The sequence below is a fragment of the Beijerinckia mobilis genome, assembly GCF_000745425.1.
Lineage (GTDB): Bacteria > Pseudomonadota > Alphaproteobacteria > Rhizobiales > Beijerinckiaceae > Beijerinckia > Beijerinckia mobilis.
The window spans coordinates 288,358-346,028 of the sequence record NZ_JQJH01000002.1 but is presented as its reverse complement, the minus strand read 5'-3'; the positions used below and the strand labels follow the sequence as shown (position 1 = coordinate 346,028).

51 protein-coding genes and 1 pseudogene (2 of these 52 only partly in view) are annotated in these 57,671 nt (G+C 59.1%); 33 read left to right on the top strand and 19 right to left on the bottom strand.

Going from position 1 to position 57,671, the window contains the following annotated elements:
- The 3 genes from DL88_RS03765 to DL88_RS19740 all read right to left on the bottom strand — a co-directional run.
- Window positions 1-324, bottom strand: the 5' portion of a protein-coding gene (locus DL88_RS03765) for a hypothetical protein (protein ID WP_034991787.1). It extends 231 nt beyond the left edge of the window; 324 of the gene's 555 nt are visible here — the first part of the coding sequence; it begins with the start codon at window positions 322-324; its stop codon lies off the left edge, out of view.
- Window positions 321-668 (bottom strand): hypothetical protein, encoded by a 348-nt coding sequence (locus tag DL88_RS03760; RefSeq protein ID WP_245270603.1) that lies wholly within the window; start codon window positions 666-668, stop codon window positions 321-323. Before DL88_RS03760 ends, DL88_RS03765 begins: the two co-directional genes overlap by 4 nt.
- A 361-nt stretch (window positions 669-1,029) precedes the next feature.
- A complete protein-coding gene (locus tag DL88_RS19740; protein WP_034991783.1) occupies window positions 1,030-1,191 on the bottom strand; it encodes a DUF3309 family protein in 162 nt (53 codons plus the stop codon).
- Window positions 1,192-2,238: 1,047 nt separating this feature from the next.
- On the opposite strand from DL88_RS19740, the gene DL88_RS03750 reads away from it, so the two are divergent.
- A complete protein-coding gene (locus tag DL88_RS03750; RefSeq protein WP_034991780.1) occupies window positions 2,239-4,119 on the top strand; it encodes a response regulator in 1,881 nt (626 codons plus the stop codon).
- Between the two features lie 82 nt (window positions 4,120-4,201).
- Window positions 4,202-5,158, top strand: coding sequence for a transaldolase (tal, locus tag DL88_RS03745; RefSeq protein ID WP_034991777.1), 957 nt, complete (start codon window positions 4,202-4,204; stop codon window positions 5,156-5,158).
- Between the two features lie 138 nt (window positions 5,159-5,296).
- Here the strand turns inward: tal and DL88_RS03740 are convergent, their stop codons facing one another.
- Complete coding sequence (locus DL88_RS03740) at window positions 5,297-5,683, bottom strand: DUF1036 domain-containing protein (RefSeq protein WP_084704915.1); 387 nt, start codon at window positions 5,681-5,683, stop codon at window positions 5,297-5,299.
- A 336-nt stretch (window positions 5,684-6,019) separates the two neighbouring features.
- On the opposite strand from DL88_RS03740, the gene DL88_RS03735 reads away from it, so the two are divergent.
- From DL88_RS03735 to DL88_RS03725, 3 genes are all read left to right on the top strand, one after another.
- The gene (locus tag DL88_RS03735) at window positions 6,020-6,871 is read left to right on the top strand and encodes an N-formylglutamate amidohydrolase (RefSeq protein WP_051955550.1); all 852 of its coding nucleotides are present in this window, start codon (window positions 6,020-6,022) and stop codon (window positions 6,869-6,871) included.
- Window positions 6,872-7,422: 551 nt separating this feature from the next.
- Entirely contained in the window at window positions 7,423-8,736 is a 1,314-nt protein-coding gene (locus DL88_RS03730; RefSeq protein ID WP_156970917.1) for a TolC family outer membrane protein, read from the top strand.
- Between the two features lie 159 nt (window positions 8,737-8,895).
- Window positions 8,896-9,198, top strand: a complete 303-nt coding sequence (locus DL88_RS03725) for a DUF2312 domain-containing protein (protein WP_210165258.1) — start codon at window positions 8,896-8,898, stop codon at window positions 9,196-9,198.
- 48 nt (window positions 9,199-9,246) lie between these two features.
- Here DL88_RS03725 and DL88_RS03720 read toward each other — a convergent pair whose 3' ends face one another.
- Both DL88_RS03720 and efp read right to left on the bottom strand, forming a co-directional pair.
- Window positions 9,247-10,197, bottom strand: a complete 951-nt coding sequence (locus DL88_RS03720; protein WP_034991770.1) for a threonine dehydratase — start codon at window positions 10,195-10,197, stop codon at window positions 9,247-9,249.
- 21 nt (window positions 10,198-10,218) lie between these two features.
- Complete coding sequence (gene efp / locus DL88_RS03715) at window positions 10,219-10,788, bottom strand: elongation factor P (protein WP_034991766.1); 570 nt, start codon at window positions 10,786-10,788, stop codon at window positions 10,219-10,221.
- Between the two features lie 406 nt (window positions 10,789-11,194).
- Between efp and epmA the strand changes: the two genes are divergently transcribed.
- The 8 genes and pseudogenes from epmA to DL88_RS20725 all read left to right on the top strand — a co-directional run.
- Complete coding sequence (gene epmA, locus DL88_RS03710; protein ID WP_370736381.1) at window positions 11,195-12,301, top strand: EF-P lysine aminoacylase EpmA; 1,107 nt, start codon at window positions 11,195-11,197, stop codon at window positions 12,299-12,301.
- Window positions 12,302-12,342: 41 nt separating this feature from the next.
- The gene (locus DL88_RS03705) at window positions 12,343-13,437 is read left to right on the top strand and encodes a lysine-2,3-aminomutase-like protein (protein WP_034992296.1); all 1,095 of its coding nucleotides are present in this window, start codon (window positions 12,343-12,345) and stop codon (window positions 13,435-13,437) included.
- Between the two features lie 454 nt (window positions 13,438-13,891).
- Window positions 13,892-16,492 (top strand): DUF3772 domain-containing protein, encoded by a 2,601-nt coding sequence (locus tag DL88_RS03695; protein ID WP_034991761.1) that lies wholly within the window; start codon window positions 13,892-13,894, stop codon window positions 16,490-16,492.
- The gene (locus DL88_RS03690; protein WP_084704877.1) at window positions 16,489-17,034 is read left to right on the top strand and encodes a CAP domain-containing protein; all 546 of its coding nucleotides are present in this window, start codon (window positions 16,489-16,491) and stop codon (window positions 17,032-17,034) included. The genes DL88_RS03695 and DL88_RS03690 overlap by 4 nt, the downstream gene beginning before the upstream one ends.
- Before the next feature lie 302 nt (window positions 17,035-17,336).
- On the top strand, window positions 17,337-17,549 hold the full coding sequence (locus tag DL88_RS20125) for a hypothetical protein (protein ID WP_156970916.1): 213 nt from the start codon (window positions 17,337-17,339) through the stop codon (window positions 17,547-17,549).
- A gap of 41 nt (window positions 17,550-17,590) precedes the next feature.
- Window positions 17,591-18,232, top strand: a complete 642-nt coding sequence (locus DL88_RS03680) for a Fic family protein (protein WP_034991755.1) — start codon at window positions 17,591-17,593, stop codon at window positions 18,230-18,232.
- Window positions 18,233-18,297: 65 nt separating this feature from the next.
- On the top strand, window positions 18,298-18,456 hold the full coding sequence (locus DL88_RS20730) for a type II toxin-antitoxin system VapB family antitoxin (RefSeq protein ID WP_245270602.1): 159 nt from the start codon (window positions 18,298-18,300) through the stop codon (window positions 18,454-18,456).
- A gap of 102 nt (window positions 18,457-18,558) precedes the next feature.
- Window positions 18,559-18,657 (top strand): annotated as a pseudogene (locus DL88_RS20725) (type II toxin-antitoxin system VapC family toxin); the annotation flags it as partial.
- On the opposite strand, the gene DL88_RS03675 reads toward DL88_RS20725, so the two are convergent.
- Entirely contained in the window at window positions 18,641-19,366 is a 726-nt protein-coding gene (locus DL88_RS03675) for an NUDIX hydrolase (RefSeq protein ID WP_034991752.1), read from the bottom strand. The pseudogene DL88_RS20725 and the gene DL88_RS03675 overlap by 17 nt on opposite strands.
- A complete protein-coding gene (locus tag DL88_RS03670) occupies window positions 19,363-21,444 on the bottom strand; it encodes a M3 family metallopeptidase (protein WP_034991748.1) in 2,082 nt (693 codons plus the stop codon). The genes DL88_RS03675 and DL88_RS03670 overlap by 4 nt, the downstream gene beginning before the upstream one ends.
- Before the next feature lie 233 nt (window positions 21,445-21,677).
- Here DL88_RS03670 and DL88_RS03665 point away from each other — a divergent pair, with 233 nt between their 5' ends.
- From DL88_RS03665 to ureG, 4 genes are read left to right on the top strand one after another with little or no spacing between them, the layout of a single operon-like run.
- Complete coding sequence (locus tag DL88_RS03665) at window positions 21,678-22,283, top strand: methylated-DNA--[protein]-cysteine S-methyltransferase (RefSeq protein ID WP_051955549.1); 606 nt, start codon at window positions 21,678-21,680, stop codon at window positions 22,281-22,283.
- A 16-nt stretch (window positions 22,284-22,299) separates the two neighbouring features.
- A complete protein-coding gene (locus DL88_RS03660) occupies window positions 22,300-22,866 on the top strand; it encodes an urease accessory protein UreE (RefSeq protein WP_245270601.1) in 567 nt (188 codons plus the stop codon).
- Window positions 22,814-23,545: an urease accessory protein UreF gene (locus DL88_RS03655; protein WP_169741531.1), complete on the top strand. Its 732-nt coding sequence runs from the start codon at window positions 22,814-22,816 to the stop codon at window positions 23,543-23,545. Before DL88_RS03660 ends, DL88_RS03655 begins: the two co-directional genes overlap by 53 nt.
- Window positions 23,546-23,593: 48 nt before the next feature.
- On the top strand, window positions 23,594-24,277 hold the full coding sequence (gene ureG / locus DL88_RS03650) for an urease accessory protein UreG (RefSeq protein WP_051955548.1): 684 nt from the start codon (window positions 23,594-23,596) through the stop codon (window positions 24,275-24,277).
- Between the two features lie 250 nt (window positions 24,278-24,527).
- Here ureG and DL88_RS03645 read toward each other — a convergent pair whose 3' ends face one another.
- Both DL88_RS03645 and DL88_RS03640 read right to left on the bottom strand, forming a co-directional pair.
- On the bottom strand, window positions 24,528-24,845 hold the full coding sequence (locus DL88_RS03645) for a hypothetical protein (RefSeq protein ID WP_034992277.1): 318 nt from the start codon (window positions 24,843-24,845) through the stop codon (window positions 24,528-24,530).
- A gap of 409 nt (window positions 24,846-25,254) precedes the next feature.
- The gene (locus DL88_RS03640) at window positions 25,255-25,455 is read right to left on the bottom strand and encodes a CsbD family protein (protein WP_034991743.1); all 201 of its coding nucleotides are present in this window, start codon (window positions 25,453-25,455) and stop codon (window positions 25,255-25,257) included.
- 26 nt (window positions 25,456-25,481) lie between these two features.
- On the opposite strand from DL88_RS03640, the gene DL88_RS20120 reads away from it, so the two are divergent.
- Entirely contained in the window at window positions 25,482-25,673 is a 192-nt protein-coding gene (locus DL88_RS20120) for a hypothetical protein (protein ID WP_156970915.1), read from the top strand.
- Between the two features lie 59 nt (window positions 25,674-25,732).
- On the opposite strand, the gene DL88_RS03635 is transcribed toward DL88_RS20120, so the two are convergent.
- The 4 genes from DL88_RS03635 to DL88_RS03620 form a co-directional block, all read right to left on the bottom strand.
- Complete coding sequence (locus tag DL88_RS03635) at window positions 25,733-26,113, bottom strand: COG4315 family predicted lipoprotein (RefSeq protein WP_034991741.1); 381 nt, start codon at window positions 26,111-26,113, stop codon at window positions 25,733-25,735.
- A gap of 353 nt (window positions 26,114-26,466) precedes the next feature.
- Window positions 26,467-27,444, bottom strand: coding sequence for an L-histidine N(alpha)-methyltransferase (gene egtD / locus DL88_RS03630; RefSeq protein WP_034991739.1), 978 nt, complete (start codon window positions 27,442-27,444; stop codon window positions 26,467-26,469).
- Window positions 27,441-28,814 (bottom strand): ergothioneine biosynthesis protein EgtB, encoded by a 1,374-nt coding sequence (gene egtB / locus DL88_RS03625; protein WP_084704873.1) that lies wholly within the window; start codon window positions 28,812-28,814, stop codon window positions 27,441-27,443. Before egtB ends, egtD begins: the two co-directional genes overlap by 4 nt.
- A gap of 519 nt (window positions 28,815-29,333) precedes the next feature.
- On the bottom strand, window positions 29,334-30,251 hold the full coding sequence (locus tag DL88_RS03620; protein ID WP_051955547.1) for a LysR family transcriptional regulator: 918 nt from the start codon (window positions 30,249-30,251) through the stop codon (window positions 29,334-29,336).
- Window positions 30,252-30,709: 458 nt separating this feature from the next.
- On the opposite strand from DL88_RS03620, the gene DL88_RS03615 reads away from it, so the two are divergent.
- From DL88_RS03615 to DL88_RS03575, 9 genes are all read left to right on the top strand, one after another.
- Complete coding sequence (locus DL88_RS03615; protein WP_034992259.1) at window positions 30,710-32,386, top strand: electron transfer flavoprotein-ubiquinone oxidoreductase; 1,677 nt, start codon at window positions 30,710-30,712, stop codon at window positions 32,384-32,386.
- 256 nt (window positions 32,387-32,642) lie between these two features.
- Window positions 32,643-34,919 (top strand): 3-hydroxyacyl-CoA dehydrogenase/enoyl-CoA hydratase family protein, encoded by a 2,277-nt coding sequence (locus tag DL88_RS03610; protein ID WP_034991736.1) that lies wholly within the window; start codon window positions 32,643-32,645, stop codon window positions 34,917-34,919.
- Window positions 34,920-35,273: 354 nt separating this feature from the next.
- Entirely contained in the window at window positions 35,274-37,043 is a 1,770-nt protein-coding gene (locus tag DL88_RS03605) for an acyl-CoA dehydrogenase C-terminal domain-containing protein (protein WP_034991734.1), read from the top strand.
- 227 nt (window positions 37,044-37,270) lie between these two features.
- Window positions 37,271-38,017 carry an electron transfer flavoprotein subunit beta/FixA family protein gene (locus DL88_RS03600; RefSeq protein ID WP_034992256.1) on the top strand — a complete coding sequence of 249 codons (747 nt, stop codon included), beginning with the start codon at window positions 37,271-37,273 and terminating at the stop codon, window positions 38,015-38,017.
- A 97-nt stretch (window positions 38,018-38,114) separates the two neighbouring features.
- Window positions 38,115-39,050, top strand: coding sequence for an electron transfer flavoprotein subunit alpha/FixB family protein (locus DL88_RS03595; RefSeq protein ID WP_034991732.1), 936 nt, complete (start codon window positions 38,115-38,117; stop codon window positions 39,048-39,050).
- A 453-nt stretch (window positions 39,051-39,503) separates the two neighbouring features.
- A complete protein-coding gene (locus DL88_RS03590; protein WP_034991730.1) occupies window positions 39,504-40,178 on the top strand; it encodes a CoA transferase subunit A in 675 nt (224 codons plus the stop codon).
- A gap of 30 nt (window positions 40,179-40,208) precedes the next feature.
- Window positions 40,209-40,865, top strand: a complete 657-nt coding sequence (locus DL88_RS03585; protein WP_034991727.1) for a 3-oxoacid CoA-transferase subunit B — start codon at window positions 40,209-40,211, stop codon at window positions 40,863-40,865.
- A 12-nt stretch (window positions 40,866-40,877) separates the two neighbouring features.
- Window positions 40,878-41,693, top strand: coding sequence for an enoyl-CoA hydratase/isomerase family protein (locus DL88_RS03580; RefSeq protein ID WP_034991724.1), 816 nt, complete (start codon window positions 40,878-40,880; stop codon window positions 41,691-41,693).
- Between the two features lie 346 nt (window positions 41,694-42,039).
- Complete coding sequence (locus DL88_RS03575) at window positions 42,040-43,083, top strand: sulfite exporter TauE/SafE family protein (protein WP_034991721.1); 1,044 nt, start codon at window positions 42,040-42,042, stop codon at window positions 43,081-43,083.
- Between the two features lie 22 nt (window positions 43,084-43,105).
- On the opposite strand, the gene DL88_RS03570 is transcribed toward DL88_RS03575, so the two are convergent.
- The 3 genes from DL88_RS03570 to mog all read right to left on the bottom strand — a co-directional run bounded on the left by DL88_RS03570 (window position 43,106) and on the right by mog (window position 47,349).
- Window positions 43,106-43,996: a transglutaminase family protein gene (locus tag DL88_RS03570; RefSeq protein WP_034991718.1), complete on the bottom strand. Its 891-nt coding sequence runs from the start codon at window positions 43,994-43,996 to the stop codon at window positions 43,106-43,108.
- On the bottom strand, window positions 43,993-46,500 hold the full coding sequence (locus tag DL88_RS03565) for a circularly permuted type 2 ATP-grasp protein (protein WP_034991716.1): 2,508 nt from the start codon (window positions 46,498-46,500) through the stop codon (window positions 43,993-43,995). Before DL88_RS03565 ends, DL88_RS03570 begins: the two co-directional genes overlap by 4 nt.
- 267 nt (window positions 46,501-46,767) lie before the next feature.
- On the bottom strand, window positions 46,768-47,349 hold the full coding sequence (gene mog / locus DL88_RS03560) for a molybdopterin adenylyltransferase (protein WP_156970914.1): 582 nt from the start codon (window positions 47,347-47,349) through the stop codon (window positions 46,768-46,770).
- Window positions 47,350-47,787: 438 nt separating this feature from the next.
- Between mog and DL88_RS03555 the strand changes: the two genes are divergently transcribed.
- From DL88_RS03555 to DL88_RS03545, 3 genes are all read left to right on the top strand, one after another.
- Complete coding sequence (locus DL88_RS03555; RefSeq protein ID WP_169741530.1) at window positions 47,788-49,371, top strand: sensor histidine kinase; 1,584 nt, start codon at window positions 47,788-47,790, stop codon at window positions 49,369-49,371.
- A 189-nt stretch (window positions 49,372-49,560) separates the two neighbouring features.
- A complete protein-coding gene (locus DL88_RS03550; RefSeq protein WP_034991714.1) occupies window positions 49,561-49,998 on the top strand; it encodes a response regulator in 438 nt (145 codons plus the stop codon).
- A gap of 166 nt (window positions 49,999-50,164) precedes the next feature.
- A complete protein-coding gene (locus tag DL88_RS03545) occupies window positions 50,165-51,220 on the top strand; it encodes a sensor histidine kinase (RefSeq protein ID WP_034991712.1) in 1,056 nt (351 codons plus the stop codon).
- 30 nt (window positions 51,221-51,250) lie between these two features.
- On the opposite strand, the gene DL88_RS03540 is transcribed toward DL88_RS03545, so the two are convergent.
- Window positions 51,251-51,559: a HigA family addiction module antitoxin gene (locus DL88_RS03540; protein WP_034991709.1), complete on the bottom strand. Its 309-nt coding sequence runs from the start codon at window positions 51,557-51,559 to the stop codon at window positions 51,251-51,253.
- Window positions 51,560-52,241: 682 nt separating this feature from the next.
- Here DL88_RS03540 and DL88_RS03530 point away from each other — a divergent pair.
- Window positions 52,242-53,555 carry a penicillin-binding protein activator gene (locus DL88_RS03530; protein WP_034991702.1) on the top strand — a complete coding sequence of 438 codons (1,314 nt, stop codon included), beginning with the start codon at window positions 52,242-52,244 and terminating at the stop codon, window positions 53,553-53,555.
- 104 nt (window positions 53,556-53,659) lie between these two features.
- On the opposite strand, the gene DL88_RS03525 is transcribed toward DL88_RS03530, so the two are convergent.
- The gene (locus DL88_RS03525; RefSeq protein WP_156970913.1) at window positions 53,660-54,454 is read right to left on the bottom strand and encodes a hypothetical protein; all 795 of its coding nucleotides are present in this window, start codon (window positions 54,452-54,454) and stop codon (window positions 53,660-53,662) included.
- A 528-nt stretch (window positions 54,455-54,982) separates the two neighbouring features.
- Here DL88_RS03525 and DL88_RS03515 point away from each other — a divergent pair.
- Window positions 54,983-56,638, top strand: a complete 1,656-nt coding sequence (locus tag DL88_RS03515; protein ID WP_051955545.1) for an arylsulfatase — start codon at window positions 54,983-54,985, stop codon at window positions 56,636-56,638.
- A 171-nt stretch (window positions 56,639-56,809) separates the two neighbouring features.
- On the top strand, window positions 56,810-57,671 hold the 5' end (the start) of the coding sequence (locus tag DL88_RS03510) for a tetratricopeptide repeat protein (protein WP_051955573.1). It continues 1,532 nt past the right edge of the window; 862 of the gene's 2,394 nt are visible here — the first part of the coding sequence; the start codon lies at window positions 56,810-56,812; its stop codon lies off the right edge, out of view.

The following is a 57,671-nucleotide window of genomic DNA, read 5'->3' as shown; positions in this document are numbered from 1 at the left end:
TTTTTCCTGCGCTCGTTCCTCGGCCTCAGCGGCGGCAAGGCGCTCACGCAGGCTGACGGGTTCGACAGGCGCCGGTTTGCGCAAAGCCAGGACCAGAGCGAGGACCGCGCAAAGCAGATAGGCACCTCCGACGCAAAGCGCCGCCAGCGGCTGGCCGATCAAGCTCGCGATCCAGCCGAACAGCGCGATCGTGAGGAAAATCAGGGAAAGTAGCAAAAATAGCGCTGCAAACAGAAGCAGCGCTATTTTTTTGGCGAGCGTCACGCCGAATTCAATGAGGGGTGCGGCCGCGTCGCGCGCGAGCCGCTGGAAGTAAGGCATCATGAACGTGGACGGCTGATCAATCCGACGAGAAGGCCCGCAAGAGCCGCGACAAGAACCGCTACTACGGGATTGCGTTCGATCGTCGCTTCGAGATCAGAACTGAGGCTGCTGACCTGTTCCTGAGCCTGGCTGGCGGAAGACGAGAATTTCGCCTTGGCGTCATGCGCGGATTCGGTGAATTTATGGCGCGCATGATCGACGGCGCTAAAGACCGTGTCGCTCGTCGCCGAGGCCTGTGCCCGCACCAGCTCAGCCACAGAGGAACTGAGTTTGGCGATATCGTTGCGCAGAACCATGAGATCGGCGGAAAGGTCCTGCGAGGCTTCTTCGAGGGGCTTTGGCATAAGCATCTCCTATGGTTGATATCATTAAATATAGGTAGCGGCCACGCTTGCCGGGAGAGGATGAGACCAGAACAAAACAAGCCATAACATCAAATCAGCAGGGGAAACGCCTCATGCCCTTTACAGACGGCTCCCATCATTGACGGCGCTTGGAGCCGGATCCCGATTGTCAATCTCGAACAGCCCACGAAAGGCATCAGGCGGGTACTTGCGGACGAAACCGCGAGGCTCCAGACAAAATTGCCTATCTTCCATCATTTCGTTTTGATTCAAAATTTGAATCAAAGCGGAAACACACTCCGGCGTCGTACCGAAAAGCAGGTTCCCCTTCGGATAGGCAGCCGAGCAACAGAGACCGCAATCAAATTCCGCCTCGCGTCAGCAAGACGATGATCAGCACGATAAGCACGATTCCCAATATACCGGAGGGACCATAGCCCCAACCCCGACTATAGGGCCAGCTCGGAATTGCGCCGATCAGCAATAAAATGAGGATGATCAACAAAAGTGTGCTTAGCGACATAGAGGCTCCTCCGCATGCCGCGACTGGATGCGTCTATTCCGGCCCAGCCGCCCGCGACAGGCTCATAATCTTTGCTATTCTGTATATCCAACGCCCGGTTCCGCTCATCGGTTCCGTCAGAGAAGCGCTCAATCGCCCCCGCCTTATACCATGACTGCCTGATCCCAATCTGTTGGGATCAAGAAGGATCCGGCGGAGAACCGGCACGGAGGGACGAATCCCAATGAATCAAGTCTCGGCGAGAGATTTACAAGAAGAATTGGCATACCATCCCTCCGAAGGAATAAGGCAGCATGTTATTGTAATCATTTATATTTAATGACTTAAAAGAACTGAGCCGGGAATTCCTGCGGAATCCGAATATATTAGATCCGGGGTCGGGAACATTGTCGTCCAGACAGAAGCGAGTGATCGCAACGCCCCGCGCGTTTCTTGCGGCAGAAAGCGCTATTGAAACCCTCTGGCGCGACGTCCCTGTACCTCCCACTAATCGCTGATCTCGCAATTTACATAACGACTTCCGCCGCATTTTCCACAAACAACAAGGCACAAGCCCCTTTTCGGCATCATCTTATGACGGAGAATTGTATACAGAAAACAGCTACATCCCTCCTTGTTGACAAGGCAATTACGCTCACCGCCGCCTGATTGGGTGCAATTTTCCATATTTTGACAACGAAGCGAAAAACCCTCGCGTTTATGATCACCAACACACATCTCAGACAGAGAATCGCAATCCACCGACGATCCAGGGAGAGGGGGCGCGGAGGATGAGGCGGGCTCATTTTCTTACCAACAAGATTCCTTGTCGTTTACGACCTTTTGAAAATGCAATCAATTTTCTTGGCGGGATCCTTCGGATGTATCCGAAAACACTTTAGAACCTGATTTGCTCAGACGGATGCAGGAACAATGCATTATCCTTTTATGAAGTGATCAGAACCTTCGGGCGAACGAATTCATTTTCCGACCCGACACCGTGGCGGCAAGGGTACAGGCAACAAGGGTACAGGCGGCAAGGGCGCGGGGGCGGGCATGAACAGAGGGATGAGCATTGTCGAAGCTATGCGCTTCGACATTTTCTGGAGCACCTTTCTCATCGTGGTTCTCTGCGGGACTGTTGTTGCCTTTCTCGTCGGTGCCTTGCTGAGCGCCATCGACCCCACCCCCGACGCGAAGCCACGCAGGAATCGCGCAGGAGCCAAAAGACAAGAATTTGCGCACGCCGCCGGCAACCCGACTTCCTGGCAGGAAACGAAGCAGCCGCGCGGGTCGAGATTCCAACCGGCCGGGAGTGTGGATGCGGGCTCGCAGCACCAACCGCCCCATGTCCGGCAAGGGTTCGCCGACCGACTCGCAAGCGAGGGAACCGACTGGCCGGGTCTCTCCGGCAACGCCCTCACATGCGCTGATTTTGACCTTGCCGATGACGTCGTGGCCGATAATCCGTTGACCAATGTGCAGGATACGCTTGTAGCCGATGACGACGATGAAATCGGGGTCTCAGGCTGCGATTCCTTCGGCCTCGCTCTTCTCGTCGAAGGCATCGCGGAATCCTTTGCGGCGCAGGCCCATAACAAGGGAATCGAGATCGCATTATCCATCGGACTTGATATCCCGGATACGATTATCGCAGATGCCGAACGTCTGCGCCTCGTCCTGACCGAACTCGTCGGTGATGCCATCGCCTGCACCACAAACGGGGGTGTCGGCATCAAAGTGTCACGCCCATCCGCCGATACGCTCCATTTTTCCGTCACCGATACACGCGACGATACTCAATCTGTCTTTTCGGAAGGCATCATGCAATTCCTTCAGGACGATTCATCAGACACACAGGATGATGACGAAAGACGTTCCGGCCAAAATTTTGTAGGCGCCCTTGTGAAGCGCATGGGCGGAACACTGACACTCGAAACACCGCAGGGCAAAGGTGTCATCTTTTCCTTCACCCTGCCCCTGCGCGTCGGCGGCGAGGACGTGACTGAAAGCCCATTCATACGGTCGCAGCGGTTGGCGGGACATTCTATCCTCGTCGTAACCGCAGCCGCCTTCACCGGCACATTTCTCTGTGAATGTCTGGAGGAAGCCGGTGCAGTGACGCGCCATGCCACGACCGAAAACGAGGCCGACGCCTTCCTCTCCCATAAGGATTTACGTTTCCGGCCGGACGGCCTCATCGTCGATATGGATTTCGGAGCCGCGGTGGCCAGATCGCTCATCACATTGGCGCACGACGCTCAGGTGCAACGCACCCTGTTGATGTTCTCATCCCGTGAGCGCCAAATCTGGCGTGGCGGCCTGGTCGAAGGGTTCGATGGCTGGCTGATAAAACCGGTGCGTAACAAATCCCTTTTCCGCTGCCTTGATTACGATCGCGCCGAGCGGGATGAGAGCGCGGCGCGGACAATCAGCCATACACGTGTACTGCTCGCCGAGGATAATGACATCAGCGCCTTTCTGACGGTCCGTTACCTTGAATCCCTTGGACTAGAAACCGTCCGTGCGCGCGACGGATTGACGGCATTCGATCATTTCCTGCGGTCGCTCAACCACCAACAGGTGCCTTTCGCCGCCGCATTCATCGACATGCACCTGCCGGATCTCGATGCCAGCGAGAGCATACGTCACATGCGCCAGGCGGAACAGGCAGCCCAGTGCACGGAGCCCTGTTTCCTCGTCGCCATGGGGACCGAGGAAATGAAGGCCGCCGCAATGGAAGCGGGATTCGACCGTTTCGCCGTGAAGCCTTTGCTGTTTCAACAGGTGCAGGATATTCTGCGGCCCCTTCTACCCCATGATGCCACTGTCGACGATACAGTCATCACCACGCTTGCGGGAGCGCAGATTGCTAACCCCGAACGACAGCTAGCCACGCCGCCCGCCCTGCACATGGGGAATGAAAGACGAACGGGCACTCTTCAATGAGATGCATTGGAAGTAAGAGGCATTGAACGACGCGAAAACCTCCCTATCCTAAAAGGGCGCGCATTCAAGAGACGGATCAGCCATGCCCTCCAAGCTCGACCAGTTGAAGACCATGACGACGATCGTCGCCGATACCGGGGATATGGAAGCGATTCGGGCTTTCGAACCGGTCGACAGCACCACCAATCCGACGCTGATTCTCAAGGCCGCGCAAATGCCGGCCTATAAGCCGCTCGTCGAGGAGGCGATCCTGTGGGGGATCAGCCATAATCATCCGGCAAGCGCGATCACCGACCGGCTGGCGGTCAATTTCGGCGAGGAACTGACCAAGATCGTGCCCGGACGGGTTTCGACCGAGGTCGATGCCGATCTCTCTTTCGATGTCGATGGAACTGTCGCCAAGGCGCGGGCGATCATTGCCGATTATGAGCGGCGCGGAATTGCACGCGGGCGCATCCTGATCAAGATCGCCGCGACTTGGGAGGGAATCAGGGCCGCCGAAATCCTGCAGCGCGAGGGAATCGACTGCAACATGACCTTGATCTTTTCCCTGGTCCAGGCAGTGGCCTGCGCCGAGGCCAAGGCCTTTCTGATCTCGCCCTTTGTCGGCCGCATCCTCGACTGGTACAGCAAGAAAGAAGGCAAGACCTATACGTCGGAAACCGATCCCGGCGTCCTCTCTGTCCGGGCGATCTATGCCTATTATAAAGCCTATGGGATCGACACGATCATCATGGGCGCATCGTTCCGCAATATCGGAGAAATCGAGGCACTCGCCGGCTGCGACCGCCTTACCATTTCACCCACCCTGCTCGAGGAATTGTCGAAGGATCAGGGCGTGCTGGAGCGCAAGCTCGATCCGCGCACTGCAGCCGCCAGGGCGCCCGCCGCCTTTTCGCTTGACGAAAAGACCTTCCGCTATCTCTTGAACGAAGATGCCATGGCGACGGAAAAGCTCTCCGAAGGCATCAGGAGCTTCAGCCAGGATTTGCAGGCGTTGCGGGCCCTCGTGTCGAAACGGCTTGCCGAAGCCGCCTGATCCCCGCCTTTGGCGGGAGCTCGGTGCCTACCTGCCCCTTCTACACACCATTGATGCGTCTTTTTAACGCAAAAGGTCCCTGCCAGGCTGGGACCTTTCCTGTGCAAGGATTTTCGAGGCCCGTGCTTTTCAGTAGATCTAAGGGCTGGAACGCCCGGCGCTTGTATCGGTCAACTGCACTGTCCAGTTCTTCGCGTCCTTCCCGGTATCAACCTCGAAAAATCCGGTCCGGTCGAAGCCCCGCACGAAACAATCCTGCCGGCCGTTGATGCGAAATTCGCGGTCGCGCGTGCACATGAAGGCTTTACCCTTCCATTCTCCGCCGCGCTCATCCATGGCATAGACATAATAGAATTCAGCGGCGAGCGGTCCGCGCACCAGTGTTTCACAGCCCGATGGCTTGAGATTCCACCAGCCCTCACTCACCCAATTCTCACCATCCGTATAGGCAAGAGCAATACTCACCCGGCTTTCGGTATTGTTGCAGAGACGGAAATCAGCCGAGGCCGGCGTGCTGGCAAGCATCAGCCCGCTTGCGAGAAACGGCGCGGCAAGAAGGGCGGGAAAAGCGGAAAGAACGGAGAGGCGTTTCATCGTCGAAAGCAGCTTCCTGTCGGTTCAGGCCATGGTAAAACGAGCGAAATGCGCATCCGCTTCCAAAAAAGATCTGAAGCGGAATTTCACAACGTAAAATCACAGTTGGATCAAGGGAATCCCGTGCGGGGCCGTGCAGCAGAAGGACTTTCTCTCTGGATGCGGCGGGCTCGTGCCAATGCTTTCCGTGTTCGACAAAGTCTCAACTTTTCTAAAACGGAATTACCCCTTCCGGCTTGATTCGATCGAACGGGAATAGAACGAACCATGACTCAGGATGCGCAAATCAGCCTCGCTCGGGAACCATCCGTCGAACGGATCGAGGGCCGTCACGATTCCGGCCTTCTGTTTTTATGCGATCACGCCTCGAATCATGTACCCGCCCATTATGCCGGCCTCGGCCTCACCGAGGAGGATCTCTCCCGGCATATAGCCTATGATATTGGCGCGGCAATGGTCACACGCACCCTGGCGCGGATTTTTTCGGCACCAGCCCTCCTCACTTGCGTCTCCCGCCTCGTCATAGACGTCAATCGCGGCAGCGATGATCCAACCCTGGTGATGCGCCTCTCCGATGGCCGCATCATTCCGGGCAATGCCCGTGTTGACGCCGCAGAGATCGAATGCCGGCTGCGCGCTTATTGGCAACCCTATCGCCTGGCCATCCGTACCGAGACCGATGTCATGCTGGCGCAGGGGCCAGTGCCTATTCTCGTCGCGATCCATAGTTTCACGCCCTGCTGGAAGAATGTGCCCCGGCCCTGGGAGGTCGGCGTTCTCTGGGACAATGATCCGCGCTTCGCGAAACCGCTCATCGAGAAACTGGCGGAGGCCGGATTTTGCGTTGGGGATAATGAGCCCTATGACGGCGCCCTGCGTGGCGACACCTTGAACATGGAAGCAACGCGCCGCGGCCTGCCGGGTGTGCTGGTCGAGATTCGTCAGGATTGCATCGCGACGCCGGAGATGGCAGCCGCCTTCGCTGAAAGGCTGGCCGGCGTCCTGCGTCCGCTCACCGCCAATCCCGCGCAGCATACGATTGATTTCTTTCCGAGCCGGACCGGCTCACTCGGCGACGCACTCGAACACGACGGTATGATCCACATCGATCATGTGTGAGATGCGAAATCGGCAGCGCTTTCAACTTTGATCTTACGCGTATTGTTGCGAAAACCGGGCGCAAGCAGCAAGATGTTTGTAATGTACAATGATTCGTATCGCATGCGATGTCCCGCTTTGACGTCGATACGTCATTATTCAAGAATGTTTTAACCAAACAAAATTACAACAGATGCATATTTTTTAAGGTCGATTCTCGAAAAACAATCCACTTTTGCGGTCCTTACACGAAGGACCCCTGGAAAATCTCGGGGCATGCACTGGAGATCGCGCCCTGGGTAGGTTATGCTGGGTTCAATTATCTTTCCTCAAGAGGAGTTCATTTTCCTCTCGCCGCAGCATCAACGTAACATCGTGACCGGTAGGCGAAGATGCTGCAAATTTCCGCCAATGCGTTTTTTGACCTGCCAGATCTCCGATAGGCCGGTCGTCGATATGGATGCGTATCTTTGCGTTCGTGGCACTTTAAAGCATTGACTCTCCGGTCTGCGCCTTACGGGCTCGGGCTGCTTCTGCTTTTTTGCGCCGCTTCCTCCGGGCGGAGCGAAACGATGGCGGGCGCGCTCGCCAGCGCCTATTCCACCAATCCGGATCTGAACCAGCAGCGCGCCGGACTGCGCGCAACCGATGAATCCGTGCCCCAGGCGCTTGCGCTCGGCCGGCCGAACATCGTCGGCAGCGGGCAATATGGTATCAGCCATCGCTATGCCTCGCTGCCGGGCGTATCCGGGAGCGCCTTCGGTGGCCGTTCCACCAATGACATCGGCAATGTCGGCGCGACGATCACCCAAAACATCTTCAACGGCAATCAGACGCTGAACAGCGTCCGCAGCGCCGAATCATCGATTCTCAGCGCCCGGGAAGTCCTGCGCGGCACCGAGCAGCGCATTCTGCAAAATGGCGCCACCTCCTATATGGATGTCCTGCGCGACACGGCGATCGTCGCCTTGCGGCGCAACAACATCACAGTTCTCGTCGAGCAATTGCGCCAGACGCGCTACCGTTTCCAGCTCGGCGATGTCACGAAAACCGACGTGGCCCAGGCAGAATCAAGTCTCGAGAATGCCCGCTCGGAATATTTCGCGGCGCAGGCCAATCTGAAGATCAGCATCGCCAATTTCCGCCAGGTCATCGGCCATGAGCCGAACCAGCTTCAGCCCGCCGCCACAGTCGAGAAATATCTGCCCGCCAACCTCGACAAGGCGGTGATTGTCGCCTTCGCAGAACATCCCTCGATCCAGTCTGCACGGCATGCGGTGGATCAGGCGGCCTCACAGGTCAAGATCATCGAAGGCCAGCTTTATCCGCAGGTCGATTTCGTCGCCAATACGCTCAAGAACCTCAACGTCAATGGCCAGAAAGGCTATCAGCGCTACGCCACCACTGTCGGCCCCCAGGTGACGGTTCCCCTCTATGCCAACGGCGGCATTACCTATGCGCAAATCCGCCAGGCCAAGGAACAGGTGACGCAGGCGCAATTGCAGGCCGATCTGCAGAAAACCCAGGTTCGCGCCACATTGGTTTCCACCTGGGGTGAATTGGAAACGGCCCGGGCCACGATCCAATCGGCCGAGGCATCGGTCCGGGCGTCAGAGATCGCCCTGACCGGCGTGCGGCTCGAAGCACAGGTCGGCCAGCGCACCACGCTCGACGTCCTGAATGCCCAGCAGACATTGCTCAGCATGCGCGTCAGGCTCGTCACCGCCCAGCGCGACCGTGTCGTGGCCTCCTATGCGGTGCTTGGCGCCATGGGGAAATTGACCGCAGCCAATCTGCATCTCGGCGTCATCCAATATGATCCGACCGTGCATTTCAAGCAGATCAAGGATAAATGGGTCGGCATCAGGACGCCGGACGGCCGCTGATTGCTTCGAGCGGCTCCTCATTCCGCTTTCACCGGCGCATGAATTTAATCAAAATTTCACGACTCGCGCGCTTCTTTTGAAAGATCAGGCGCCGCGCTCTTCGCATGCGTGGCCATCCCGAATCCTGATCGAGAGATGCAGACCTATCTGGAGACTTCTATGAGTGAAGCCGGTCCCGGCGAGAACCGTTCAAACCGCCATGGCGGTTCTCCCCATGCCGATATTGCCGAAAGCGGTGTCGCGGCGGAGGAATTGAAGCAATTCGTCGAACGGATCGAGCGGCTCGAAGAGGAAAAAAAGGCACTCAGCGACGACATCAAGGATGTCTATGCGGAGATGAAGGGGCGTGGATTCGACGTGAAGGTCGTGCGCCAGATCATCCGCCTGCGCAAACAGGATCATGCCGAGCGGATGGAAATGGAAGCCATCCTTGAGCTCTATATGGACGCCTTGAAAATGTAATTATTTTTCCCGACAGCCGGGATTAATGAGACCTAGGATAGGAGCCCGTCAGGCGATGAGGCCGGCATAGACCGCGCGGTCGATATTGCCGCCGGTCAGAACGAGGCCGATCTTGCGGCCGGCCTGACGCTCTTTTTCCTTGAGCAAGGCAGCGAGCGGAGCCGCGCCCGCGCCCTCCGCGAGATTATGCGTATCTTCGTGATAGGCGCGCACGGCCATCCGGATTTCATGCTCTTCCACCCGCACCACGCGGGCCGCCCCCTGGTGGATGATCGTGAGCGCGTCTTCGCGCGGCACCCGGCAGGCCATGCCATCGGCGATGGTCATCGCGCTTTCCGTGGTGACGGGATGGCCCGCCTCGAAACTTTGCGCATAGGCATCGGCGGCGGCGGCAACCACGCCGACGATCTCGGTTTTGAGACCCAGAAGATCGCGTGTCCGGATCAGGCCGCAAATACCGGAACCGAGCCCGATCGGCACATAGACGGTATCGAGATCTGGCACGGCCTCGAAGAATTCAAGCGCGTAGGTCGCGACACCGCGCACCAGATCGGGATGGAAGGCAGGCACCATATGCCAGCCATTGTCCTTGGCGAGCACCGAGGCGGTCTCCAGCGCTGCATCGAAATCGCGTCCGCTTTCGATCACCTGAGCGCCAAAGGCCCGCATCGCGGCGTTTTTCTCAACCGAATTACCGATCGGCACGACGATCGTCACCTTCAGCCCGGCGCGGCCGCCGGCAAGCGCGAGGCTCTGGCCGTGATTGCCGCGCGTCGCACTGACAATCCCCTTGATGTCCGGGGCTGTGCGCGTGAGATGATCGATATAGACGAGCCCCCCGCGCAGCTTGAAGGCGCCGGTCGGCGTATGGTTTTCATGTTTGACATGGACCAGCGCGCCGCTGCGGGCCGAAAGCAGCGGCCAGTGATGGGCCGGGGTCGGCCCCATCGTTTCATGCACCAGCGCCGCCGCCTGATGGAGACCTTCAAGATCGAACACGAGCCGCTTCAGCCCCGGGCGTCAGTCTTTGGCGCGTTCGACATAGGAACCGTCTTCCGTCAGGATGACGATCCGGGTGCCCGCCGAAATATGTGGCGGCACCATGGCCCTCATGCCGTTCGACAGCTTGGCCGGCTTGTAAGAGGAAGAAGCAGTCTGCCCCTTCATGGCGGGCTCGGTCTCCATCACTTCGAGCGTGACGCGGGCCGGCAGCTGGATCGCGACGGCGACGCCGTTGAAGATCGAGAGGATGCAGACCATGCCTTCCTGGAGATAGACCGCCTGGTCGCCAATCACATCCGGCGGCACGATGATCTGATCGTAAGTCTCCGTATTCATGAACGTATAGCCGTCCGCATCCTGATACAGATAGCTGAAATTCATGTCCTCGACATAGGCGCGCTCGACCTGTTCCGTCGTCTTGTAGCGGTCCGTGGTCTTGACGCCATCAGAGAGGCGGCGCATGTCGATCTGCGTCGTCGGCGTGCCCTTGCCGGGATGGAAGCTCTCGGCGGTCAGAACGACATAAAGCTGGCCATCTTCCTTCTCGATGATATTGCCCTTGCGGATTGAACTGGCGATGACTTTCACGAACTTTCCTTTATACGGGGCGCGCGGGCGCGTGACGAAGCTTTGCGGATAATGCAAAGCCGGAAGGCGCCGGCCGCGGCGCGATGAGGTGAATTGATGGCGGCCCAGAGAGGGCCAGGACCATCAATGGACACGAGGCAGCATTGATTTTGCTTCGAGAAACAAAATCAATGCTGCCCAAAAGGCCGTTCCCAAAGGGCCATTCCCAAGAGGCCGTATCCGAAGGGATTGGAGAAACGGCTCTGCCGGAGCCGCCCGCATCGAAACACTGGATTTCGATGCATGGCCCTTCTAAATCCTGTCTTTTGTAATTTGTCCTTAGGGCCCGAGCGGGAAGAGTCACGATCGGGTGAGGCATGCTCCAGTCGCTTAGCCGCGATCGGGTTCCTTTTTCAAGCGAAATTGCATGATGAGCGAGTATCCGGGCAAATCCGTGCCCACCCCTTCGGCCCCGCCGCCACGCAAAGCCCAGCCGGCACCGGAGCGCTGGTGGATGCCTGATGCCCATCGCCGCCGCCGTCCGAAACTCGTCGCACGCGCGGCAATGATTGAGGCGGCGCGGGCTTTCTTCCGCACCGGTGATTTCATCGAAGCCGATACGGCGATCCTGCAGATTTCACCCGGCAACGAAACCCATATCGGCGCCTTTGCGACCCGCTTTCAGCCGCAGGGTGGCGAGGGCCAGCCTTATTATCTTCATACGTCGCCGGAATTCGCCGCCAAGAAACTGCTGGCGGCGGGAGAAGAACGTCTGTTCATTTTTCAGCATGTCTTTCGCAACGGCGAGCTCGATCGGCTACATCATCCCGAATTCCTGATGCTCGAATGGTATCGCGCCGGTGCGCCCTATGACCAGCTGATGGAGGATTGCACCGCCTTGATGCGCAGCTGCGTCACGGCAGCCGGAGCGAGCGAACTGCGTCATCGCGGCCGCAATGCCGATCCTTTCGCCGAGCCGGAGCGGATCTCGGTCTGCGCCGCGTTTCATGCCTATGCGGGGATCGATCTCGAACCCTTGCTGCCGGGCGGCCCCGAGACCCGCGACCTGTTTGCCGAGAAAGTGCGTGCGCTCGGGCTCCGCGTCAGCGACGACGATAATTGGTCGGATCTCTTCAGCAAAGTACTGTCCGACCGGGTCGAACCCAGACTTGGCGAAGGCCGCGCGACCTTTCTGACCGATTATCCCGCCTGCGAGGCGGCGCTCGCGCGCCTCAAGCCCGATCCACGCTTTGCCGAACGGTTCGAGCTTTACGCCTGTGGCGTGGAACTCGCCAATGGTTTCGGCGAATTGACCGATCCGGAAGAGCAGCGCCGCCGTTTCGAGGCCGCCATGGCCGAACGCTTGCGCATCTATGGAGAAACCTATCCGATCGACCCCGATTTTCTCGCCGCGCTCGCCATCATGCCGCAAGCCTGCGGCATTGCGCTCGGCTTCGACCGGCTCGCCATGCTGGCGACGGATGCCCGCGAGATCGCCGAGGTTCTGTGGACCCCTCTGGCGGCAATGCCGTGAAGCTTGGCCAGAAGCGGATGATCGGAGAGGGACAGCTTGAGATGAATGCGCCTTTCCCGGATGGCGGTAAAAACGGCCTGCGCAGCACCCACGACCTCGCGAAGGCCGGGCTGATCACGCCGACCGAGGCAAAAAGCCTCGCCGCGCTCGAGGCGCATTATGCCGTCGGCATCAGCGAAGCCATGGCGGCGCTGATCGACCCCGCGGATCCCCTGGACCCTATCGCCCGTCAGTTCGTGCCGGATATTCGCGAAGCCGAGAGGCTGCCCGAGGAACGCGACGATCCGATCGGCGATGCGGCTTTCAGCCCCGTCGAAGGCGTGGTGCATCGCTATCCCGACAGGGCGCTCCTGAAACTTCTGCATGTCTGCCCGGTCTATTGCCGGTTCTGCTTCCGCCGTGAAACCGTCGGCCCGCAAGGCCCGAGCCATCTCGACGCCAAGGCGCTCGATGCGGCCTTCTCCTATCTCGCCGCCAACCGGGAAATCTGGGAAGTGATCCTGACCGGCGGCGATCCATTGATGCTGTCACCACGCCGTCTCGCCGATATTCTCGCAAGGCTCGATGCCATCGGCCATATCAAAATCCTGCGCCTGCACAGCCGGGTGCCCAGCGTTGATCCCGGCCGTGTCACGCAGGACATTGTCGATCTGCTGCGGGCGAGCGGCAAAACCGTCTATCTGGTTCTCCACGCCAATCATCCGCGCGAATTGACGCCTGCGGCGCGCCGGGCCTGCGCCGCCTTCATCGATGGCGGCATTCCCATGCTGAGCCAGAGCGTGCTGCTGCGCGGCGTGAACGACAAGGTCGAGATTCTGGCGGAACTGATGCGCGCCTTCGTGGAGATGCGCATCAAACCCTATTATCTGCATCATCCCGATCTCGCGCCCGGCACCAGCCATTTCCGGCTTTCCATCAGCGAGGGCCAGGCCCTGATGCGCGCTTTGCGTGGCCGCCTCTCCGGCCTCTGCCAGCCAGCCTATGTGCTGGATCTGCCCGGCGGACATGGCAAATCGCCGGTCGGCCCGAATTATCTTAGCGCCGGCGCGGAAGGCGCCCCCCTCATCGTCGAGGATTATCGCGGCCAAAAACATGCCTATCCGCAACAGGCTGATGCGGACACTCGCCTGGAATGATACGAGAAAACCTGATCACACAGGACGAACCGCCCGGCGGGAACGCCAGCATCACCTTCCCGTTTCAATGCCAGGCTCAAGACCTCTGGATGTCCGGTGCTTTCATGTCGCTCGAAACGGCCGCACGGTCGAAGAATGGCCATTTGCCGGGCGTAAGATCGCCATCATGCCGGTTGGGGCCGAAGCCGCCAGCCGCCTATCCTTTCGGCCATGTCTCGTTGGTCCTGACCTGTTGGGAATCACGAGATCCGGCGGCAACCGCCGCCCCGCCGTCGCGGGGCCAAATCTCAATGAGGCAAGTCTCAATAAATCATTTTCATTGAGCCTTATCATGCCACCCTTCCGAAGGAATAAGGTGGCACGCTCTTATAAATCATTGAAGTAAAATGATTTATAAGAGCGGAACCCGGAATTCCTACGAAATTCGGGTATATCAAACCATTCAGTGACGCGGATGCGTATCGCCAAACCGCGCAAGGGAATTCTCGTGCTCAAACGTCTCGCCCTTTTGCTTTGCACGCTCATCCTGGCCGTCTCTTCCACCAATATCCTGTCCGGCAGCTCCGTCATGGCGCAGAATGCGGCGGCGGATACGCCTACCGAAACACCTGCCGCTGCGATCGCCGGGCCTTTGACACCGCTGCCCACGGATTATGGGAAGAAGCTCGATCAGGCGCGAGCCACATTGGATCAGATCGGCCAAAGCCTACAGCGCCATGAACTGCGTGCCGATGATTTCGACAGTCTCCAGGCGCAGATTCCGCCACTGCAGACGAGTGTCACCGATATCATCAACCATTTGACGCCACGCCTCGCAGCCATCAAGCAGCGGCTCGATCAATTGGGGCCGAAACCTGCCGATAACGCACCGCCGGAAAGCCCGGCGGTTACCGCCGAGCGCGCCGACCAGCAAAAAGCCTATAGCGAAACCGACGAACTGCTGAAACGCGCCAAGCTGCTCTCGGTCCAGGCTGATCAGACCAATAATTTCATCATCACGCAGCGGCGCGGCCTCATCACGCGCTCTCTTTTCGCGCGCGTCACAAGTCCACTCGCGCCGTCCGTCTGGACCGAATTGCTGCCGGAACTTCCCAATGAATTCGAGGCTGTGAACGCCGTTTTCAAGGATGGTTTCAGTACGATCAACGAGCGGCTGGTTGGCTGGCGCATGTCGGCCTTCTGGGGCATGCTCGCCACCATCGCCATTCTTTACTGGCCCGCCTGGCGCCTCTCCTTCCGGTTTCTCTCGCGGCAGCCGAAAATCACCGAACCGACCATGCTGCAAAAGGCGCTCGCCGCCTGGTGGAGCCTGATCGTCGTCGCCGTCCTACCGGTCCTTGTCGTTCTGGGCATCAGCCAGGTCATGGCCGGGTTCGGCATCAACGACACGCGCCTGCAGCCCTTCTTCGAAGCCTTGGGCTTCGGCACATTGAACGTGACCTCGGTCGCCGCGATCAGCAATGGCTTTCTCTCCATGCGGCGGCCGAAATGGCGCCTGGTCGAAATCGATGATGCCCGCGCGCAGCGCGTCTTCGTCGCCGCAGTGGCCCTGGCGGTGGTTGTCGCCGGCGTGAAAATCATCGAGGCCCTGAACCAGATCATCTATGCCTCGCTGCCGTTTGGCATCGTCACCCGTGCGACAGGCGCATTATTGGGCGTTCTGGTGCTCTTCGTGTTGCTGTTTTCCGGCTCGGTGCAGCTGGAGGACGACGACAAATCCGATGACCAGAAAGGTGCCTCCTATGAAGAGGACGGCAAGGTCAATTACATCAGCATCATCCGCCTGGCACTGTGGGGCGTATCCCTCACGGTGATGGTAGCGGTATTGGCCGGCTTCATCGCTTTCGGCAATTTTCTCCTGGGCCAGGTCCTGTGGGTCGGCGCCGTCATCTGCCTGCTGGTCATGGCCGTGCAACTCGCCGACAGCGTTCTCTCGACGGTGCTCACTCCCTCGAGCCGGTTCGGCCGCCGCCTCATCAGGCTTCTCGGCCTGCACCGCGGGACCCTCGACATTGTCGCGATCCTGCTCTCCGGCATTCTTCGCGTGATCTTTCTTCTGATCGCGATCTTCTGCCTGCTTGCCCCATGGGGATGGCAATCGAACGACGTCTCGAACGATCTCGGCTCGATCTTCTTCGGCTTCAAGATCGGCGGCATCACGATTTCCCTCTCCGGCATCATCATGGGCATGGCGGTCTTCGCCGCCGCCTATCTTTCCGTTCATGCCGTGCAGAAATGGCTCGATACGCAGCTTCTGCCGAAGACGCGGCTCGATTCCGGCATACGCAATTCCATCCGCACCAGCCTCGGCTATCTCGCGGTCATTCTCGCCGTGGCAATGTCCTCGGCCTATATCGGCATCAATTTCGAACGGCTCGCGCTTCTCGCCGGCGCCCTGTCGGTCGGTATCGGTTTCGGCCTGCAATCGATCATCAACAATTTCGTGTCGGGCCTCATTCTCCTTTGGGAACGTGCGGTGCGTGTCGGCGACTGGATCGTCGTCGGCGGCGAACAGGGTTTTGTCCGCAAGATCAATGTCCGCTCGACGGAAATCGAAACCTTCGACCGGGCGGCCGTCATCATTCCCAATTCGAACATCATCAGCGGCGTCGTCAAAAACCTCGTCCGTAACGATACGACGGCGCGTATCGTCATCAAGCTGACGGTCTCCTCGACCGCCGATCCGGAGAATGTGCGCACGACGCTTCTCGATATCGCCAAATCGCACGAAATGGTCATGACCATGCCGAGCCCGCAGGTGCTGTTCACCGACCTCACCGGAGCGAGCCTCAGCTTCGACCTGATCTGCTATGTCGCCGATGTGCTGACGCTGGCGCGGGTGAAGAGCGATCTCCATTTCGAGATCTGCCGGCGCTTCAAGGAGGAGAAATTCTTCAACGGCGCGCCTCCTGATCCGACGCGCGTCGATATTCTCGGGCTCGATCATTTCGGCGCCCTTATCGCGCGCTCCGATGGTCCCCGCGGCGAGGAAACGCGGCCAATGGAAAAGCCCACGCACCAAAAGGCCGCCGGAGCGGGGCCGAACGGTCAATGAAAACGATCGCCAGGGAAAAACGCGCATCGTGCCGCGACGAAGCGACACGGCCGGTCGCAATCCTTGTGGCTTCTGCCTTTGCGGCCGCTCTCGCCGGTTGCGCCCTGGCCCCGAAAACCACTCAGCAGGCCGCGCATCCGCCGATCGCCGCCAAGCCCCTCGATGTCGATCCGGCGACGGCGGAACGGTTGATCTCCTCTTATCGCATGGCCCATGGGCTCACGCCCGTGCGGCTCGACCCCCGGCTGCAGGCCTTCGCGCGCGATCAGGCCGAGGCTATGGCGCGGGCGGATCATTTGAGTCACGAAATAGCGGCTCCACTCGCCGCCAGGCTTGCCAAGATCAATCTCGCCAAGGCGACGGCCGTCGAAAACGTCTCGGCAGGCTATGCGACGACGCCCGCCGTTTTCGCCGGCTGGTGCCATTCGCCCGGCCACGACGCCAATTTGCGGGATCCGGCAATGCGCCGTATGGGCATCGGCGCCGCGGAAGCGCCGGGCACGCGTTACCGCACCTATTGGGCGCTAGTCATGACCGATTGATCTGCGGCGGTCGTCAGCCCGGAATTTTAAAACTCATCCCGCACCGTCGGTGGCTTCCAATTGGATAAATTTAGATGGTGTCTCTGTTTGAAATTTGTGCCAATTGCCTTCCGTTCACCATGCCAGCCTACCTTATGATATGCTTAGTACAAGACACTGTTTGGCTTTGGAGTATGGAAGACACCCTGTTTCTGATCAATGCGCCGGAAGAGCCGGCGAAGAAACACGGAGCATATAGTTTCACTAGAAATGTGTGAACTAATTGGGTACACATTGGTTCTGGATTTGAGAGGATGGAGCCGATGGTTGAGCGTGTTTCTTTAGGCTTTACACCGCCAGATCGGGCCGATTTCCAGAAAAGACTTAAAGAATCTATAGCAAAGGGCGTTTCAGAAGCCGAACTTGCCGAACAAAAAGCGAGTTTTGTTTATGGAAATGCCCCTTCAGATTCTCGCATCACTAAGGATTCGGCACGGCATGCGGCCGCGAATATTCGGATAGAAAAGATTAGCTGAGAGAAATAGGCCCTTATAGGGCCTATTTTTTGGAGGTTACTTTGTTCGTATTGGAAGATGAAAATCAAACTCTTTATGATAGGGTGCAGGAGCGCAACTTAGCCCGCCAGTATGATCTCCTGATCACCTGTATAGAGGTGGGTATAATTCAGGGCGTTCGGGCATTCGATAAATATCTTTTATGGTCTTTAAACGCCGCAGCCGTATCGAACATTTCTCAATTCGGCGGACGATTCAGAGAAGAACCAGTTTACCTAAAAGATCACACACCACCCCACTTTGAAAAAGTGCCATATTTAATGGATCAATTTATTTCCACCGTTCAGGAAAATTGGTTCGTCTGGTCTGAGACAGTATTGGCATCCTATGTTCTTTGGAGGCTAAATTGGATACATCCATTTATTGAAGGTAATGGCCGTACCGCGAGGGCTGCTTGTTATTATATATTATGCGCAAAATCTGGAGGCTTGCCAGGAGGCAAGATTATAGTGCCGGAACGCATTCGCCACGAAAGAACGCCATATTACGACGCGCTAAAAGAGGCAGATCAGTTTTGGTTCGAAGGCGATCTTAAGTTCCCAAAAATGGAAGCGTATCTGGCCCGACTTCTTGATGAGCAGGTCAGGGACATGCCCTTAGACGGAGCGAGCGGAGCAAATCAGACGCCCCCATTTGGCGGTTAAATTCAAATTGAGACATCATCTGAATTTACCGATGATGGTAGAAAACAAGAACATAAGAGGGCATTGTGAGTCTCAATAATCGAGGCCCCGAGGCACACAGCCTCGCACAAGCGATCGCCAAGGCAACTGGAGAAAGCCTGACAAAGATCGTTACGCAAGCTCTACGTGAACATTCCGCCAGGATCGAGCGCCAAAAGGGCAAGGCCAGTGTGAACAACTGCTGACAATCGCAGACCGGGCGGCTGTGCATCTCGCGGGGCCTTGCGTCGATCACTCCACATTACTTTACGACGACCGCGGCCTTCCGAAATGATCCCCGATAGGTCGGCGATTGCTTTGCCTATGCGCTGGCGAGAGCGACGGGAGAGTCCCTTCTCTTCAAAGGGAATGATTTTCAGCAAACCGACATCACGCCTGCTCGTTGAGCCAGACTTCCGTCAGAGCGTAGCCTGCTTCCGCCGCAATGCGTATGCATCGCCCCCGCTCTGTCCTTTCCGGCTGGGGCAGAACCGGGACGCGGGGATAAAGGTGAGAAGCCGCAAGCGCCCTATCGCACGTCTCATGTTCATCGAGGCGCAACAGGTTCATCCGCGTCGGCAACAGGAGCTTGCATTGCCCCGCATCAGCCTGCGCCATGACCGCCGCGGGCTGCAACCAGGCAAGCCGCACCGCCTCATGGCCATCGCAGCGTGGCACCTGCCCGGCAGGGGCCTTGGCGAGATAGAAATGCGTGTCGAACCGTTTCGGCAGATCGAGCGGTGTGATCCAATGGCCGAAGGGATAGAGGCCGCCGAGCGCCAGCCGCCCCCCGCTGCGCGCAACGAGGGAATGGAAATCCGCTCCCGCCCCAATGTCCGGATCGGGAAGGAAGGGCCTGTCGAGCAGGAGAAGACCCGTCTCCTCGAACAATTCACGACAGGCGGCGATCCGCAAAATCTGCTCGTCTTCCGGCAGATCTTCCGGATCGTCGATGAGATCGCCCCAAAGGTCCGCGCCATCCTCGGCCTCGACGCAACCGCCAGGAAAGACCAGCGCCGAGCCGAATACCGCCGCCGCGTGGCGCTCCATCATCAGCACTTCGAATGGCTCATCGCGGATGAGCAGCACGGAAGCCGAGAGACGCGGCTCGCTCACGCGGCGCTCACCCCTTCAGGAGCCGTATCCAGCAGGCCGCGCTTGCGCAAAAGGGCTTCCGGCGCCGGGGCGCGGCCGCGGAAACCGGCATAGGCGGTCTCCGGATCGCGGCTGTAGCCCGCTGAATAGACATGGTCATGCAGCCTTTTGGCGAGTTCCGGGTCAAAAATGTCGCCCTTTTCCTCGAAGGCATCGAAACCATCGGCGTCGAGAATTTCCGACCAGAGATAGGAATAATAACCGGCCGAATAGCCATCGCCCGTAAAGATGTGCTGAAAATGCGGGGTGCGATGGCGCATGATGATCGCCTCCGGCATGGCGAGTTTCGCCAATGTGTCGGCCTCGAAGGCGACGATGTCGATCTCCTCACCATCCTGTCCGGCCTTGAGGTGCAGATCGAGATCGACGAGGGCGGAAGCGGTATATTCGACTGTGGCGAAACCCTGGTTGAACTGACGCGCCGCCAGCACCTTTTCGAGCAGCGGCTCGGGCATCGGCTCGCCGGTTTCGTGATGCACGGCGAAGCGGCGCAAAACCTCCGGCTGTTCCAGCCAATGTTCATAGAGCTGGGAAGGAAATTCGACGAAATCGCGCGCGACGCTGGTGCCGGAAATCATCGGATAGGTCACATTCGAGAGCATGCCATGGAGGGCATGGCCGAATTCGTGGAACAAAGTCCGCGCATCATCGAAACTGAGCAGCGCCGGGGCGCCCTCCGCGCCGCGCGCGAAATTCAGGACGTTGACGACGATCGGCAAAACCGGTGTCTCGTCGAGCTTGTGCTGCTCGCGGAAGACGCTCATCCAGGCCCCGCTATGCTTTGAAGGCCGCGCGAAATAATCGCCGATGAAGAGAGCGATCGGTGCGCCGTCGCGGGCGACGGTCCAGGCGCGGGCGTCCTTGTGATAGAGCGGGACATCGAACCGTTCGGTGAAGGTGAGGCCGAACAATTTTCCTGCCGTATCGAACACCGCCTCAACCAATTTTTCGAGCTGGAGATAGGGCTTGGTCTCGCCTTCATCGAGATCGAATTCGGCCTTGCGCTGCTTTTCGGCATAATAACGCCAGTCCCAGGCGGCGATCTCGAAATTGCCACCCTCCTGCGCCGCAATGGCGCGCAGAGCCTCCTGTTCCCGCAAGGCACGCGCCCGCGCCGGCTGCCAGACCGAATAAAGAAGATCAAGCGCGGCCTCCGGCGTCTTCGCCATCGTATCGGCCAATTTGAAATGGGCGAAGGTCGGAAAGCCAAGCAGCTTCGCCCGCTCAGCCCGTAATTTCACCATTTCGGCGGCAATGGCGCGATTATCGGTTGCCCCGCCATTTTCGCCGCGCAGGCTCCAGGCACGGAAAGCCTGTTCACGCAAATCGCGCCGCGCGGAAAATTGCAGGAAAGGCTCGATCGAGGAGCGCGCGAGCGTGATGACATATTTGCCGGGCAGGCCAAGCTCCTGTGCCGTCGCCGCCGCCGAGGCGACGAGTGAGTCGGGAAGGCCTGCGAGATCTTCCTTTGTTTCAAGAACGAGCCGATAGGCCTTCTCATCGGCCAGCACATTCTGGCTGAATTGCGTGCCAAGCGTCGCGAGCCGTTCCGAGATTTCGGCGAGACGCGCCTTGGCTTCGGGTGCGAGGGCCGCCCCGTTGCGGGTAAAGGCAATATGATAACGCTCAAGCACCCGCGCTTGCTCGGGATCAAGGCCCAGCGACTCCCGCTCATTCCACAAGCTCTCGATCCGGCGGAATAGAGCCTCGTTCAGATAGATGGCGCTGCGATGGCGCGACATGAGCGGCGCGATTTCGCGCTCGACTTCCTCGAGCGCATCATTGGTGTCGGCACCGGCAAGATTGAAGAAAGTAAGCGAGACCCGGTCGAGATCATTGCCAGCCCGTTCCAGCGCCCCGATCGTATTGGCAAAAGTCGGCGGCTGCGGATTCTCGGCAATCGCCTCGATCTCCGCGCGCGCGGCGGCGAAGGCTTGCGTAAAGGCCGGCATGAAATGGGAGGCTTCGACACGATCGAAGGGAGGAGCCTCGAAAGGTCCGGTCCAGCGCTCCAGCAATGGGTTGTCGACCGCGTCCATCCACTCGCTCCTGCCATATTTTTCCGTTGTGAAGCAATTTGCGCACCGAGGCCGGCGCTTTCAAGGGGGATTTTCGAAAGGCAAGCGCAAGGGAGATTCGCAAGGGACGCTCGCAAGGGGCACACGCAAGGCCCGGTTTTCCTACCAAAGGCTGCTGGGGATTTTGTACGGGAAATCTTTGAATCGTTCGCGTCTTGTTCTAAAAATATATCCTTACCGCAAGGGAGGGAGCCATGACCGGTCTGCAAACCCAGGAATACCCGGCGCAAGGGCCTGCAAAGGCGCGGACCCTGCCGCAGGCAACCCATTCCGACGCCGGGGACTCGCCAAAAGCTACCTCCGGTACACCGATCCATTATGCCATCACACCCTGTTCCCTGGGCCTCGCGCTCGTCGCCCTTACCAGCAAGGGCCTCTGCGCCATCCAGCTCGGCGATGACGAAGACCAGCTCCGTCAGGATCTGCAAAGCCGTTTCCCACAGGCGGCCCTGACGCGCGCCGACGCGGCCCTCGACGCAACGATCGGCAAGGTCCTCACCTTCATCGAGGCACCGCAAACCGGTCTCGATCTGCCGCTCGATACAAACGGCACCGCATTTCAGGAACGCGTCTGGACCGAGCTCAATGCCATTCCTTACGGCAAAACCGTGAGCTATACCGAAATCGCGACTCGAATCGGCAAACCCAAAGCGGTGCGCGCCGTGGCTCAAGCCTGCGGAGCCAACAGGATCGCCATCGCCATCCCCTGCCATCGCGTGGTGCGTCATGATGGCGCCCTGTCCGGCTATCGCTGGGGTATTGACCGCAAACGCATTCTTCTGGCGCGGGAAGCGCTCTGATCAGGAACGACATTTCATGGTGTTGCGCGCGACCATTGTCCTGCCTCGCGGAAGCTGGCAGGAAACGCCTGCCGATGTCGTGGTGCTTGATTATGACGCCCGGCATCGCCGCCGCATCCGCATGCAGGGCGTGCATGGGCTCGATTTCCTTCTCGATCTCGAAACGGCTCTGATGCTGCGCCATGGCGATGCGCTGAAACTCGAAGACGGACGCCTGGTCGAGGTCGTGGCGGAGCCGGAACCGCTCATCGAGATCATCTGTCCGGATATCACCGAACGGGTCAGGATCGCCTGGCATCTCGGCAATCGCCATGTGCCAGTCGAGATCAACGGCGCCAAACTGCGTATCCGCCACGATCGCGTTCTTCTCGAGCTCCTGCAAACATTCAAGCGGCACAATGCCGCTTTGCGGTTGCGCGCGATCGAAGCTCCCTTCGAGCCGGAGGGCGGCGCCTATGTGGGCCATGAGATTGCGCATGACGAGATTGCGCATGACAATCTGACGGATCGCTCAGCGCCCGGACATGATCATGGTGATCACACTCATGATCACGGCCATAATCACGCACATCGCCATGGATGAAGCCGCCCCCCAGGTCCTGCCGCTTTTCGTCTGGCTTTCCCCTTCCTTTCCGGTCGGAAGCTTCGCCTATTCACATGGGCTCGAATGGGCGATCGAAACGGGTGCGATCCGCGACGCAACAAGTCTCGCCGGCTGGATCGATCCGTTTTTCGACCATGGCGTGCTGCATAACGAGGCCGTGCTGCTCAATCTCGGCTGGCGCTCCGCGCGCCATGGCGACACGAGGGCTTTCGCCGATCTCAACACCCTCGCGCTCGCCCTCTGCCCGAGCCGCGAATTGCATCTTGAGACCAGCCAACAGGGGGCGGCTTTCCTAGCCGCCGCCAGCGCTGCCTGGCCGTTTGCGGCCCTGCCGTCGTTTCAATCCTGTCTCGATGAAGAGATCGCCTATCCGCTCGCCGTGGCACTATTCGCAGCGGGTCATGGCATTGCACAACAGCCTCTCACCGAAGTCTTTCTCATGGCTTTTTGCGGCAATCTCGTTTCGGCCGCACAGAAACTCGCAATCGTGGGACAGAGCGAAGCCCAGCAGATGCTCGCCGGCTGGCGCACAAAGATCGACGCTCTCGCGCGTTTCGCCGTCGATGCGGAAGAATCGGCGCTCGGCACCTGCGCCTATAGTGCCGATATCGCCTCGATGAAGCATGAGACGCAATATTCGCGTCTGTTTCGTTCCTGAACCCGACCTTTTTCGCAGACCTCAGGCCCCAAGATCAGGACCGAAGAGATGACCTCCGCACCCGACAGGATCACAGCAGCCATAAGTGGCGCTACCCACCCTCCGGCCTCCACCCATGGCCCATTACGCGTCGGCATAGGCGGCCCGGTCGGCAGCGGCAAAACAGCCTTGATGGAACAGCTCTGCACAAGGTTGCGGAGTCATTATGACCTCGTTGCGATTACCAATGATATTTACACGAGAGAGGATGCACGCATCCTGACAGTCGCCGGAGCTCTCGAGGCCGAGCGCATCCTCGGCGTCGAGACCGGCGGCTGTCCACATACGGCGATCCGCGAGGATGCATCGATCAATCTCGCGGCGATCGCGACCATGCGGCAGCGGTTTCCGAATCTCGATCTGATCCTGATCGAATCGGGCGGTGACAATCTCGCGGCGACTTTTTCGCCGGAACTCGCCGATCTCACGCTTTATGTCATTGATGTATCCGGGGGAGAAAAAATTCCGCGCAAGGGAGGGCCAGGCATCACTCGGTCGGATCTTCTGATCATCAACAAGATCGACCTTGCCGATCATGTCGGCGCTTCGCTGGCAGTGATGGAAGAGGACGCGAAAAGGATGCGCGGAGACAAGCCTTTCGTCTTCACCAATATGAAGACCGGGGAAGGCATGGACGCCGTCATACGTTTCATTTTACATCAGGGTGGGCTCGATCAAAAACCTGAAGTCTGAAGCCACTTGAAGATGAATGCGCATTCATGAATTGCGCTTCATGTGGTTGGCATACCCAATGGCGGAAAGCCTTCCAGGAGAAGAATAGGCCTTTATCTCCGAGCGACAAGCTCACCCTGAAACTGTATGCAATTCACTGTCCCGAGCACCCGGAAGCCGGGCCGGAGCCTTTGCGCACTGAATGGAATGCCATACGAAGAAAACGCTCGCTGTTTTCTTGATAAAGATCTTCGGAATCATCCGAAGATCTTCAATGATGCACCCGCTGCTCGGCGTTCCACTTGCGTGTCGTTGCGGCCTTTCTGGCGGAAGCGGAACGCTCCTCAGCGGATCGCGCGGCTGAGGCTGCGCCGCCTTTCTCGCCACCCTTATGCGCAGCAGGATGTCCCGTATGCGTGCCACGGCCGAAACCGGATTTGCTGCCGCCTCCATCATCCTTATTGACCGTCGCCCAGGCTCGCCGTTCCGCTTCCTTTTCGGCAATCCCGCGGCTTTCGTAGCTTTCCTCTATATGTTCGGCTTTACGCTTCTGTTTATCCGTATATTTGGATTTATCGCCGCTCGGCATGCGATCCTCCTGTTTCCAACGTCCGAACAAAGCGATTGGACGGAACATTTCTCAACAACAAACACCTTGAAAGCAGCGCTCAGTAAAAAAGCTCAGAGCATTTTCCCATGAAATTGAATCACTTCGTGATTTCATGACGTTGGAAAACGCCCTAATTTTTGTGTTGAGCGATTCTGGATATATCCCAAATGTTCGGCCGATCTCCATACGAGATACACTTCGACCGACAGGACAATCGCCATAAAAAACTGCGCACACAATGATCGCAGCAACCATCGCGACCATTATATGCGCTAACCCCGAAGTATCAGGCCGTTTTCATTCAGAAGAGAACCGCCGATCAACGTTGGGGTAAAATGCCGAATCCTCCTGAATGGCCAAGCGAGAAGCCGCGAGACAAACTGGATCGTCAATGCATTGTATTGAGCCAATCATCAACATTCTTGCGCGCAGCATCCTTGGTCTGGCCATAACGTTCCTGGAGCTTGCCTTCAAGCTGTTCACGGCGACCCTCGATCTTGTCGAGATCGTCATCGGTCAGATTGCCCCATTGCTCCTTGACCTTGCCCTTCAACTGCTTCCAATTGCCTTCGATGCGATTCCAGTCCATGACAACCTCCAGTCTGGTGATTGATAATGACTTCCGGTTTTCCGGAAGAAGCCAGATTGCATACAGTTCCCAATATATATTCTGAAGCTGTGTGCAATGCCGGTTCTGGAAAGGCAACACCGAACGATGACTATCGTTCCCTCATGATCTTTGAGCTTCTGTCTCAAACGCGCGATCTACATCACGCACAAAAAGAAAATCTTTTTGACTTAATCTGATAATTTGGAGCGTTCCCGCGCCATCCAAAAACACCGCAGACGCACACATTGCTTCTGCTTCAGGGCTTGGCCACGTGCCATCTGTTTCCGGCCATACCATCGCCACTGGTTTCACCAGGGCCATCCTTCACCCATGTATAGACAGGTCGCCCCCGATAGGCCCATTGACGGGCGCCGTCATCGCGCGCAATCAGCGTCCAATCGCCTTCGGCTTTCGCCTCGTTGCTCGCGAGATAGGGCGGCCAGAGCTTGGCGCAATTCCCTGTGCAAGTGGATGCACCGCTCCCGGCATGATCACCATCGAAGACATAAAGCGTCTTGCCATCAGGGGTCTGGAGAATCGCACCGACAGGGCTTTTTCCCCATTTGGCCGGCTGTGCGGTGAGGAAGCTCGGCGCGAGCATGACAAAGGCACTGACTGTGATATGGGAGATTTTCATCGCAGAGCTCCGTCCAAGTTCCCTTCCCCAAGTTCCCATCTCATCGAAGCGCATAGTGTGATTCAATGGGCCGGATGATTCGCTCGCAGCATTACGGATTCATCCGTAATGCTCAAAAAAATATCGTATTTTCAAAACCATAGTGCTCCAATAGCGATTGAAACGCCATCACCTGCCAATGACGCTTCCAGTTGAAAGACCGGCACGTTTTCAAGTGCCCTGCCCCGAAACCCGCCTTGGAAAAGGTTGACAAACGCGTGCGTCAGCCTTCGCACTTCGGCGGGAAACGCCCGGAGACGAAGCCGGTTGCGCAAGAATCTTCAAAAAAAGATTCGCATACATGCGTTGCAGTTTCAGCGTTTGACCTCGAGCATATGCAAAGCAAACAGGCGTTGAGTGTCAGTCCAGGATGCGAGGCTTTTATATCCCGTAGCTTCGGCGTGGTTCATGAATGTCTCAAGATCATATTTATGTGAGTTTTCGGTGTGGATCGTTTCTCCTCGGCGAAAATGGATTCGATGCGGCGCGATCGAAACCATCTGCTCGATCTGGCTTGTAAGGTGCATTTCAATCCGGCCGGCCGCCGCGTCCCAGCGTGCCTCATGCCGAAAGGTGGCGAGATCGAAATCGGCCTTCAGTTCCCGATTGATCCTGCGCAGAAGATTGAGATTGAAGGCCGCCGTGACACCTTGCGGATCGTCGTAAGCCGCCTCAAGCACCGCCTTTGCTTTCGGCAGATCGACCCCGACGATGAAAAGAGCCCCTTCTCCCAGCAGCTGTGCGGTCCGGCGGAGAAATTCATTCATTTCCTCGGGTGTGAAATTACCAATGGTGGATCCGGGAAAAAAACCGACGAGACGCCCCGGGCAATAGTTCCTCATATCCGGAAGCACGAAGGATTGCGTGTAATCAGCACAGACAGGCACAATCGGAAGCTGCGGGAATGCAGCGGATAATGTCTGTGCTGACGCAAGAAGATGCGTTCGCGAAATATCAATCGGAATATAGAGCGCCGGATCCCGCAGCGCGGCGAGCAGCAACCTGATCTTGTGTCCGGCGCCGGAGCCGAATTCGATCAGGCCGGCGGCAGGGCCCGCCGCCGCCGCTATGTCACGCGCATGCGCCCTGAGGATCCCCCATTCCGTGCGTGTCGGATAATAGGCGGGCAGCGTGCAGATACGATCGAACAGCCGTGAGCCTGTGGCATCATAAAGAAATTTGCACGACAGGGTTTTGGGCACGGCGCTGAGACCGGCAATCACCGCCTCATGAAACGCCTCGACGCCCGGTGCGAGATCATGTATCCGCTGCACGGCTTGAATGGCTTTCATGGATCCTCCGCCAGCCGGAAACCAGAGAATTGCCAGCGCGCCTGCGGCGGAAAAAAATTGCGATAGGTGATCCGCTCATGCCCCTTGGGCGTGGCACAGGAACGGCCGCGCAGGACCATCTGACTGCACATGAATTTTCCATTATATTCGCCGAGCACGCCGGCAGGCCGATGATAGCCCGGATAGGGCACATAAGGGCTCGCCGTCCATTCCCAGACGTCCTGCGCGATCCATGGCGAGACCGAACCGCTTAGCGGCGCCGGATGGAGCCCCGATGTCTCTTCTACGTTTTCGAAGAGGCCATGGCGGGCGGCAGCGACTTCCCATTCCTGCTCAGTCGGCAGGCGGCATCGCTTCCAGCGGGCATAGGCATCGGCTTCATAAAAGCTCACATGGCAGACAGGTTCGTCCGGACGAAGCGGCCGCTCTCCATAAAGTGTGTAAACGAACCAATCTGATTCCTCGCGCCGCCAATAGGCTGGCGCAGTCCAATGTTCCGCCTGCGCCAGCGCAAATCCGTCGGATAGCCAGAATTCCGGGCGGAGATAACCATCGTCCTCCATGAATTCAAGAAATTCGCTATTGCTCACCAAGCGATCAGCAAGCGTGTAATCGCGAAGGAATGTCCGATGCCGGGGCTTTTCATTGTCGAAGGCAAAGAGTGAGAGGGAAGCGTCGCCATGGCCGACCGGATAAAGCCCCTCCTCGAATGTCCATCGGCCGGCTGGTGGTAAACGACCGGGCTTCGTTTGCGCCGGAACGGGTTTTTCGGGGATGGATCTGTAGGCTGGCCGCAGTGGTGATACCGCAAAGGCATGTTTGATGTCGGTGAGGATCAATTCCTGATGCTGCTGCTCGTGATTGAGTCCGAGAAGAATGAGATCCCGCAGCGCATCATCTGATATTGCCATCAACCGCTCCATGGCGGCATCGACAGACAGGCGATAAGCCCGAATTTCCTCTATGCTTGGACGGCTGAGCATTCCGCGTTGTGGGCGCGGATGACGGGGTCCCACGCCATCATAATAAGAATTAAAAAGATAAGTGAATGCGGGATCGAACAGGCGATAGCCCGGCAGAAAAGGAATCAGCAGGAAGGTCTCGAAAAACCATGTCGTATGCGCACGATGCCATTTCGTGGGGCTTGCATCTGGCATTGACTGGATGGTTTGATCCTCCGCGGACAAACAGGCGGCGCGCGACTCCGTTTCGGCACGGACACACCGGTAAGCATCGGCAATCGCTTTCTTGCGCGTGAGCGGATCCCTGTCAGACCGGTCAAAGGGGCGCTGTCTCGCAGGCTCATGCCCATCCTGGCCGAAGCGTGTGACATCGCGACCCGAGAGGCCAGTGGCTATGGTCGGTTCCATTGCGGAATCTCCTCCATTGCCGCGGCATAACGGGTAAACGGCCGGTTGGTTGCCAGTCCGTCCGTCACGGCGGCAATGGCCCCCCTTCATAGAGCTTTCATGAACTGGACAAGATCCCGCTTCGCGTCCTGGTTCAGCCTGGTCCCGAGGGCGAGATTTAAGAATTCAGCGGTGTCATCAAACGTCAGCAAACCGCATCATGCACATTGGGAGGGGAATCCTTGATGCCACGCTTCGGCACATCCGCATGGTCTTTGGCGATATCCGCCTTCATGCGCTTCCTCACGGCATCGAAGGGCTCCCTTTGGGCAACAGGCCTGTAGCTCGGCACCGGGCATCGCGACGGAGGCAAGGCCGAAAAGAACGAGATGCCCAAGAGGTTCGGGAGATTTCATTGCATGTCCCGACGTTCGTCAATCGGCTGCGATGGGGCCGCGTCCGGCCCTGCGGCCCCGCCTTGAAAGGATCCCGGCACGGGCGGGTTGCCTGACAGCCCCGCCGATGCCCTTGCCTCGAACGTCACATTTCGGAATCTTCATATGGCGGCGGCCCAGGCACCAGCTTGCGCGCCTCCTCGCTGATCCAGTCGACGACAACACGGGTGCGCGGCGGCAGGGTCCGGTAAGCGGGATAAGTCATATAAAAATGGATCGGCTCAATCGGCATGTCGGGCAACAGCCGCACTAGACGCCCCTGCCGGATATCGTCATCGACCTGGAACCAGGGAAACAGGCTGATGCCCACGCCATTGCGCACCGCCTCGAACTGGGCGATGGACGAATTGGTGCGGAACGAGCCCGAAACCCGCACGAGACTGCCGCCGACATTCCAGACCTGTTTCGTGGTACCGTAACTGAACAACACGCATTCATGATGCTGCAGGGCGGAGACATCCTCCGGCACCCCATGGCGCTCGAGATAAGAGGGCGCGGCGACGAGTGTACGCGGTACGTCGCCGAGATGACGGGCCACCACCGAGGATTCCGTCACTTCACCGATGCGCAATGCGAGATCGAAACCATCCTCGATCAGATTGACGAGGCCGTCGCCGACGACGAGATCAATGGAAAGGCATGGGTAGCGTTCGGAAAATTGCGCGAGGCCACGCACCAGATATTGCCCGAAGGCATTGGTCGAACCGACGCGGACACGCCCTTTCGGCTCCGCACTGTGGCGGCCGAGCGCATTTTCGGCCGTCTCGAACTCTTGTAGAATGCGCCGGGCATAGACCAGAAAACTCTGTCCGGCATCGGTCAGGATGATCCGCCGCGTCGAGCGGTGGAACAGCAAAATCTTGAAATGGTCCTCGAGGCCGCCGATCCGGCGCCCGATTGTCGCCTGACTCACCATATTTTCCCGGGCGACAATGGAAAAGGAACCGCATTCAGCGACGCGGACAAAGCATCGGAGATCTTCGACGAGTGACGGCATGGGCATGGATGGCTGAAAGCAGAAAACGGCGATAGGATTTCGCCGTTTTTTGAACAAATGGCTTGCAAACACAAGGGCTAGTCATGAGCCGAAAGGAGAGCTAGCGTCGCGCCCCATGCAAAGAATATAATTTATTCAATGGGAAACGCACCAGAATGGATCAACGCTTATCAAAGCATCGCCCATGCCCGTTTCTGATATCGCCATGGGATATAAGCCAGCCCGCCTCTTCTCTTCCTTCCATAGCGCGTACTTTGCTTCCCAGAATGACTATTTGTTCTGGCGCGATACAAGTATTGCCGAGCAAAGAGCTCCACAGGCAGGCGACCCATTCTTTTAGGGGTCTTCTTAATTCCTGAAAGCGGACCTATGCTGTGTTTCAGCGGGTCGAATCGCCCCATATTATCGTCATTGGATGAATAAAGGGAAAAGCCTTGACGGAAGAGCAATCGCCGCGTGAGACGATGGAATTCGACATCGTCATCGTCGGCGCCGGGCCAGCGGGTTTGGCCGCAGCCATTCACCTCAAACAGCTCGCGGAGAAGACCGGCAAGGACCTTTCGGTTCTGGTGATCGAAAAAGGCAGCGAGGTCGGCGCCCATATTCTCTCAGGCGTCGTCGTCGATCCCATCGGCCTTAACGCCTTGCTGCCGGACTGGCAGGAGGATGCCGAGCGGCCGCTCAAGACACAGGTGAACGAGGATACATTTCTGTTCCTCACCGAGACAAAAGCCCAGGCTCTGCCCAATGCGCTGATGCCGAAGCTGATGGGCAATCATGGCAATTTCATCGGCTCGCTCGGCGAGGTGACGCGCTATCTCGCCGCCAAGGCGGAAGCGCTCGGCGTCGAAATCTATCCGGGCTTCGCCGGAACCGAACTGCTTCTAGACGAAAATGGGACTGTCGTCGGCGTCGCCACCGGCGATATGGGAATCGGCAAGGATGGTTCCCATAAATCCGATTATACGCGCGGCGTCGAATTGCGCGCCCGCTATACATTGCTGGCGGAAGGCGCGCGCGGCTCGCTCAGCAAACAGGCCATCGCCCGTTTCGGCCTCGACAAGGGGCGCGAACCGCAGAAATACGGCATCGGATTCAAGGAACTCTGGGAAGTCCAGCCGCAGCATTTTCATGCCGGCCGTGTGCAGCATACGCTCGGCTGGCCCCTCGACAGGGATACGGGCGGCGGCTCCTTCCTTTATCATTTCGGCGAAAACCTCGTCGCCGTGGGTTTCGTCGTCCACCTCAATTATTCCAACCCGACGCTGTTTCCCTTCGGCGAATTCCAGAAATTCAAGACCCATCCGGAAATCCGCAAGACCTTCGAGGGCGCCAAGCGCCTCTCCTATGGCGCCCGCGCCCTGACCGAAGGCGGCTGGCAATCGGTTCCCAAACTGACTTTCCCGGGGGGCGCCCTGATCGGCTGCGCGGCGGGCTTTATCAACGTGCCGCGCATCAAGGGGTCGCATAACGCCATTCTTTCCGGCATGGAGGCCGCCAAGGCCATTGTTGATCTCTGGGAGAGCACGGCTCCGGAAGCCGCGACACCTGAAGCCGCTCCTGCGGAACTCAGCGCCTACGAGAATGGCTGGCGGACCTCGGCGATCGGCCGCGACCTTTATCCGGTCCGTAATATGAAGCCTTTATGGTCCCGCTACGGCACGCCGCTCGGCATCATGCTCGGCGGCATGGATCTGTGGACACAGACACTGTTCAACACATCATTTTTCGGCACCCTGCCGCATGGCAAGCCTGATTACGCCTGCCTGAAGCCGCTCGCCGAAGTGACGCCCAAAACCTATCCGAAACCTGATGGCGTCCTGACCTTCGACCGATTGTCCTCGGTCTTCGTCTCGAATACTCATCACGCCGAGGATCAGCCCTGCCATTTGCGGCTCACCGACGCCGACATTCCCGTCAAGGACAATCTGCCGGTCTATGGCGAGCCCGCCAGGCTCTATTGCCCAGCGGCGGTCTATGAAATCGTCTATGCCGACGAAGAGACGAAAAAGGATCCCCGCTTCGTCATCAATGCACAGAACTGTGTGCATTGCAAAACCTGCGACATCAAGGACCCGGCACAGAACATCAACTGGGTGCCGCCGGAAGGCGGCGGCGGTCCCAATTACCCGAATATGTAGCCTGAGCCTCTACTTTAGAGGATTGCGTAAGAGCGAATGGCGCACACACCCGCTCCAAAAACCGCATCCGACCGATAGAGGCGATCCATAATCGCTAACCTGTAACAAGGTGCCGCACCATTACCTGGCCGCACCATCACAAAAGAGATGTAGCTTTTTGATGTGATGCGACCCTTCCCCATGGATGCGGCGAACGGCCAGACGGTTCCCGCAAATCCTCGGAATTCCTCAGGACGATCAAGCAGCGAGAGTCAGCATGTCGACGATTACTTTCAGGAAGGGTGCCGTCATCGGCGCTGGCACCATGGGATCGGGGATAGCGGCGCATCTCGCCAATGCCGGATTGGATGTCGTTCTGCTCGATCTCGATCCGGAAATCGCCAAGAAGGGTGTCGAGCGGCAGCTGAAAACCGGCGGTTTCATGCTGGCCGATTTTGCCAAGCGCATTACCACCGGCGGCACCAAGACCGATCTCCACCTGCTCTCGGATGCCGACTGGATCATCGAAGCGGTGGCGGAACGGCTCGACATCAAACACGGTCTGTTCAATTCCATCGATCAGGTCCGCAAGCCGGAAGCGATCGTCAGCTCCAACACTTCCACCCTGCCGCTGCATCAGCTGGTCGCGGGTCTTTCTCCGGCGCTCGCCAGCCGTTTCCTCATCACCCATTTCTTTAATCCCCCGCGCCATATGCGGCTGCTCGAGCTGATCGCCGGACCGCAGACGGCACCAGAAGTGACCGCCGCGATCCGCCAGTTCTGCGATGTCGGCCTCGGCAAGGGAGTTGTGCCCTGCAAGGACACACCCGGCTTCATCGGCAACCGCATCGGCTGCTACTGGCTGGCTGTGGGTCTCAACGAGGCGATCAAGCTAAACATCGATGTCGAGGAAGCCGATCTGGTCATGGGCAAGCCGTTCGGCTTTCCGAAAACCGGCATTTTCGGCCTCTATGATCTCATCGGCAATGATCTGATGCCGGCGCTGATCCGCTCACTGCAGACGACCCTGCCGCAGACGGACGCCGTCCATGCCTATGCGGCCGAACCCGCTTTGCTCACCGGCATGCTGGCCAAGGGTCTGACCGGCCGCAAGGGCGGCGGCGGCTTCTACAAGCTTTCCTCGGACCGCAAGAGCCGCGAGGTCATCGATCTCGCAACCGGCGCCTACCGGCCGCAAAAAGCCGTGCCGCAGGAAATTCAGGATGCGGCCAAGGGCGATGGCAAGGCTCTGCTCGGCATCAAGGCCCCTGCCGGCGATTATGCCCGCGCAGTGCTTACCCGCACATTATCCTATGCGGCGGCGCTGGTACCGGAGATCGCCGACCGGACGGATGCCGTCGATGAAGCAATGCGCATCGGCTATGGCTGGAAATATGGCCCCTTTGAACTCATCGACCGGGTCGGCGCAGGCTGGCTCGCGGACCGGCTGAAAGCGGAAGGCACGGCAGTGCCGGAACTGCTGGCGGAAGCGGTTTCCCGCCAGAGCTTCTACCGTGTGGAAAAGGGCGAGCGCGAAAGCCTCAATCCGGCCTCCTCCGGCCCAGCCTATAGCGCGATCCCGCTACCCGAAGGCGTCATCTCACTGGCGGCGATCAAGCTCAAGGCCAAGCCCGTCAAGGATTATGGCGATGCGGCGAGCCTGTGGGATCTCGGCGACGGCATCGGCCTCTTCGAAGCCCGCACCAAGATGAATGTCTTCACGCCACGGCTTCTGGAAGCTGTCGGCGAGATGGTCCAGGACACGCCGAAGGATTTCTCCGGCATCGTCATCGGCAATGAGGGCCCGGCCTTCAGCGCCGGCGCCGATCTTTCCGCCATTCTGGCGCTCTCCGAGAAAGGCGACGGCAAGGCGATCGAGACCTTTATCGAGAGCGGCCTCGCCTCGTTCAACGCGGTGAAATATGCCGGCTTCCCGATCATCGCCGCTCCCTTCGGCGCGACGCTCGGCGGCGGCTGCGAAATCGCGCTCCATTCCCATGCGATCGCCGCCCATGCGGAAGTGACGATCGGCCTCGTCGAGGTCAAAGTCGGGCTCATCCCCGGCTGGGGCGGCATTTTCGAATGGATGATCCGGCTTCTCGAACAGGGTCTCTCCTCCGAGGCCGCCGCCGTCGAGGTGATCGAACGTGTTCTGGGCGCCAGCGCCGCGAGCGGCGCCTATGACGCCAAGGCGCGCCATATCCTGCGGCCGACGGATAAAGTGACGATGAATCGCGACCGGCTGATTGCCGACGCCAAACAGATGGCACTCGCGGCGAAGGAGGGCTTCAAGCCCCTGACCCCGCCGACCTTCACCTTGCCCGCAGCCTCCGTTCTCGAAGCGAAAGTGGCAGAAATCGGCGAGAGCCTGTCGCCCTACGACCGGGAGATCGCGCGTCTGCTCATCAATGTTCTTTCAGGTTCCGGCGCTCCACTGAGCGAGAAGGAGCTCAACGACAGGGCAACGCTCGCCTTCGTTGAAACGGCCCTGACCGAGCCGGCACGTGAGCGCATCGCGCATATGATCAAGACCGGAAAACCGTTGAAGAACTGAGGCCGGCCAAGAATCGTCCGGAACGGAACGGCGCAAGGGCGAAATCCCGGCGCCTTTCCCGATCGCAGTTTCGCAGGAGCATTTTGGCTTCGCGCGCGCCTGCTGCGTGTTTCCAAATTTGGAACAAACGTTTGTTTCGAGCGCTCCCGGATGTTTTTTCGAAGCGCTTCGCCACAAAAAGCATGCGCCGGACGCAAATATCCTGGCGCATTCTGAAACCGGATGCGGAGACGCATCCGCCCCGGACCGGCCATGCCGGCACCGAACGCTGGCGGTTGTCCTCTGGCCGCCACGCCGCGCGGTGCCGCAGCCTGTTCCCACCGCCTGAACAGATCGTGCAGCCAGGAGAGACAAATGCCCGATTATCATGCCCCCGTCGATGACATGGTCTATCTCCTCGAGGAGATCTTCAAGGCGGATGGCGTCTTTGCCGAATTGCCGCCCTACAGCGAAGTCAATGTCGACCTCGCCCGCACCGTGCTCGAGGAGGCCGGCAGGCTCTGTTCCAATGTGCTGCGGCCGATCAATCTCAGCGGCGACATCGAGGGTTGCCGCCTCGAAAACGGCGTCGTCACTCTGCCCAAGGGGTTCAAGGAAGCCTATAAAGCTTTCGTCGAAGGCGGCTGGCCGGCTCTCTCTCTCGAACCCGAATATGGCGGCCAGGGCCTGCCGCGCACCATCCAGATTCTCGTCGATGAAATGCTGTCGGGGTCGAACCTCTCCTTCGGCCTCGTCGCCGGCCTCACCCGCGGCGCGGTGGAAACGATCGAGGCCCATGCGCCCGCCGATATCAAGAGCAAATATCTGCCCAAAATGATCGAGGGCACCTGGTCCGGCGCCATGGCGCTCACCGAGGCGCAGGCCGGTTCCGATCTCGGTCTTCTCAAGACATCGGCGAAGCCGCGCGGTGACGGCTCCTATACGATTTCCGGCTCCAAGATCTTCATCTCCTCCGGCGATCAGGACCTGACCGAAAACGTCATCCATCTGGTGCTCGCCCGCCTGCCCGACGCGCCTCCCGGCTCGCGCGGCATCAGCCTGTTTCTCAGCCCCAAATTCCTCGTCAACGAGGATGGCACGCTCGGGGCCCGCAACAATGTCAATGTCGGCTCGCTCGAACACAAGATGGGCATTCATGGCCATGCGACCTGCGTGATGAATTATGACGATGCCCAGGGCTGGCTGATCGGCGAGCCCAATCGCGGGCTCAATGCCATGTTCACCATGATGAATGCCGAACGCCTGTTCGTCGGCGTCCAGGGTCTCGGCCTCGGCGAGGCCTCCTATCAGACCGCCTCGGCCTATGCCAAGGAGCGCAAGCAGGGCCGCGTGCCCGGCGGCAAGGAGACTTGCACGATCATCGAACATCCCGACGTCCGCAAGATGCTCCTCACCATGCTGAGCTTCATCGAGGCCGCGCGCGCGCTCACCGTCTTCACCGCCCTCGAAATGGACAAGGAAAAGACCCATCCCGACGCGGAGGTGCGCAAGACGGCCACGGGCCTCATCGCTCTGCTCACGCCGGTCATCAAGGCGGCTTTCACCGATTTCGGCTTCGAAACCACGGTGCTCGGCCAGCAGGTTCTCGGCGGCCATGGCTATATTCGTGAATGGGGCCAGGAACAATTCGTGCGCGACGCCCGCATCGCCATGATCTACGAGGGCACTAATGGTATTCAGGCGCAGGATCTCGTCCTGCGCAAGCTCACGCTCGACGCGGGTGCACCGGTCGGCACTTTCTTTGCGTTCATCAGCGAGACCCTCGCACAGGCAGCCGGCCAGCCGGCCACCGCCGCGATCGCCCAACGACTCAAGACCGCCTTCGAACAGTTGCAGGCAACGACCAAGAAACTGCAAGCGGGCGATTTCGCCAATGCCACGGACCAGAATGGCGCGGCGAACGACTATCTCCGCTTCTTCGCGCTCGTCACTTTCGGCTGGCTCTGGCTGCGCATGGCGCTCACCACCATCGCCAAGGGAGAGGCGGCGAACTCGCGCGACAAACGCAAGCTGGCCCTTGCGGAATTTTTCACAAGCCGCATCCTGCCGCAGACGGCCTCCCTCGCCGAACAGATCGAGGCCGGGTCGAAACCGCTGATGGCGCTCGAATCCGACGCCTTTTAATACCACGTCTCCCTGATCCCAACCATTTGGGATCAGGGAGGTCCGGCGGGAAACCGCCACCCCGCGGTCGCGGGGACCAAGTCTTCGAGTTTCATTCTCCGAGTTTCATTCTCAAGGAGTCAATCTCATTGAGACTTGGTATAAGAACCGCCTAGCCCGCCCGCTGTGTTTTCCCTGGGTGCTTCCTTCGGGAAAACACCAGTAGGGACCGAACCCGAGATGAGATGATGAAAGTCCTAGTCCCGATCAAACAGGTGATCGACGCCAACGTCCGCCCGCGCGTGAAGGCCGACGGCACCGGCGTCGACCTGGCCAATGTCAAATTGTCCATCAATCCGTTCTGCGAAATCGCGGTCGAGGAAGCGATACGGCTGAAGGAAAAGGGCAAGGCGAGTGAGATCGTCGTCGTCTCGATCGGTCCCGCCAAGGCGCAGGAAATCATCCGGTCGGCCTATGCGCTCGGCGCCGATCGCGGCCTCTTCGTCGAGACCGAAGAACGGGTCGAGCCTCTCGCCGTCGCCAAGGTCCTGCAAGCAATCATCGCCGCCGAGCAGCCCGGCCTCGTCATTCTCGGCAAGCAGGCGATCGATGACGATTCCAACCAGACCGGCCAGATGCTCGCGGGGCTTCTCGGCTGGCCGCAGGCGACCTTCGCTTCCAAGCTGGAAGTCGATGGCGATAGAGCGACGGTCACGCGCGAGGTCGATGGCGGTCTCGAAACCCTGGCGCTCACTTTGCCGGCAATCGTCACCACGGATCTGCGTCTCAACAATCCGCGCTATCCGACCCTGCCCAATATTATGAAGGCGAAAAAGAAGGCGATCGACGTCAAGAAGCCGGAGGATTTCGGCATCGACATCACGCCACGCCTCAAGGTGTTGAAGGTCAGCGAGCCACCGGCGCGCAAGCCCGGCATCAAGGTCGCCTCCGCCGAGGAACTGGTGAAGGATCTCAAAGCCGCCGGCGTATTGTGACGCGTCTTCACGCGAAGCCCTGCGCAGACATTGCAACGAAGACGCGCCACGCATCGATGACGGAACGCGCGACTTTTGAGATTATCAGAGGTTATCAATGACAACTCTCCTGCTCGCCGACCATGACAATGCAACGCTCGGCAGCGCCACCGCCCGCGCGCTCTCGGCCGCGCGCGAACTCGGCGCCGATGTGCATGTACTGATCGCCGGATCGAACGCCAAACCGGCAGCCGAGGCCGCAGCCAAACTCGAAGGCGTCGCCAAGGTGCTCCTCGCCGACGATCCTTCGCTCGATCATCAGCGTGCCGAACCTGCCGCCGCGCTCGTCGTCGCGCTCGCCAAGGATTATGACGCGATCGTCGCGCCGGCGACCTCCTCCGGCAAGAATATTCTGCCGCGCGCCGCCGCTCTTCTCGATGTCATGCAGATCTCCGACATCATCAAGGTCGTTGCGCCGAATACGTTCGAACGGCCAATCTATGCCGGCAATGCCATAGAGACGGTCGAAAGCACGGATACGAAGAAAGTCATCACCGTGCGCGGCGCGGCCTTTCCTGCTGCCAAAGAGGGCACGGCCGCAGCACCGATCGAGACGGTCGCAGTCACTCCCGCCGAAAGCGGTTCGGCTTTCGTCAGCGAAAGCCTGTCGAAGAGCGACCGGCCGGAACTGACTGCCGCACGCATCGTGGTTTCAGGCGGGCGGGCACTCGGCTCCTCGGAGAAATTCAACGAAGTACTGCTGCCCCTCGCCGACAAGCTGCATGCCGCCGTCGGCGCCTCGCGCGCGGCGGTGGATGCCGGCTATGCACCAAACGATTTCCAGGTCGGCCAGACCGGCAAGATCGTGGCGCCCGAGCTCTATATTGCGATCGGTCTCTCCGGTGCGATCCAGCATCTTGCCGGTATGAAGGATTCAAAAGTCATCGTCGCCATCAACAAGGATGAGGACGCACCGATCGTGCAGATCGCCGATTATTCGCTGATCGGCGATCTCTTCACGATCATTCCTGAACTTGATAAAGCGCTCGGCTGAGATCGGCCCGCACCGCCGGGCGTCATTCTCACCTGATAACAAGATTGCATGCTGCCTTCCATTGGCGCTGGTTGTCCCGCGCCCTTGCGGCATGCCGTCGCACTGTCGCGGACGCGAAGGGTGCGATCATGTGCAGAATGCGCATGTCTTTCTAAAGACAGATCACTTTTCGGAAGCGCCCCTATCGATTTCGGATACAACCGACATAAAAGACACCTATCAAGTTTTGGTGAGGATTTTCGGCGAGGCGGACCGGAAATGGGCTGCGTTTTTTGAAACCGCCTCGTAGATGCCGGATACAAACCCCGCCGGGATGTTTATCCCGGCGCATTCTCGCGGTTCAACCAGCGCGAATGGATACGCACCAAGCGGCGGACCAGGACTCCCTGATCCCCGGCCAGATACGCATTCCTTTAGCGACCGGTTAAACGGATAGACAGAACGGCTGAGGCGATGAAAAACCCCATTACACCGGCGGAAGCCGTTGCTCAAATTCCGGATGGCGCCAGCCTGATGATTGGCGGCTTCATGGGATGCGGCACACCCTATACATTGATCGAGGCGCTGGTTACTGCGGGCAAGAAGAACCTGACGATCATTTCCAATGACAATGATCGCGTCAATCAGGGCATCGGCCGCCTCATCCGGGAGGGCTGCGTCTCCCATGTCATTACATCTCACATCGGCCTGAATCCGGAAACGCAAAAAGGCATGATCGACGGCACGATCAAAGTCGATCTCGTGCCACAGGGCACGCTGGCCGAACAGATCCGCGCCGCGGGCTATGGTCTTGGCGGAGTCCTCACCAAGACCGGTCTCGGCACGGTCGCCGCCAAAGCCGGCGAAACCGTGCATCTGAACGGTGAAGACTGGATTTACATGCCGCCGCTCAAGGCCGATTTCGCGCTCATCCATGCCGCCCAGGCCGATTATACGGGCAATCTCACCTATCAACTGACCGCGCAGAATTTCAATCCGCTGATGGCGCTCGCCGCCGATCAGGTCATATGCGAGGCGCTCGAATTCATGCCGGTCGGCACGATCTCACCAGACCTCGTCAGAACACCCGGTGTCGTCGTCGATATCCTCGTGCCGGCGCAGGGCAACCGGCCGATCAAGCCGAACTGAGCCGACAGGATCCGAGGGAGCGGAAGAATCATGGAATATCAGGAAATCATTCAACGCCGCACCGCCCGGGAATTGCGGCCGCATACGCTTGTCAATCTCGGCATCGGCCTGCCGACCGGCGTCGCGCATTACGTCAAGCACGAGGACGGCGTTTTGTTCCAGTCGGAAAACGGCATCATCGGTATGGGCGGGCGTCCGCCTGCCGGCGCTGAAAACCCCTATCTCACCGATGCCGGCGGCAATTGCGTCACCGCGGTCCCCGGCGCCATGTCGCTCGACAGCGCCTTGTCCTTCGGCCTCATCCGCCGGCATGTCGATACCTGCGTCCTCGGAGGCCTCGAAGTCGACGAGACTGGCCGCCTCGCCAATTGGATGGTGCCCGGCAAGATCGTGCCCGGCATGGGTGGCGCGATGGATCTCGTGGCCAATGCCAAACGCATCATCGTCGCCATGCAGCATATTGCGAAGGGCCAGCCGAAAATCGTGCCGAAATGCACGCTGCCGCTCACTGCGGACCGGCGGATCGACCTGATCGTCACCGATCTCGCCGTCATCGAACCGACGGAAGAAGGCCTCGTACTGCGCGAATATGCGCCGGGCATCAGCGTCGAGGATATTATCGATAAGACCTCCGCCAGGCTGATCATCCCCGATGTCGTGACCGAAATGCCGATCGCGGCCAAGTAACGGGCGAGTGAAATGACCACGCCAGACCTTTCGGGCTCCGTGCCGATCCTCGTCAAGGAAGGCGCGCGAGCGATTCTGCGTCTCAACCGCCCCGCCTTTCACAACCGGCTTGAGCGCGATGACGTGGTCTTTCTGCCGAAACTTTTCGACACGATCGAAACCGATCGTTCGATCCGCGTGCTAATCCTGACCGGCACCGGGCGTACCTTTTCGTCCGGCTACGACATGCAGGCCATGGCCAAGCCGGCGGATGACGGCGGGCGGGAAAGCGGCGCCCAAGAGAAACGCGGCGAATTGCTGTTCAGCCAATTATGCGACCGCGTCGAGAAAATCCGCATTCCGACTATCTGCGCGCTCAACGGTTCGGTCTATGGCGGCGCCACCGATCTCGCGCTTGCCTGCGATTTCCGCATCGGCATGGACGGCATGAAGCTGATCATGCCCGCCGCGAAACTCGGCATCCATTTCTATTATTCGGGCCAGCGCCGCTATATTGCAAAGCTCGGGCTCTCCGCCGCCAAACGCCTGTTTTTGACCGCGCAGCCGATGGAAACTGCGGAACTGCTGCGCATCGGCTTTCTCGACGAAATCGCGACGCCGGAAACCTTCGGCGCCAGGCTCAATGCTTTCGCCACCGCCCTGGAAGACAATGCGCCAAGCGCCGTGCAAGGCATGAAACGGAGCCTCGACCGGATCGCGCGCGGCGAAGACTGCCGTGACGAAGTGGATGCGGCTTTCGCCGCAAGCTTCCGGGGCGAGGAATTCACTGAGGGCATGCGTGCTTGGAACGAGAAGCGCAAGGCCGATTTCAAGGATCCCCGGAGCTGAGGTTCAAGCCATTTCAAAATGGAATTAAGCACTTTCAGAATCTGAAAGAAGAGACGGCACAGGACGGTCGTACACGCAGCAATGCTATCAAGCGAGAGCTCGGCAAGAAAAGAGCGCTCATTCAAGCAGACTTAATCAATCCGGCTTGAGAGCAGCGTTCACTATTATTTGTAAACGCATCAAACCTCTCCGTAAAAAGCATATCTTCTTTCAGTCCGAGGTAATAACTTTACAAATTGTAATGGACGGGGTGCTAGGGACATTCTGCTTTTTCGGCTAAGCTGAGCGAGAAAATTTTTCCGCGTCACGGCAGGCCAGTGCAGACACCCGGACGGAGCGTCCTCCCTTGAGTGTTTATATTCTCCTCTTTGCCGTCGCGCTGATCGCTTTCTGCATCAGCACCGTCGCCGGCGGTGGCGCTGGCCTGGTCCTGCTGCCGCTGCTCGGCCTCGTCCTCCCCGCGACGCAAATTCCGGCGGCACTCTCCCTCGGCACGATGACGAACTCGGTCTCGCGCCTCATCCTCTTCCGTCAGGCGATCCGCTGGGATTTCGCACGATCCTTCGTGCCTCCGGCGCTCCTCTGCGCAATCCCCGGCACCTGGCTCCTCACCCGTATTTCGCCGGTCTATCTCGAACTGCTGCTCGGCTTCTTCCTCGTTTCCAACATTCTCTTTTTGCTGCGTCCGCCGGCAAGCGGACCTGAGGTGCAGCATCCCCCCTCACGCGCAATGCTTGCCCTGATCGGCGCCCTTGCAGGGTTTATCTCGGGCTTTACCGGCGCTGTAGGGCTCGTTTTCAATGGTTTCTATCTACATGCGGGATTGCGCAAGGAGGAAATTGTCGCGACCCGCGCCGCCAATGAAGTGCTGCTCCATGCGATGAAGCTCGCGCTTTATCTCGGCTTCGGCCTGTTGACGAAAGAGGCTCTCTGCGCTGGCCTGCTCGTTGCGCTGGCCGCATTGCTTGCCTCGCATATCATGCGGCATCTCTTGCCTTTCATCAGCGAGTCTTTCTTTCGCCGCCTCGGCTATGGCGCGATGTGCCTTGCGGGCGTCGCCATGGTTTTGGGCTCCAGCAATCAATTGGCTTTCGAAAAGGGCATCCGTTTCGCGCATGAGAACGACAACGGCCGGCCCGAATTCAGCGTTTCTTCGCCGAACCACGCCTATTCCGTAGCGATCAATCACATTTATGACGCCGCCTTCGAACGTTCGATTCCCCTTTCCAGCCTGCCGCAACCCCTGCAGACCGCCGTCTTCGCACTCGCGCAGGATGCCGCCGCCGTCATTGTCGAGGAAGTCTTCGGCTTCAGCAGCCACGGCTATGAAGTGAAGATTCGCGACGGCGCCGATCAGAGCGTGCGCATCTATACGGTCAACATGCGATGATCTGAAACGAACCCGCTTTCCTTCAGGCTTCTTCCTGCACCTGCGGCACGACATCCACGGATACATCGACATCCTGCTCGCGCGAACCGAGAATGATACCGGCGACCGGCGAAATATCGGCATAATCGCGACCTTTGGCGAGAACGATATGATCATCGCCAATCATCATATCATTGGTCGGATCGAGGCCAATCCATCCCCATTCCTCGCCGCACCAGACGGCGACCCAGGCATGCATGGCATCGGCGCCCTCGAGGCGCGGCTGGCCCGGCGGCGGGATGGTACGGATGTATCCGGAAATATAGGCCGCCGGCAGGCCAATGCCGCGCAGGCCGGCAATCATGATATGGGCGAAATCCTGACAGACACCATGGCGTTTCTCGAAGGCCTCGGACAAAGGCGTCGAAATGATCGTCGCCTTCGGGTCATAGCGGAAATCGGCGCGTATGCGTGACATCAGTTCGGCGGCACCGGCGAGCACCGGCCGGGCGCGGCCGAAACTCTCCTTCGCATAAATGGCGGCAGGCTCGAAGGCAGGCACGAAACGGCTCGGATGCAGGAAATGCGCGGGGGAATCCGGCGCCAGCGTCGAGGTATCGAAAGCCTCCTCGCGAATATCCTCCCAGGCCCGCGTGAGATTTTCGGCGGGCGGGGGATCGCGCCGCACTTCAACGCTGCTGCGCGCCTCGACCCGCAAGGCGCGATGCGCAGTCTCAATGGTCAGCGAGGTCAGCCTATTGCCGAAGAAACACAGACGTTCCTCGATCCGCGCGGGCGCCGGATCGATCAGGAGATCGGTGACGAAAACCGTCTGGCCCGGACCGTCCTTGGGCAGGAGGCGCAGGAGACAATGCGAGAAAGTGACCGTCGAACCATAGGCATAGGTCGTGACATGACGCACTTCGTAAATCATGCGAGGCCGCTCGTCTTGTCGGCCCGCGCCGCATGCGGACCTTGCAGGAAATAACGCGTGGCGATCGCATCGGCGAGACAGAGAAGCGATTGTTCGATCTCGAAAATCTCGTCAGTGCCAAGATGCGCCGCCTGTGCCGTCGCCACCCCCGCCGCGAGTTTCACGACGCGGCGGCGCGGTTCTTCCAGCATGCCGTCATCGCTGAGCAACGGCAAATTCTGCAAATGTTCGTCGAGCCGCTCGATCTGGAAGGCGACGGAGCGCGGATTATAGGGGTCGAGCACCGCCATGTCGCGCACTGTATGCCGCGCGGCGCCCATAAGATAGCGCGTGCGATAGGTGATCTGCGAGTCGATGAGATCGAGCAGCACGCTGAAATCATCGGCGGCCGCTTCCGGCCCGGTGAAATGCCGCGAGAACCGGCAGGTATTGATACCCCGCTCCACCCTGCGGCCCATATCGAGCAGACGCCAGCCGGCGCCCCGGTTCATATTTTCGAGCGACACGCCGGCGATCGCGGCGATGGTGCGCAGCGCCGCATCGGCCCGCTCGAACGTATCCGCCTCGGTCACAGGCACCGCCGGTTCCAATGTGAGCCCGCTGTAGAGATCGTTGATCAGCCGCCAAGTATCAGGCGAAAGACGCTCACGGATAAACGAAGCGGCGCGCCGGCTTTCGCCGACGAGAGACGCCACCGAGCCATATTCCTTGCCATAGAGTCCCTGAGCGACGAGCAGGAAGGCGTCGCCCTCGAGCTCTTCGGGCGCGGCGCCCCAGGCGACCAACAGAGCGCCAACGCGATCGATCGTCTGGCCCGTATTGATGGTGCGTGTATCCGGATCCATCAGCTTGCCGGCAAGGCAGCGTACGAGGCGCAAGGTCGCTTCCGTACGCTCGAGATAGCGTCCGAGCCAGAACAGATTGTCAGCGGCGCGCGAGGGCAGATTGCCCATCAGACGGCGTATACGCACGCTGTCATCATCCGGCAGCAATGTCACCATTTCCACCGGTTTGTCGGCGATAACCCAGACATCGGCGGATTGGACGCCCTCACCCATCGAGACGGCGCGCGCGTCGGCGCGGTCGGAGATGCGGCAGAAACCGCCGGGCATCACCTTCCAGCCGTTCGGCGTACAAGCCGCGTAAACGCGCAGAACGAAGGGGCGCGGCACGAGGCGGCCATCCTCCCAGACCGGCGTCGTCGAGAGATTGACGACCTCCTGTCCAACATAGTCGATACCGCGCCGGCGTATGTCGGCGGCGAGCCGTTCCTTTTCCTGCGGGGTCAGTGTCATGCCGACGACGGGCTGGCGCGCCGGCCGGCCGAGCACCGGATTGCCATAAGCGCCGGTGATCGCCATGCCATCCATGTAATTGATGACATCTTCCCTCTCGTGCGGCTGACCGCACCACCAGGTGGCGATATTCGGCAAGGCGAGTTCCTCGCCGAGCACCGTGCGGCAGAGACGCGGAATGAAGCTCATGAGGGCCGGCGCTTCGAGGACTCCGGAGCCGAGCGCATTGGCAACCACCACGCCGCCCTCACGCAAACTGTCGATCAGACCCGGCACACCGAGCCGCGATTGCGCATTGAGCTCGAGCGGGTCGCAGAAATCCGAATCGACGCGCCGCCAGAGCACATCGGCGCGTTTCAGGCCGGCGATCGTGCGCACATGCACCTCACCGTCCCGCATGGTGAGATCGCCGCCTTCGACCAGCAGGAAACCGAGATAACGGGCGAGATAGGCCTGTTCGAAATAGGTCTCGTTGAAGGGCCCCGGCGTGAGCAGGCAGATGCGCGGATCGGACCGGCGCGCCATGCCGATGAGTCCCTCCCGGAACGCCTGAAAGAATGGGGCGAGGCGCTCGATGTTCATATCCCCGTAAAGGCCGGGAAAGGCGCGCGACAGAACGAGACGATTGGCGAGCGCATAACCGGCGCCCGACGGTGCCTGGGTGCGGTCGCCGAGCACCCACCAGCGCCCATCGGGGCCGCGGCCGATATCGGCTGCATAGAGATAGAGATATTTGCCGCCCGGTGGCCGCACGCCCTGCAGCGGATGCAGGTAATCCGCGCTGCCGGTGATCGCCGTCGCCGGAAGGGCGCCGGAACCGACGAGCCGTCCCTCGCCGTAAATATCCTGCAGAATGGCCTCGAGAAGGCGTACGCGCTGGCAGATGCCGGTGGCGATCTCGCGCCATTCGTCGGCTTCGATCAGCAGCGGCACATGGCTCAACGGCCAGGTCCGTTCGCTGAGATCGCCATAGATACGATAGGAGACGCCCGACTCATGAATATGCCGGTCGGCGGCGGCGAAACGATGGGCGATCTCATCATCGCTGAGATCGCCGAGCGAACGCAGGAATTTTACCCAATGCGGCCGTGGCTTGCCCCATTCGTCGACGAATTCATCAGGAATGAACGGCAGCGGCCGATAGGCGGTGGCCAATTGGGCCAGCCGATCCTCGGCGGTGGGGGCTTGGATCTGCTTCGAGGCGCGCATGCGAAGACAATCTCTCAGGCCTGAAACAAAGGCTCACGCGGGTGATACGATTTTGAACGCCCGGCGTCTTCAATATTCTCAAGCCAAAGGCGGACTTGAGCCCATTTTGATGATTTCCGCGTCGGTTTTCACAAAATTTCAGGCCCGTTTCCCTTCAAACTGGACACAATGAAGGATTTTTGCCCCGAGAATCGCTATTCAGGCGGCTGAACCTTCGTATCCAAATTCTGGCGTCCCTGCCCCGGCCCCCCTCATTTGGCCAATATTTCAGGATTTCGGGCGGAATGCCCTGATCTCTGCGGGATTGGTCTCGATCCGGGCGGCGCCGATCAGATCAAGACAATAGGGCACGGCCGGAAACACCGCCTTCAGGCAGGTCTCGATCGCCGCAGGCTTGCCCGGCAGATTGATGATGAGACAGGGCCCGCGATGAGCGGCAATCTGGCGTGACAGGATCGCCGTCGGCACTTCATCGAGACTGACCTTACGCATCAACTCTCCAAAGCCGGGCAGAATGCGTGGCGCCGCCGCTTCCGTCGCCTCGGGCGTCAGGTCGCGCGGTGCCGGGCCCGTGCCGCCGGTGGTCAAGATGAGATCGCAACGATCTTCGTCGGCAAGCGTGATCAGCGTATCGCGCACCGATTCAAAGCCATCGGGGATGATCTTGTGCAGAATGGCGAAGGGGCTTTCCAGCACGCGCTCGAGAAAGGCGATGATCGCCGGTCCACTGCGATCCTCGTAAAGGCCGAGCGAGGCGCGGTCGGAAATGGTTACAACGCCGATGATCGCGCTTGTCGAACCGGCTGTCGCCGCCTCGGCTGATCCGGCTTCCTGAATCTCCTGGCTCATGGCATCTCCTCCTGAAGTCCTTCTCAACCCGCGCCCTCAACCCGCGCCGAGGCCTTTCGCTTCCATCGCTAGCCAATCTGGAAGGCCCTCTCACGGGGCACAGGCGTTACGAGGGACTGACGCGCCAGCGAAGAGCTGCTCTCCCCGCCGACAGGCTCCATTGTACTTAATGGATCAACAGGCATTTTTGAACCGGCACTGACCGGAACAGTCACGACGAAACACATTCCAAAAGGCATCCCCCGTGCATCCTTTGCTGCCGGAGGCGAAACCCTCCAGTTTGCGGCAATGATCGCCTTCGCGATTGCCCATACGGACTTCAATGAACGATCACGCGTCAGGTTCAATCCTGCGCGAATCACACGTCCGGAACGATCTCAGGACGCAGGCCAAGCGAAAGCCTCGTGGCAGACGCCTCGCGTTGCGAAAGGGATGGAAATGAATGATTTCACGAGCCCAGAGGCTCAAGCCAAGAACCCGGAGAATGTCCCGGCGCAGGGGATGCCGCAGCAAGAGCAAACCGCTTTGCCCGCCGTGCTCGACCGCAATTCTCCGCTTTCCCCGCTCACGCTCCTGCTTCTTGTCATCGGCAGCCTCGGCCTGCTCATCATCGTTGCGGCGTCGTTCATCCTCTTGAACGCAACCAATCATGACATGAACGATCTTTCCAGACTGCGCGACGGCGCGGCCACGACCAATCAAATCCTGACCTTGTTGCAAAATGCCGAATCGAGCCAGCGTGGCTATCTCCTGACCCAGGATGAACGCTACCTCGAACCCTTCAACGCCACAAAAGAGCAGCTTCCCGAGAAGCTGCGGCAAACCCATCCGGTTTATCAAGAGAATCCGAGGACCAAGGAACTCTTCACGCGCCTTGTGACGATAAGCCAGCGAAAGATGGACGAGATGAGCGAAACGATCGCCTTGACGAAGGCCGGCAAAAGGCAAGAAGCCATCGAATTCGTCAAGACGAACAGCGGCTTCTATCAAATGGAGAATTTGCGCACGCTCGTCGGCGAACTCGACACTGATGTAAATCGGCGCGTCGACGAACGGTTCCGGCGCCAGAACGATAATGTATTCGCCCTGCGCCTTGTCACGATCAGCAGCACGCTGGTCATCGTCCTGGTTCTCGCCGGTGTCTTCTGGCTTATCCTGCGCTTTACCAACAATATCATCAGCGCGCGGCGCGACATCGAAATCCTGAATGATTCCCTTGAAGCGAAAGTCGAGGAACGGACCCTCGATCTGTTACGCGCCAACAGCGAGATTCAGCGTTTCGCCTATATCGTCAGCCACGATCTGCGCGCCCCCCTCGTCAATGTGATGGGTTTCACGAGCGAACTTTCCACCAATCTCACGACCCTGCGTGAATTCATCGAGAAGCTGGAAAAAGGGAAAGACGATTCTTTACCGGCGCTCCTCGACGAAGCCAAATTCGTCATTCACGAGGAAATGCCCGAGGCTCTCCAATTCATCCGCACCTCCACCACAAAAATGGACGGGCTCATCAACACGATCCTCAAACTGTCGCGCGAGGGCCGCCGCGTCCTTACCGCCGAGCCGGTCGATCTGAACCACGTTTGTGAGCAGGCTGTCGGAGCCATCCGGCATCAATTCGGGGAAGGTGGCGAAGGCATCATGATCGAGAACCGGCTGCCGGTGGTCATTTCCGATCGTTTGGCGCTCGACCAGATTTTCGGCAATCTTCTCGACAACAGCATTAAATATCGTATTCCGGCACGCCCGCTGCATGTCACCATTCGCGGTAAGGTCTCGGGAAAACGGGTCCTCATCGAGGTCGAGGACAATGGCCGCGGCATCGCTCCCCAGGACCACGAACGCATTTTCGAATTGTTCCGCCGGTCCGGCGCGCAGGATCAGCCTGGCGAAGGATTAGGGCTCGCCCATGTACGCGCCTTGCTGCACCGTCTCGGTGGAGACATAAAGGTCGTCTCGACACTCGGCCAGGGTTCCATCTTCCAAATCACCATGCCCTTGGTGGCCAGAAAATTCGAATAGGCCGATCCCGGATTTGGCGACGCAAAGCCTTTTAAATGGATTCCTTCGCCAAACATCAGACAATGATGTAAGGCACAAGATGACGAAATGGCAGGACTGCCAAGGCGTGCCCTCTCTGTCCGGTTTCACGCTGACGGTCCTCAATCGTGGACAAGCCGTTTCCTCCAGTGATTTCCCGGATAATAACGCATGGACGACCAGGCAAAACCCGTTCTCATCATCATGATCGAAGACGACGAAGGGCATGCCCGTCTCATTGAAAAGAATATCCGCCGGGCGGGTGTCAGAAATGAGATCCGCGCATTCACGCATGGCACGCCGGCGCTCGCCTTTCTGCTCGGCCCCGATGGCCAGGGCATGGTGAACAGTAATCAGGCCCCGCTCATTCTCCTGGACCTCAACCTGCCGGATATGACGGGCATCGATATTCTGCAGAAAGTCAAATCTTGCGAGTCGCTTAAACGCGCGCCCGTCATCGTACTCACGACGACGGATGATCAGAGGGAGATTCAACGCTGCTATGATCTGGGCGCCAATGTCTATATTACAAAGCCGGTTGATTACGAGAATTTTTCGAATGCGATCCGGCAATTGGGCCTGTTTCTGTCCGTCATGCAGATCCCATAGACGCAGCGGAATGGTCTTCTTGCAGACAACGGCACAAGATGCGTCCCGCATCCGATCCTCAACCCCACTTTTGCTGCATCTGCCACCATTCGGAGGGATGTGATACGAATGCCTCCACTGGTGAATTCACTCTCTGACAACGTATCCCCAATTGCGAGATGATGACGTGAATTCGGCGCCGGTCAAAATTCTCTATATCGATGATGACGCCGGATTGGCACGGCTCATCCAGCGCAATCTCGAGCGTAACGGGTTAATCGTGGAGATTGCGCCGAATGGTGAAACGGGTCTCAAAAGATTGCGCGAGGACGGTTTCGATATCATCGCCCTCGATCATCATCTCCCGACTGGCACCGGCCTCGATATTCTACAGGCCATGAGTGACATCCCCTTCCCTCCTCCCGTCGTCTATGTCACCGCATCGGCAGAACCGCGCGTCGCCATCGAGGCATTGAAGGCCGGGGCCGCTGATTACATCATGAAGGATGTTTCCGGCGATTTCCTCCAGCTGCTCGTTCCGGTCCTGTATCAGGCTCTCGAAAAGCGCAGGCTGCAAGCGGCAAAGGAACGTGCGGAACAGGAAACGCGGCGGGCACTCGAACGGGCGGAAACATTGCTCAAGGAAGTCAATCATCGCGTCGCCAACAGCCTGGCTCTCGTCAGCGCCATGGTACGCATGCAGAGTACACATATTGAGGATATGACTTTACGCAATGTACTCGACGAGACGCAAAACCGCATTCTCGCCATCGCCAATATACACCGCTGCCTCTATACATCCCATGATGTTCGTATCGTCGATCTCCACGCCTATCTGGACGGACTGCTCGCGGAATTGCAGGCGACCGTGGGCGATGCCCAAACCCACAGGATCCATTTTTCCGGCGAAAGGATCCCTCTGCCGACGGATCATGCCGTTTCGCTTGGTGTCATCGTCAATGAGCTCGTCACCAATGCGCTGAAATATGCCTATCGGGATCGCGAAGACGGAGAGATCAGGGTTGGCATCAAGAGGATTGATGAAACGCAGGCCCTGCTCTTTGTCGAAGACGATGGCATCGGTTGGGAGAAGGACATCCATGTCAAAGGCACCGGTCTCGGGACGCGTATCATCAAGGCCATGGCCACCAATATCGGCGGCGTGATGGAGGTCGCACCGCTTCAGCCCGGCACACGCGTCACGCTTCTGTTCAATCTTGCGAGCCCTGCGCCTCTCGCATAGGCAGGCCCAAGCACCCCCTCGGCCCCTATCTTAGGGAAAAAAGCTCGACGGCGCCTCGGCCTTTTTAATGGCGGAATAATCATGGAGCCTGCGTGCCTCGGCGAGATCATAGGCCTGCTGCAGGTTGAGCCAGAAGGAAGGGTCCTTGTCGAAGAAAAGACCGAGGCGGATGGCGAGATCGGCATCCACCGGCGCGTTGCCGCGAAACACTTCGGCGATCCGCTCCGGCGGAACCTGTAAGGCGGCGGCAAGCGCCGCGCCGCTCATGCCGAGATCAGCGAGATAGCTGTCCTGGAGAATGAGCCCTGGATGTTTCGGCTTGCGGGCCGGATGTGCCATGTCTTGCAAAGTCCTGAACAGAGTTTGGCTGGCGAGAACCCTTTCGACGTGAATGAACCGCCGCTTGGTCCGATATTTTGAAAAGATCGCATTGCCAACGGAGCCATCCACTGGCGCGCGAACGGCCCCTCATCGAAACGCCTTTTAGCACGGCGCGGCGTCATCGAGGAGATCATAAGCAGAGCAGCGGCCGGAACGAAGAATTATACAGAGCAGCCGCCAAATTACGCGAGGCTGACGAGAACGGCAGTCCCAAGCGTTTCACCTCTTTCCGGAAACGCTCTGCTCAAAAACCAAGAATTTTCAAAGCAATAGAATCGCAAAGCGATTGGAAGCGGTCGGCAAACGCTTCAGGATTTGAACTGCAAGGCTTGCAGCCTGAACCAAGCTCCGCAACTATGGCCAGATGAGCAATTGGCCAATATTACGAAATTGCATTAAGAGAATGCAAACGAGTCGACCCGACCCCCCGAAGGATTCTGCAGATCGGGATTTGCATCCGGAGTTTTCGTTCCAAACGGGATTAATGGCGGCTCTCGAGCCGGCCTCATTGATCACGACCTATTCTGATCAAGGAATCTTGATATAAGACATTCAGGAACGATGGAAGCTGAAGCATGGCCGGTCTCCGGCTCTTTCGGTCGAACAGGATGAACCTTCTCCTTGGCGGAGACCCAATTCAATGATCTTTTCGCCGCGTCGGCGCGTGTCACCTCCCATGCCATCTCTCGAGCCGCCCCTCGATTCCGCGCCTTCCGGGTCCGTCCACCGTTCCGGTCGCTCGGCTCGCGGGAATGCGTTTCTGCCGATCGCCGGCGTGGTCCTGCTTGCCCTGACACTTGCCGCCTGCAGTTCCATGCAGTCGATGTTCGCGAATAAAGGCCCAGCGCCGCAATCGGCCACGGCCTTAAAGGAGGCCGCGCCTGCCTCCGAGGCACCGCAGAATACGGATATTGGCACGGGACCTGTCAAAGTGGCGCTCATCCTCCCGATGACGCAAGCCTCGGGGCCGAGTTTCGTTGGAGCATCCTTGCGCAATGCAGCCGAGCTGGCGCTCAATGAAGCCGGTTCGAACGAGCTGACTTTGCTCATCCGCGACGATCGTTCCAGTCCCGAAGGTGCGCGTGCGGCCGCGCAACAGGCGCTCAACGATGGTGCCGAGCTCTTCATCGGTCCCCTCTTCGCCGCCAATGTACGCGAGGCGGCGCGCGTGGCCCATGGCGCCGGCAAGCCGATGATCGCCTTCTCGACCGATGCATCAGTCGCCCAACCAGGCGTCTATCTGCTCTCCTTCCTGGTCGAAAGCTACGTCAACCGCATTGTCGATTATGCTGCGTCGCATGGCAAGAAATCCATCGCCGCCCTGATCCCGGACAATGATTACGGCCGCGTGGCCGATGCGGCCTTCCAGCAGGCGGCGGCCCAGCGCGGTCTCCGCGTCATGGGAATCGAGCATTTCCAGAAGGACACGCTCACCGCGGCAACGCAAAAGATCGCCGCACTCGGTGATCAGATCGACACACTCTTCATTCCGGAACAGGCTGACGCCATGGCCGCGATGTCGCAGGCGCTGATTACCGCAGGTGTGAATACGAAACAGGTGCAGCTTCTCGGCACCGGCTTGTGGAATGATGCCCGCGTCCTGAACCTCCCCGCCCTGCAGGGGGCCTGGTTCGCGGCACCGGAAAATGGCGGGTTCAACGCCTTCGCGCAGCGCTACCGGGCGAAATTCAACAGCGATCCGACCCGTATTTCCACGCTGGCCTATGACGCCGTATCGCTCGCGGCGGCGCTCGCGCATACGCAGGGCAGCCAGCGTTACAGCGAAAGCGTGCTGACCAATCGCTCAGGCTTCAACGGCGCCGATGGTGTGTTCCGCTTCAGGCCAGACGGCCAGAACGATCGCGGCCTCGCCGTTCTGCAGATCAACAAGGGGACCGCCACGCCGCTCAGCCCCGCGCCGAGTTCCTTCAGCGGCACGCCTTCAGCGACGTAAACCGGCAAAACTCTTCCGGCATGTGGGGGACCGGAGTGACGGCGGGATTGCCGCGCGACGATTTGGCGGCGCGGAATAAGCGAGGCTATCCCCGCCGCGGAAAGTTATCCCGTCTTTCCATCAGTCGCCTGTGTGTCGCCAAGCTTCCGGTCAGGGGCAGAATCAAGGGTCCCTTTCGGTAGATTCCCATGGGATTCGCTATCGGAAGGTGCAACGCCGGGGGAGGCATTGCCGAGCGGCCGGTTTTCCATCAGCGCGCCGTTATGCGCGTCGAAAATGACCCGATGGCGCCGCCCATTCCGCTCCGTTGCAGCGATGATGTAGACCCGGTCCTTCCGTCTCGGCGCGGCGATCTGGCGCAGACCGAGTTCCCGCAGGCGCTGATCGATCCGGGCGAGGACATCCTTTCCATGCGTCCCGGAAGGTTGAGAAGGCTGATTGGCGTAGCCCTTGCGGACCTTATGCGGGACGGAGGAGGATCGGTAACGCTCCCGCGTATAAGGAGCTCCCGGTGCCTCCCAGGGTCCCGTCTCCGGTCCGCCCCAGAGCCCTGCGCCGTCAAGAAACACACGTCCCTCGGAATAGGGCCCGCTGCTGGTATAGGGCGGCCCGAAATCGTCGACGATGACCGGAGGCGGCGGCGGTAAAGGCAGGCGCGGAAGCCGCGGGCCGCCGTAATAATAATATTGCGCGAAAGCAGTGCCCCCACAGACGGAACCGAGCAACAGAATTTGCGCAGCGAGCACAAAGGTCGCGGCGCTTTTCCAGCGATGACCAGACATTCTTTGCGGTAAATTCCTGAATGGCACGGTCCAGCGGGTTGAGCAGCCGTGATCCAGCCGCACGGCCAAAAGCGACGGGCGGCTCATTGATGGGGTGGTCTCGTCTGCATCGTCCATGCGCTGTTCCTGTCCATTCCAGCCTCGCGTGCGGAAGGCTATTGTTGCCGAGCGATTATGGCGGAAACCTTATGAATTGAAGCTGCAGAATTGAAGCGACGCGATCGAACCGAACCTCGGCATGCTCAAAACCCGATCAGCCGAAAAGATGTCTCCGAAAACGCCTCAAGACAACCAAGGCACCGCATTTCCTTTCGCTCTACCCCACCAAGGTGAAAAACAGCTCACCCCAGTCCCTAAAATTCCGCCCATAGACGAAAGTCAGACCTCCCCCAATCGATGGCACGATTGCAGCCGATTCCGGCGAAACCCGAAGCTGTATCCTCAAGAATACTACCTTCGAAGTCACCATACCGACACTGAAGGCCAATAGCTTGTCGCCGCCAACCATTGCTTCGGCTGCGTCACCATGGCCGCACTCTGCGGCTTAAGGCTCGTTGACAGGCAGAAGCACAGGCAGCAGACTTCTTCACGGCGAAGTGAAATGAATCGTTTGTCCACGACGCCATCAGTTTTCAGGGAGGGACTATGAGACCCGGACTTTTCAGGCCGCTCAGCATCATCGTCACCACGACGATCCTTGCTTGCGGCGCGGCGCAAGCCCAGCCCAACACGACGGCGAAAAAGCCCAACATCCTCCTGATCGTTTCCGACGACACGGGATGGGGTGACCTTGGCCCCTATCTGGGCGGCAAACGCCGCGGCATGCCCACTCCCAACCTCGACAAATTTGCCGCCGAGGGCATGACCTTCACCAATTTCTACGGCCAGCCAAGCTGCACCCCGGGCCGCGCGGCGATCCAGACCGGCCGCATCCCCAATCGCAGCGGCATGACCACCGTCGCCTTCCAGGGCCAGGGCGGCGGCCTGCCGCATGCGGAATGGACGCTCGCCTCGGTGCTGAAACAGGCCGGTTACAAGACCTATTTCACCGGCAAGTGGCATCTTGGCGAATCGGATTATGCTCTGCCGAATGCCCAGGGCTACGACGTGATGAAACACGCGTTCCTGTACCATCTGAACGCCTATACCTATGGGGATCCCAAATGGTTCCCAAACATGGGCGAGAAGCTGCGTGACATGTTCCAGAAAGTCACCAAGGGCTCGCTTTCCGGCAAGGCCGACGGTCCGGTGACGGAGGATTTCAAGGTCAATGGTGAATATGTCAACACGCCGGAAAAAGGCGTCGTTGGCATCCCCTTCCTCGACGCCTATGTCCAGAAGGCGGCCGAGGAATTTCTCGACGATGCCGCCAAGACGCCGGACAAGCCGTTCTTCATCAACGTCAATTTCATGAAGAACCACCAGCCGAACCTGCCGGCCCCCGACTTCGTCGGCAAATCGATCTCGAAGTCGAAATTTGCCGATTCGGTCGTCGAGCTTGATGCCCGCATCGGCAATGTGCTCAAGAAACTCGAAGACCTCGGTCTCGCCGAGAACACCGTAGTGTTCTATACGGTGGATAATGGCGCCTGGCAGGACGTCTATCCCGACGCCGGTTACACGCCGTTCCGCGGCACCAAGGGCACCGTACGCGAAGGCGGCAATCTCGTGCCTTCGATGGTCCGCTGGCCGGGCAAGATCAAGGCGGCGAGCCGGAGCGACGACATTTCCGGCGGCCTCGATCTGATGGCCTCTTTCGCCTCGCTTGCCGGCACGCAACTGCCCACCAAGGATCGTGATGGTCAACCGATCATCTTCGACAGCTATGACATGACGCCGGTCTGGCTCGGCAAGGGGGAAACCCCACGCCACGAATGGTTCTATTTTACCGAAAACGAGCTCACCCCCGGCGCCGTGCGCGTCGACAATTTCAAATATGTGATGAATCTGCGTGGCGACGACGGCGCCCATACCGGCGGCCTCGCCGTCGATACCAACCTCGGCTGGAAGGGCGCCGAGAAATATGTCGCCACCGTTCCCCAGGTGTTCGATTTGCTGGCGGATCCGCAGGAACGTTACGACATCTTCATGACCACATTCACCGAGAGCACCTGGGCGGCGGTCACGTTCAATGAGGTGGTCCAGAAACTGATGAAGACCTATCTCGAGTATCCGCCGCGCAAGGTCCAGAGCGACGCTTATTCGGGCCCGATCACGCTGACCCAGTACGAGCGCTTCCAATATGTTCGGGACGCCTTGAAAAAGCAGGGCTTCACTTTGCCCCTGCCAACCGGCAACTGATCCGGCCCCGAACAGGATGAACACGATGGGCAGCAGCGGAGGATCATGCCGCTGCTGCCCAAATTTTTTCAAAACATCTGTTTCAGGAAATCATTCCGGGAATGGAAAGAGGCGCCGATTTTCCGGCCCGCATCCGTTTCCGCGCTGGCCGGAAGAAATGGCAGAGACACAATGCGGCTTGATCGGACAAAGAGGCGTCACGCAATCATTCTTGCTGCCAGTCTCATTTCCGCCTGTCTGATGCCTTTTGCCGCGCCGCTTTTCCCGGCGCATGCGGAAATGGCTTCTGCCGCTGCCGCTGCCGCAAACGGCGCTGAGGAGATCGGAACCGGCGGCATCGGTGTTTTGAGCACGGATGCTCCGGCGGGATTTGCCGGCTCTTCCGCTTGCGCCACCTGCCACCCGGCGGAGACGCGCGCCTGGCTCACCTCCCAGCATGCCCATGCCATGAGCCTCGCCGGACCCAAAACGGTGCTCGGCGATTTCAACGATAAGCGCATCGAACACAAGGGATCATCGGCGCGTTTCTTCCGTGACGGCGAGCGTTTCATGGTCGAGACCATTGGCGCGGACGGCAAGACTGCGATATTCGCGATCAGTGACACATTCGGCATAGACCCGCTCCAGCAATATCTGGTGACCTTTCCGGACGGACGGCGCCAGGCGCTTCCCTTCGCCTATGACACAAGACCGGCGAAGGATGGCGGGCAACGCTGGTTTTTCCTTTATCCGAACGAGACGATCACAGCCTCCGATCCGCTGCATTGGACCGGGGCACTGCAGAACTGGAACTTCATGTGCGCCGAGTGCCATTCGACAGCCCTGCGCAAGAATTACGATGCGGCCACCGATCGCTTCGAGACCCATTTTTCCGAGATCAGCGTCGGCTGCGAGGCCTGCCACGGACCGGCGCGCGGCCATATCGACTGGGCGAAGGGGCCGCGCGATCCTCAAATTGCCCATAAAGGCTTCGCCTCGGTCGCGGCCGTCCGGCCAAAGCCGGACTGGACCGTCGATCCCGCGACCGGCAGCC

What these genes read in the sequence shown, in the direction of transcription:
- DL88_RS03760 (WP_245270603.1), bottom strand. Translation starts at nt 668, where the DNA reads ATGCCAAAGCCCCTCGAAGAAGCCTCGCAGGACCTTTCCGCCGATCTC.
- DL88_RS19740 (WP_034991783.1), bottom strand. Translation starts at nt 1,191, where the DNA reads ATGTCGCTAAGCACACTTTTGTTGATCATCCTCATTTTATTGCTGATC.
- DL88_RS03750 (WP_034991780.1), top strand. Translation starts at nt 2,239, where the DNA reads ATGAGCATTGTCGAAGCTATGCGCTTCGACATTTTCTGGAGCACCTTT.
- tal (WP_034991777.1), top strand. Translation starts at nt 4,202, where the DNA reads ATGCCCTCCAAGCTCGACCAGTTGAAGACCATGACGACGATCGTCGCC.
- DL88_RS03740 (WP_084704915.1), bottom strand. Translation starts at nt 5,683, where the DNA reads ATGCTTGCCAGCACGCCGGCCTCGGCTGATTTCCGTCTCTGCAACAAT.
- DL88_RS03735 (WP_051955550.1), top strand. Translation starts at nt 6,020, where the DNA reads ATGACTCAGGATGCGCAAATCAGCCTCGCTCGGGAACCATCCGTCGAA.
- DL88_RS03730 (WP_156970917.1), top strand. Translation starts at nt 7,423, where the DNA reads ATGGCGGGCGCGCTCGCCAGCGCCTATTCCACCAATCCGGATCTGAAC.
- DL88_RS03725 (WP_210165258.1), top strand. Translation starts at nt 8,896, where the DNA reads ATGAGTGAAGCCGGTCCCGGCGAGAACCGTTCAAACCGCCATGGCGGT.
- epmA (WP_370736381.1), top strand. Translation starts at nt 11,195, where the DNA reads ATGATGAGCGAGTATCCGGGCAAATCCGTGCCCACCCCTTCGGCCCCG.
- DL88_RS03705 (WP_034992296.1), top strand. Translation starts at nt 12,343, where the DNA reads ATGAATGCGCCTTTCCCGGATGGCGGTAAAAACGGCCTGCGCAGCACC.
- DL88_RS03695 (WP_034991761.1), top strand. Translation starts at nt 13,892, where the DNA reads ATGCGTATCGCCAAACCGCGCAAGGGAATTCTCGTGCTCAAACGTCTC.
- DL88_RS03690 (WP_084704877.1), top strand. Translation starts at nt 16,489, where the DNA reads ATGAAAACGATCGCCAGGGAAAAACGCGCATCGTGCCGCGACGAAGCG.
- DL88_RS20125 (WP_156970916.1), top strand. Translation starts at nt 17,337, where the DNA reads ATGGTTGAGCGTGTTTCTTTAGGCTTTACACCGCCAGATCGGGCCGAT.
- DL88_RS03670 (WP_034991748.1), bottom strand. Translation starts at nt 21,444, where the DNA reads ATGGACGCGGTCGACAACCCATTGCTGGAGCGCTGGACCGGACCTTTC.
- DL88_RS03665 (WP_051955549.1), top strand. Translation starts at nt 21,678, where the DNA reads ATGACCGGTCTGCAAACCCAGGAATACCCGGCGCAAGGGCCTGCAAAG.
- DL88_RS03660 (WP_245270601.1), top strand. Translation starts at nt 22,300, where the DNA reads ATGGTGTTGCGCGCGACCATTGTCCTGCCTCGCGGAAGCTGGCAGGAA.
- DL88_RS03655 (WP_169741531.1), top strand. Translation starts at nt 22,814, where the DNA reads ATGGTGATCACACTCATGATCACGGCCATAATCACGCACATCGCCATG.
- ureG (WP_051955548.1), top strand. Translation starts at nt 23,594, where the DNA reads ATGACCTCCGCACCCGACAGGATCACAGCAGCCATAAGTGGCGCTACC.
- DL88_RS03645 (WP_034992277.1), bottom strand. Translation starts at nt 24,845, where the DNA reads ATGCCGAGCGGCGATAAATCCAAATATACGGATAAACAGAAGCGTAAA.
- DL88_RS03640 (WP_034991743.1), bottom strand. Translation starts at nt 25,455, where the DNA reads ATGGACTGGAATCGCATCGAAGGCAATTGGAAGCAGTTGAAGGGCAAG.
- DL88_RS20120 (WP_156970915.1), top strand. Translation starts at nt 25,482, where the DNA reads ATGACTTCCGGTTTTCCGGAAGAAGCCAGATTGCATACAGTTCCCAAT.
- DL88_RS03635 (WP_034991741.1), bottom strand. Translation starts at nt 26,113, where the DNA reads ATGAAAATCTCCCATATCACAGTCAGTGCCTTTGTCATGCTCGCGCCG.
- egtD (WP_034991739.1), bottom strand. Translation starts at nt 27,444, where the DNA reads ATGAAAGCCATTCAAGCCGTGCAGCGGATACATGATCTCGCACCGGGC.
- egtB (WP_084704873.1), bottom strand. Translation starts at nt 28,814, where the DNA reads ATGGAACCGACCATAGCCACTGGCCTCTCGGGTCGCGATGTCACACGC.
- DL88_RS03620 (WP_051955547.1), bottom strand. Translation starts at nt 30,251, where the DNA reads ATGCCCATGCCGTCACTCGTCGAAGATCTCCGATGCTTTGTCCGCGTC.
- DL88_RS03615 (WP_034992259.1), top strand. Translation starts at nt 30,710, where the DNA reads ATGGAATTCGACATCGTCATCGTCGGCGCCGGGCCAGCGGGTTTGGCC.
- DL88_RS03610 (WP_034991736.1), top strand. Translation starts at nt 32,643, where the DNA reads ATGTCGACGATTACTTTCAGGAAGGGTGCCGTCATCGGCGCTGGCACC.
- DL88_RS03605 (WP_034991734.1), top strand. Translation starts at nt 35,274, where the DNA reads ATGCCCGATTATCATGCCCCCGTCGATGACATGGTCTATCTCCTCGAG.
- DL88_RS03600 (WP_034992256.1), top strand. Translation starts at nt 37,271, where the DNA reads ATGAAAGTCCTAGTCCCGATCAAACAGGTGATCGACGCCAACGTCCGC.
- DL88_RS03595 (WP_034991732.1), top strand. Translation starts at nt 38,115, where the DNA reads ATGACAACTCTCCTGCTCGCCGACCATGACAATGCAACGCTCGGCAGC.
- DL88_RS03590 (WP_034991730.1), top strand. Translation starts at nt 39,504, where the DNA reads ATGAAAAACCCCATTACACCGGCGGAAGCCGTTGCTCAAATTCCGGAT.
- DL88_RS03585 (WP_034991727.1), top strand. Translation starts at nt 40,209, where the DNA reads ATGGAATATCAGGAAATCATTCAACGCCGCACCGCCCGGGAATTGCGG.
- DL88_RS03580 (WP_034991724.1), top strand. Translation starts at nt 40,878, where the DNA reads ATGACCACGCCAGACCTTTCGGGCTCCGTGCCGATCCTCGTCAAGGAA.
- DL88_RS03570 (WP_034991718.1), bottom strand. Translation starts at nt 43,996, where the DNA reads ATGATTTACGAAGTGCGTCATGTCACGACCTATGCCTATGGTTCGACG.
- DL88_RS03565 (WP_034991716.1), bottom strand. Translation starts at nt 46,500, where the DNA reads ATGCGCGCCTCGAAGCAGATCCAAGCCCCCACCGCCGAGGATCGGCTG.
- mog (WP_156970914.1), bottom strand. Translation starts at nt 47,349, where the DNA reads ATGAGCCAGGAGATTCAGGAAGCCGGATCAGCCGAGGCGGCGACAGCC.
- DL88_RS03555 (WP_169741530.1), top strand. Translation starts at nt 47,788, where the DNA reads ATGAATGATTTCACGAGCCCAGAGGCTCAAGCCAAGAACCCGGAGAAT.
- DL88_RS03550 (WP_034991714.1), top strand. Translation starts at nt 49,561, where the DNA reads ATGGACGACCAGGCAAAACCCGTTCTCATCATCATGATCGAAGACGAC.
- DL88_RS03540 (WP_034991709.1), bottom strand. Translation starts at nt 51,559, where the DNA reads ATGGCACATCCGGCCCGCAAGCCGAAACATCCAGGGCTCATTCTCCAG.
- DL88_RS03530 (WP_034991702.1), top strand. Translation starts at nt 52,242, where the DNA reads ATGATCTTTTCGCCGCGTCGGCGCGTGTCACCTCCCATGCCATCTCTC.
- DL88_RS03525 (WP_156970913.1), bottom strand. Translation starts at nt 54,454, where the DNA reads ATGGACGATGCAGACGAGACCACCCCATCAATGAGCCGCCCGTCGCTT.
- DL88_RS03515 (WP_051955545.1), top strand. Translation starts at nt 54,983, where the DNA reads ATGAGACCCGGACTTTTCAGGCCGCTCAGCATCATCGTCACCACGACG.